The organism is Nitrincola tibetensis (assembly GCF_003284585.1).
GTDB classification, from domain to species: Bacteria; Pseudomonadota; Gammaproteobacteria; order Pseudomonadales; family Balneatricaceae; genus Nitrincola; species Nitrincola tibetensis.
In genome coordinates this window covers 115344-163486 of record NZ_QKRX01000009.1, presented here as the reverse complement: position 1 = coordinate 163486, position 48143 = coordinate 115344, and the positions used below count along the sequence as shown (strand labels likewise).

The following is a 48143-nucleotide window of genomic DNA, read 5'->3' as shown; positions in this document are numbered from 1 at the left end:
AATTATGGTATTAAGTGGAATTATGAGCAAGGCGCATAACAAACAAATTTTATCGCCAGCAAAAAACGCTGGCTGCGACGTCAACCCGCTGCGCGGCTTTCCGCGCTAAATTTGGGCGTTAAGTTTCTTTATCGAGGTCGAGCATGGATGAAAAAGTTAAAGCATCATGGGAGCGAGCACTTCATCCTGAGACGCTTAAAACAAATATTATTACCGCTTCTATATTTTCGATGGCCTTCGAAATGCTCAAGAGCAGTATTATTGAAAAGATCGAAGGTTTTTTTATAAATGGATTTGATGAAAACGGGATGATTGTTAGCCCTGAATATAAAGAAAAGGTGCTTAGCCTAAACAGAAGCCCTCTCTATGCATCATTGAAATGGCTACAAGATATGGATGCTATTGATGATGAAGATTTAGAGAGATTCGAACATATCAAAAGGTGTCGCAACACCTTAGCTCATGAAATGTTCACGTTTGCCTCGTCAGGTGTAGACTTTGATGTCGCCGAAGCGTTTGAAGAAATGGTTGGTCTACTGAGAAAAATAGAAATTTGGTGGTTTGAAAACTTAGAAATGGCGATAGACCCAGAAGCTTACCCCGAAGATCTAGACTTAGAGCAGGTAATCCTCGGCCCCGTATGGAGTCTTCAAATGCTTATTGACGTTGCGCTAGGGCCAGAGGAAGAGGCGCGAAAATATTATGATCAATTTATCGAAAATGCAGACAAAACTTAACAAGCGCATGTTGCCGGACTGGTTTTCCGCTGCGCTCGTGTGTCATGACGAAAGGCTAACCTCTTTCTTGCTGTATTAAAGATGAGGGTAGGCCCCTCGGTTCCGGCAACCAGATGCAGGAATCAAACCGCCCTATGCGGTACGTATTAAGAGTGCATGTCGTGAGCGATAGGGAAAAGGCAGTATGATTAACTGTCAGGTTAGTTCAGAAGAGATGAACGAAAGTGAACCGTCGATGAAGTGTCGATATGTAAAAATGTTGTCGAAACTGGGAAATGAGCGTCTTCCTAGGACGAGTACAGACGTGAGCTGGAAACGGGCTGTGTGGCAACCGGCATAGAGGCGGCATGAATTCTGAACAGGCTTTAGTATGGAACATGAGAACCTGTTGCTCTGATGATAAGGGAGACGCGCAAGTGGAGACCCCACGAGGCCAGAGTACCGATGCAGAGCGCAGGGGCGGAACGCCATTGGGGTGGTATACAATTTGAACGTTATGCGGATGATCTTGTGTGCCACTGTGCAAGCTATCATGAGGCGCAGCGACTTCGTTCAGTGTTGGAGCAGCGCTTTGAAATGTGTGGCTTGCAGCTACACCCAAAGAAAAACTAAAGTTGTGTATTGCAAGGGTGGATATAATCGACAAAGTTTTCCGGTAGTGGCATTTGATTTTCTTGGTTATACGTTCAGACCTCGCTGGATTAAAACACGACGAGGCGATATGGGGCTGTATTTTCTGGGTGGCATCAGTCAGAAAGCCGCTAAGGCGTTGCGCCATGAAATCAATCGTTGGCCATGGTCGTATTGGTGTCATAAAGAGCTAGTGGATATACGTGCCTATGCACTGAGTAGCCTGAGAGGTTCACGTACGGTTCTGTGTGAGGCTGAAGGGGAGGTTCCTTTGGCCTACTTGACCAAATTTGCCGCAGAGCGCAGCGTGATGCAAAGCGTTCGTCTTGACGTACGTATCTAAAGGCGTACACTTGGTTCAAGTTTGAACACACAAGAGGTGCGTCATGATCGGAATCACAGCAACTGAGGCTCGCAGCAACCTATATCGGTTGATCGACGAGACCGCCGAGTCTCACCAACCAATCGTCATAATGGGTAAGCGGAACAAAGCCGTCCTGGTTTCCGAGGAAGACTGGTCTGCAATTCAGGAAACACTTTACCTGCTCTCTGTACCCGGTATGCGGGAGTCTATTCGTGAGGGGATGGATGCCCCCGTTGATGAATGCAATAAGGAGCTGGACTGGTGACATGGAAGTTGGTTTACACCAAGCAAGCCCAGAAAGATGCAACGAAATTGGCTTCCAGCGGCCTCAAAGCAAAAGCGCAGGAACTGTTGGCGTTGCTATCGGAAGACCCATACTGCAAGCCGCCTCCGTTTGAGAAGCTTATTGGTGATCTTGCGGGGGCCTATTCACGCCGCATCAATATTCAGCATCGTCTGGTCTATCAAGTGCTTGATAACGAGCGAGTGGTTAAAGTGCTCAGGCTCTGGAGCCACTACGAATAATGCATAACCAACTGCTGTTGCCGGACAATTTCTCCACCGCTTCGCGGCTCCAAAATTCCCGCAAAGCTCTAGGTTCGACTTTAATTTGAAGCAGCTAAAATGAGATTATATTCAGCACTACTTGGAGTTACTCTATTTATAACTGGTCTCTTAGCAATAATATTCCACTCAGACATTCCCGAAGAAACTCGCCTACATTTAGGCTGGATATTTATTTCAATCTTGGCTGGTATATTTTTAATGCATTACGGTCGTAGCTATATCGGTCTATGGCTGGGTTACTTATTTTCGGGAGGTGATAATGACTAGAAGCCAACGACTTGAAATCATCCTAGCTAACTAGGCCGGAATAGGCTCTACTTCGTCTGTCATCGTTGGCTGTGCATGGCTTACAGCAAACATACCCAAGGGCACTTCCTTCGGTCGCCTACTTAGGCTCACTTCATAGGGTTGTTAACTACTGGCTACTTATGAGCCCTAATGTTCCATTAGCTGTACAAGTTTGTTTATTGGTCATATACTTGTCTTATTAAACGTACATGTGGAGGTTTTATGAGAATTGTATCTTTTACCGAAGCTCGAAACAGCTTAAAGAGTGTTTTGGATGCTGTTGTTAATGACGCAGATACAACCGTGATTACACGTCGAGATTCTGAAGATGCTGTTGTTATGTCACTGGATTATTACAATAGCTTAATGGAAACGGTTCATTTGCTTCGCTCTCCAGCGAATGTTGAGCACTTGCATCGTTCAATTGCTCAATTTAAAGCGGGTAAGGTGAGTCAAAGAGATTTAATCGATGAGTAGTCGTTTATTATCTTGGACTGATGAGTCTTGGAACGATTATTCGTATTGGCAAACGCAAGACAAGAAGACACTTAAACGTATAAATAAGCTCATTACGGATGTTAAGCGCTCTTCGTTTGAGGGCATAGGTAAGCCTGAGTCACTAAAAGAAAATTTATCTGGTTTTTGGTCGCGACGAATAGACGATACGAATAGGTTAGTTTATGCGGTTGATGATAGTGCGATTACAATCATTTCGTGCCGTTATCACTATTAATTTAGGCCTTATCGTCACTTTAATCGACTCAGGCTGATCCTTGGTCGGCTTCATGCGGCATCAGGACCAAAGGATATGGACTTACTTGGGTTTCGATAGCTCGATCTTGTAAAACGTTGAGTACTATACTGAATGGCTGAGCGGGAACTAGTCCCTAAATGGCGGTTCGACTTTCCATCTTCCATCTTCCGTCGCATTTGATACCTCTGTAGAAAGTTGGCTGATTCAACTGCTCTATTATCGTGCTGCAAGAAACGGCAAGTTACACCTAGCACCTTGCCACCCTCGAGAAGTGATACTGTAGTGATACTATTGGTCTGATTCAGAGTGATCCCATGAAAGTTGAACTTGTTACAAACCTTAAGCGCCAAGCTACGAAAATCTTGGCTGACTTGCACCAGTCTAAAGAGCCGGTACTGATCACCGAGCATGTTCAGCCATCCGCATACCTTGTCGATGTGCAGGATTACGAATTTATGCAACGTCGTCTTGAGTTGCTTGAAGGACTCTCACGAGGAGAGCGTGCTGTACTTGAAGTAAGAACGTACAGCTAAAATGAGTCTAATTCGGTATACCGGGAGGTAGTGGTTTCACCGTGCCGTATTTTTTATCGTGAGGATGAGAAGCGGGCTCTCGTCCTCTATGTCATGCGAGAGGAGCTGCAGCTTCGTGCATACATGCTTAGGAACAGCTAACCCCTATGAACTCAAAACTTGTCAACTTTCGGCTCTTGAACAATACTTAAAAGCCGTTAAAAAGACCCCTCGCTGGGTTAGCATTTGTATGGATATTCGCAATAGTGCTGTTGGGATCTTTGGGCTAAAAAATCTAGGTAGTCTGCAGGATGTAATACCGGTTGGAGAGGCGGATGCTCTTAAACCAATCGTCAGCTAACAAGGCAATTGCATTCATTCCCTTCGGTCACCGGACACTCGTTACGCTCGCCGTTATTGCGGACGTGTAACGTGGCTTGCCGAGGTTTTTTATTCAAAAATTCAGACTATCCTATGAACATCTTTGATGCTTCTTTGTCGAAGCTGAAGGTTTTGTTGGTTAACGTACATGCATGCTTAAAAACAAGTGGGGTAAAGGATGAATACGTCGAATTTTTTAGATATGTTGTTGAAAAAAGGAACTGAGCTGGTTAATCAACAGTCCTCGTCGCTCTCGAGTGTTAAAGATAAACTGCCCAATGAGCTTGGAGGACTGTTGTCTGGCAAAACAGGTGCAGCATTGGGAGGCGGTGCTTTGGGGCTGTTGCTAGGGAACAAAAAAGCGCGAAATATGGGAGGCAAAGTTGCAGCCTATGGTGGTTTAGCCGCGTTGGGTGTTATGGCCTATAAAGCCTATGGCAACTGGCAGCAACAGCAAGCGCCAGCAGGGCAGGTTATACCCGAGCCCCAAACATTGGATCGGCTGCCTGCGCCAGAGGTTGAAGTTCATAGTCAAGCGGTAATGCGGGCATTGATTGGTGCAGCTAAAGCGGATGGCCATATAGATGATCGTGAGCGTGAATTGATCGATCAAGCGCTGGAGCGACAAGGTGCAGATTTATCGATGGTGCAGTGGGTTGATGCTGAACTGAAAAAGCCGCTTGATCCTGCGGACGTTGCTACTTCTGCTAAAACACCTGAAATGGCCGCCGAAATGTATCTAGCCAGTCTCTTGGTGATTGATGAGCAAAGTTATATGGAGCGAGTCTATTTGAAAGAGCTTGCAGTCCAGTTGAAGTTGACGCCTGAATTGGTGGCAGAGTTGGAGCGGCAGGTGGCTGAAGCTAAGTAGTATAAACTCAATGAAATTGACTGAGATAACTCACTAGGATTTCCTCAAGCTTCAAGGCGACTTTACCTTTGGTATTGGATGAGAAGTGGAAGCCACAGAAATCCTTCCAGAGGAGTCCTTCCGCAGTTTTCAGTACTTTGTACTGTGTTCCTATGCTTTCGGAGCTGACTAAGGGTTGGGGTAACCAAGCCCAACCTGCATTCGCTTCGACAGCATCACGAATGAGTTCGTACTGCGTGAGTGCAAGATAATTCGTACTTAAAATCACATCTGGTACTAACTCTTCTTCATGATCCACAAATGCCAGCGTGATTTGTGTATGTGCAATTAAGTCGTCGCGTTGAATTTCAGGTAAACGGGCGAGTGGGTGGTTGGTTGACGAAATCATCATTAATCTAAGACCCGCAAGCGGTTCTAAGTAAACATTAGGGTCGATTACTTTCGTTAAATTCAGTCCAAACGCAATGTCTACCGTCTGATTGGCAACAAGCGTTGGCAACTCCTGAGGTGGGGCTAAATAAACCGATATCCCCGTCATTGGAAAGCGATCTTTTAATGCTCTCATTGCTTCAAGCCAGAAGGTTTCTGGCAATGAATCATCGCGAGCCAGGCGCAGGGTTGTTTCAATTCCACCGCGCTCGAGTTCGCAACGACGAACAATTTGGTGGTAAGCCTGAAGCAATCGAATGGCGTCAGGTTGAATTGCCCAAGCCAAGTCTGTGGGTGTGATTGATTTTCCAGAGCGCTCAAATAAGCGAGCATTCAGCTCATCTTCTAGACTCGCCAGAAGTGCACTGAGTGTTGTTCGACTTCGATGCAAGCGACGAGCCGCATCTGCAATCGATCCTTCCTCTAATACTGCAAGAAATACTTCCGCTTGAGAAGGTCTCATACAACTTCACCCTGTATTCAAATAAGCGACGATTATATCGTCGCTTAGTGATTATTCATATCCTTTCGCAAGCTCTAGAATGCGGATGAATAAATTTTAAATCTCTATGATGAGTGTAAATCATGTTTTGTTTTAAAGCGGTTTCCGAACGATCAACCTTAGTGTTTTCAGCCATTGTATCGGGTGTCTTTGCACTGCTGGGAATTGTATGGGGGATCGTCTCAGGGTCTTTAGCGATACTCTTTGATGGCGCTTATTCGTTTGTCAGCTTAGTTCTGTCTCTATTATCAGTAACGGCATTACGTTGGGCAGAGTCGCCTGCAGATAAGACGTATAACTTTGGCCGGATCTTGGCAGAGCCATTGGCTATTGCCATTAAGGGCTCCGTCATCACCTTGGTGTGTGTGGTGTCATTAGTGAGTGCAATCAAAACAATTCACAACGGTGGTCGAGAAGTAGAGGCGAGCTTAGCAATTGTATTTTCACTGTTCAGCTTACTTTGCTGTTTAATCACTTGGCAGTTTTTAAAGCGCTCAAATGCTCAGCATTCATCTGCTTTAATCTTGGCCGAAGAGAAGCAGTGGTTAATGGACAGTCTACTGAGTGCAACGGTATTGATTGGGTTTTTGTTATCCTGGGGGTTGAGTTACACCGAGTATTCTTCATTTGCAGTCTACGTTGATCCAGTATTGGTGCTCTTGGCCTCACTCTATTTTATAGCCGTTCCTCTGCGTATGATGGTGCAAGGGTTTAATGAAATTTTACTGATGACACCGAGTCCGAGTTTGCGTCACTCAGTGCATCAAGCCATGCATGGGTTAGGCATAAAGCCTTTTCAGTGCAAAATGGCGAAGGTAGGCAGCTATCTACTGTTAGAGGTCCGAATAGAAATTGATAAGGTTGAGCAAATGCAGGGAATGCAAGAAAGCGTTGAGAAAGTGCTTTCCCATCTTCCATTAGAAATCAAAGCTCAGCTCTTCTTTCAACCAAAAGTCGAAAAACTAGGCCCCAACTCGTGGCATAAGGCCATCCATTGATCGATGGCCTGGCTGTGAAATTTGTTATGGTGAACGACTAAATAGAACATGCGGTCAAACTTGCGTTGAGGGATCTTAAGTTCACAAAAGCGGCCTGACTTTAACTCTTCAACCAGAGTCATGCGTGAAAGGCAGCCAATGTGGTTACTGGCTTTAACGGCTTCTTTGATGGCCTCGGTGTGCTGTAGTTCAAGGGAAACCGACACTTCACTCAGCAGGCCATGCATGGCTCGATCGAAGGTTTGACGCGTTCCTGAGCCGGGCTCGCGTAAAATCCATTGTGCATTGATCAGGTCAAGATCCGTCAGGTGGCTCTTTAAGGCAAGAGGGTTGTCCTGCGCGCAAAAAACAATCAATTCGTCCGATTGCCAAGGAATTAAGTCCAGCTCTGGATGACTGATTTCTCCCTCAATCATGGCAGCATCCAGTTCAAAATTAACCAGCTTTTCAATAATATGTTGGGTATTGTCAACTTCTAAGTGAATATCTGAGTTTGGGTATCGGCTGCGATAGGCCAGCAGGAGTTTTACGGCCAAGTAATTGCCAATCGTCAAGGTTGCGCCAAGCGTTAATCGAGCCGCCAGGCTTTGACGTAACAGATCATGTTCAAGTGCTTCAGCTTGATCAAGTAGCGCTTGAGCTTTTGGGCGAAGGGCACGTCCTAAATCGTTAAGTAATAAACGCTTACCGACGCGGTCAAACAGTTGAATAGAGTATTGCGACTCTAGTTCTTTTAGAGCGCTGCTGGCGGCAGATTGCGATAAGTGCAAATGCTCAGCGGCTTTGCTGATGTTCGCGTGCCGTGCTGTTTCGACAAAAATGGCCAGTTGTCGCAGACTGTACTTCATATTCGCTCCATCGATAAGCTTAAGAGATTTAATTCATTTTATCGATGATACAGCCTAAGATACAATCGCTTTAATTAGATTAGGTTAATAAGGGTTAGGCGCATGTCAAACTTGCAAAAAGAACGCGTTCTAGAAGTTCAGCACTGGAATGACACCTTGTTCAGTTTTAAAACGACTCGCGATCAGAGCTTTCGTTTTAAAAATGGGCACTTCACCATGATTGGTTTGGAGGTGGAAGGTCGTCCGTTGATGCGTGCCTACAGTATTGCAAGTGCGAATTATGAAGAAAACCTAGAGTTTTTCAGCATTAAAGTGGCGGATGGTCCTTTGACCTCGCGTTTGCAACAAATACGTCCAGGTGATGAGATTATCATCAGTCGTAAGCCAACGGGAACGCTGTTAACGGACTATCTTCGTCCTGGAAAGCGCTTGTACTTATTGGCAACAGGCACAGGTTTAGCGCCTTTTATGAGCATCATCAAAGATCCAGAGGTCTATGATGCCTATGAACAGGTGATTCTGGTGCATGGCGTACGTTATGTTTCTGAGTTGGCGTATCAAGATGACATTACACGCGTGCTGCCTGAAAATGAGTTTTTTGGTGAGTATATTCGTGAACAACTTCTGTATTACCCAACGGTGACGCGTGAACCCTATGCGAATCAAGGGCGTTTGACGGATTTGATGCGCTCAGGAAAGCTATTTGAGGATCTAGGTGTTCCACAACCGAATCTTGAAGAGGATCGCTTCATGATTTGTGGCAGCCCTGCGATGTTGAAAGATACCACGTCTGTGTTAGACGCTTGGGGATTTAAGGAAACGCGTCAAGGCGTGAACGCTGAGTATGTGATTGAGCGAGCGTTCGTCGATTAAGCGTCTTGTGTCTCGCTTAAACTAAAAAGGGGCGAATTTCGCCCCTTTTTGTTTGGTGTCACTTTATCCACTGTTAGCGATTGGGTAACACATCTTTAAGCTTAGCGTGCATCATGCGGATGCTGTCTTCCGTTGTTTTCCAGTCGATGCAAGCATCTGTAACAGAAACACCGTATTTAAGATCGCAAAGATTCGCGGGAATTGATTGGTTGCCCCACTCCAGGTTCGATTCAATCATCAGACCGATAATGGATTTATTCCCTTCGATGATTTGATTGGTCACATTCTCAGCAACTAAGGGTTGCAGCGCAGGGTCCTTATTGGAGTTCGCATGGCTGCAATCAATCATAATGTTATTCTGCAAACCGGCTTTATCCAGAGCCTGCTCACAGATGCGAACATTCACCGAATCATAATTAGGTTTGCCATCGCCACCACGTAACACAACATGGCCGTAGTTATTGCCACGGGTTTTAACGATGGACACTTTACCGTCTTCATCAATACCCAAAAAATTATGTGCATGGCTGACGGATTGCATAGCATTGATAGCGACGGTTAATCCACCGTCAGTGCCATTCTTAAAACCAACCGCGCAGGACAAGCCAGAAGACATTTCACGATGGGTTTGAGATTCAGTCGTGCGGGCGCCAATAGCAGACCAGCTGATTAAATCCTGAATGTACTGGGGAGAAATAGGGTCCAGTGCTTCAGTGGCTAACGGAAGTCCCATTTCTGAAAGATCAATTAGCAGCTTACGCGCGACATGAAGGCCTTCTTCAATATCAAACGAGTCATTCATGTGGGGATCATTGATCAAACCCTTCCAACCGACGGTGGTCCTTGGCTTCTCAAAATACACACGCATCACTAGATAGATAGAATCTTTTACTTCTTCAGCCAGTTGCTTCAACCGACGACCATACTCAAGCGCAGCATCAGTATCATGGATAGAACAGGGGCCAATGACGATCATTAAACGCTTATCTTTGCGGTCAAGGATGTCTTTTACAATTTGGCGCTCTGTGATCACCGTGTTTACTGCGGCCTCAGGGATAGGAAGCCGGGCTTTAAGCTCACGAGGGGTGATAATTGGCTTAATGGATTCAATACTAAGGTCTTCTAGGCGTGTATCGCTCATCTCGGGTTCCTGATAGCTGACAAGTACTTAGTTCCACTCAAGTGGATGGGTCTCTTTTTACCATATCCCATCGCACCATATAAGAGGAAAAAGTATAATTTAAGCTATTGGAACGATTAACGGGTTAAAAAGTCATATATACATTCCATTTTCATGCATGATTGAAGGATTTGATTTTGTCTAAGCATTCACGTTCGTTGGCGGCCATACGCTCATTTCTTGTGTTGTTTATGCTCATTGCCCTGATTCCTGCGTTTGCACAGGCGCAGATTTCACTATGGGGAGGGGCATCTCAAAAAGGGCCATTGCCTGTCGAGCAAGCTTTTAAAATGCAAGCGACCCTCAGCGAGATAGGTGAGTTGCACCTTGAGTGGATGATTGAAAAGGACTACTACCTATACCGAGACCATCTAAAGTGGCAGGTGAGTGATGGTATCGAAATTGTTGATGAGATACGTCAGCAAGGGGAGGCGAAAGAGGATCCTTTGTTTGGTAAGGTGGATGTGTGGTACAACACAGCCAAGGCTCAAGTGTTATTTGGGCGATCGTCTGATGATGTCGCAGAGCAAGCCACTATCAAAGTGACCTACCAAGGTTGTTGGGAAGGAGGGATTTGCTATCCCCCTGTCACAGAGGAAGTGCCAATTAGTCAGGTTCCACTGGCGAGCGGTTTAAGTTGGGCGTCTCCCCCAGCGCTGCCAACGTCATTAGAGAGTGTTTCCGATGGATCCAGTCTTTCTGAACATGATCGGTTTACGCGCGTTTTGGCGGGTGGAAGTTTTGGACTTATGTTGGGCGCTTTTTTTATAGCGGGTATCGCTTTATCCTTCACACCCTGCGTGTTTCCAATGATTCCAATTTTATCCAGTATCATTGCTGGACAAGGTAAGCTGTCAACGCCAAGAGCCTTGTCTTTGTCCGCTGTCTATGTTTTGGCAATGGCTGTTACCTATACACTTGCTGGTGTTTTAGCAGGGCTTTTTGGTGCAAACCTGCAGGCTGTGTTTCAAAATGCGTGGGTTATTTCGCTTTTCAGTTTTTTGTTTGTGTTGCTGGCATTGTCTATGTTTGGTTTTTACGAGCTGCAACTGCCTGCCTCGATTCAAACGCGCTTAAGTCAAGCAAGCCATGGGCAAAAAGGAGGGCAGGTTACTGGGGTTGCGATCATGGGCTTTCTGTCGGCACTGATCGTTGGACCTTGTATGGCCGCTCCCTTGGCAGGTGCCCTCATTTACATAGGCCAAACGGGTGATCCGCTGTTGGGCGGTGCTGCGTTGTTTGCGATGTCGCTAGGAATGGGGGTGCCACTATTGTTGGTGGGAGCTTCTGCAGGGAAGTTCTTGCCCAAGGCGGGTGCGTGGATGAAGTCTATCAAGGCTGGCTTTGGCGTCATGCTCTTGTTATTGGCCGTTTGGATGTTGGATCGCATTGTGCCAACCAGTGTCACCATGAGCTTAACGGCGTTGATTTTGATTATTACAGCGGTGTATTTAAAAGCGCTCGATCGTCTGGAGCATCCCACGGCCGCTACTCAGCTCTGGAAGGGTGTTGGCGTCATTTTATTGGTCTATGGGGTGGCATTGATGCTGGGTGTGTTGTCGGGCGCACGTAGCCTGATATACCCCTTGCAAGCGGGATTGATGGGAGCAAACACGGCGTCAGCACAGATGGAAAGCCCTTTATCCTTTACTCGGGTTACGTCTCTGACTGAGCTTGAACCCTTGTTAGTCTCCGCAAAAGAGGAAAACCAAAAGGTATTGCTCGACTATTATGCTGACTGGTGCGTGACCTGTGCTGAAATGGAATATATTACGTTTGTTGATGCTGGCGTGGTCGATGCCCTTAAAGACTTTAAGCTCATTAAAGTCGACGTGACGGACAACTCAGCCGATTCACGAGCACTGTATCGTGAATACCAAGTGTTTGGTCCACCTGCATTGGTCTTTTTTGATGAGGCTGGCGTTGAACGTAAGGATCTAGCCGTCCATGGCGTGATTCAACCGCAACCCTTACTTCAGAAACTTAGCTTTCTGAAGTAGTGATTAGCGAATAAAGGTTTTGCTGATGTGCCGGAATTGATCCGTTCCGGCTTTTCGCATCCATTCGAATGCCACCATTTCACGACTGACAATAAAAATCCCGCACTGGCGAAAGCGTTCAAGTGCGAGCGCTTTATCTCTAGGGCTGCGTGATCCAACCGCTTCCTCAACAATAAAGACGTCTTTGCCGCGCATTTTTAATTCGATGGCGGTTTGCAACACGCAGACATGCGTTTCGGCACCCACAATAACGAACTGATCAAAACGATCATCCAGTAATTTCGAGCAGCCTTCGTCAGCAACGCAAGAAAAATGAATCTTTTCCATAACGCTGCTAGCGGGAAGTAAGGACTGAATGTCGCTGACGGTATGTCCGAGCCCCTTCGGGTATTGCTCGGATATGAGCGTCGGAATTGAAAGTGTTTGAGCCACTTCAATTAACCAAATGGCGTGCTTTAATAGAGCATCCGCTTGGTCAATCACTGGGTGCATTCTTTCCTGAATATCGATGACGAGCAGGCAGGAGTTGTGTGGATTAATCAGCATAGACTATCTCTTCTTATAAGGATTGTTAGATCAATCCAAGAAGGTTTGCTTATTCCGCAAACACCTCTGGGTGATCCATGAACAGGGTTTTGGCTAGCGCCATTGCATCGGCACGGTTAACGGGAATCACGCCTTGGGGCCCCCGTTTACACCATCCCACACAATAGACATTCGAGTCTATACGTCCATTAGTATGAGCAAATATTCCATTGTCTGCATCAAAAGGCACCCCAAGTATTGGTTTTGTTGTATACCCAATTGCCCCAATGAGGGTGTTTACATCAAAGGAAGTTTGCAATGCATTCGCTGAATCAGTCCGCAGAAAAGTGGCATGAGTCAGCTGTTTATCCCGTGCCCCATGCAGCTCCTTGAGGCTTAAGTTGAACAAAAATTCAATTGAGACGGATTTGTTGTCATCCTTAGGGCGGTGGTAGGCACCGAGCTGCTGAAGCATTTTTTGTTGGGATATTGGTAAATCGTTTAGCTTAGACATGAACTCTGTGGGAGCTGAGTGCCAGGTACTGGCTTGGCTCAGACTGTCTAATTCAGCAAGTTCAGCCGTGGTGAACTTTGTATCGATTGGCCCACGTCGACCAATGATGCGAATGTGTTTAACTGGGTGACTCGCTAAATAGTCCTGAACATGCAAGGGCATGACGGAGTCTTTGCGCTCTTCAGGTGTTTTGGCTAAGACTCTGGCAATATCCAGTGATACATTGCCATTGCCAATGATAATGACATTATCACCCAAGTTGGGTCGCCACTCTAAAAAGTCAGGGTGCCCGTTGTACCAAGCGGCAAAAGCTCCAGAGCCGTAAACCCCAATTAACCCTTCTTCTGAAACGCTCAGCGGTTTGTCTTGAGATGCACCTGTTGCAAAGATCACAAGTGAGTAGTCTGCCTTGAGTTGTTCGTACTCTATATCTTGCCCAACCTTTACCGAGGTCTTCAGGGCAATATTGGGGTGCTGAATTAAGCGCTCAATCATCTGTACTTGTTTGCGTGTCACTAGGTGATCAGGCGCAACGCCATAGCGTAGAAGGCCAAAAGGGGTGTCAAGCTGTTCAAGAATATCGATTTGAAGATGCGGCGCCTTTTTGATGAGGGCGTTGGCTAGAAAGCAACCCGAAGGTCCGCTTCCGACAATCACGATCTTGCTCATAGAAAACTCATGGGTCTGCAATGATTAAAAATGACTGACATCATAACATGAAGATTTAATTGTAAACCTAGACAAAGAAAAGGGACTTAAGTAAAGGTAAGTAATATAATCTTAATAAGGATTTTAAAAGGAACTCTTCATGCTAAATCGCTGGAAGCAAAGTACAGACATCGCAACACAAAATGCACCCCATGTTTCTTCAGTCAAATCTGCTCCCCCTTCAGAAGCCAAAATGCTCTTTGAAGGACTGAGTTCGACCCATTTAGTGGCGTTATGGAAGGATTTAGAGCCCATTCAGTTAAGTGCGGGTGAGGTTTTGTTCGAGTCGGGCAGTGTTGATCATTCATTGTTTGTCGTGCTCGATGGCCTCTTCGAGTCGGATGATGGCGAATTTTTTAGTTATGGACAATGGATACTGGGGCCAAATTTTGATCTTGAAGGCACACACCATACCTGCGTGTATGCCGTCAAATCAGGGCGTCTTCTGAGAATTTTACGACATCATTTGTTGGCTTTGTCGGTTGATGTTCAGTTGTTTATTTTACGACAAGTCCAACAGCAGCAGTCACTCAGATTACACACAAATACCGCTAAAATGCGTGAGCTCGTGCAAAAGCAATATCGACTCGAAGAAGCTCTGTTATCGGCGAAGCTGGCCGAACGTAATGAGTTTCTTAAAGGCGATATTGTGAAGCAAGTGATTAAGCGCGTACCCAAGCTACCTGTTTCATCAGCTGAGCTTTTAAATAAACTAATTGACGAAAAAACCACACGGTCTGAAGTCGTTGAACTTGCCAAGAACGATCCTACTTTGACGGGTATTTTGTTAAAGACCATTAACTCAGCTCAATTTAATCTTAGCCATAAGGTTTCAGACGTCACGCACGCGATTGCTTTGCTCGGCTTTGAAAGCGTGTATCAGATTATCATGGCGGGGAGCATCAAACAGTGCTTTCCAGAAACGCTGAAATTTAATGAAATCTATATACGTTCTGTTGAAATTTCTCACTTAGCCTTTGCATTGTCTCAAGTGACAGGGCTCGGTAAGCCTGCTGAAATGGCGACTCTAGGTTTGTTGCAAGATATGGGGTTGTTGGTGATTGAGTTGCTAACCTCTATCAATCCAAAATTAGGCAGCGTGTTTGAAGGCATGAATACCCACGTGATGGGGGCCGAGTTGTTAAGAGCTTGGCGATTGCCTGAGAGAGTTTCAAGCACGATTGAGTACCAGGATTTCCCTGAGTTTGCACACCCTGAGCGTATTCCTGATGGTATCTTACAGCGTGTTGCACTACTGTATGTTGCCAGTTTATGTTGGAAAGTATTACAACAACAAGAAGATGTCGTAGATCCTTTGTATTTAAGAGAATACTTGTCGGTGATTGGCTTAAAAGAGGTACGTTTGTCTTTCCTGTTAAAAGAGGAGTTGTTGCCTAAGCTGCGCCTCCGTCAGGGATCGTTACCTGCCAGTTTGGTGAGTCGACTGAATTTACTTTAGTCTTGTTTTGCAGGAGCAACCATCGTTGCTCCTAAAACGGCTGCGCTAAGGAACTTGCATGCCACGTTCAACAAAGGCAAGACTTGCCATGCGCTCCATCCAGGCCTGAACATTGGGATAGTCACTCAATGTAATGTGTTGCCATTCGTAACGACATGCCCAAGGATAAATGGCAAAGTCGGCAATGGTTAAATCATTTACCACAAACGCTTTGCCCGATAGCTGAGAGTTCAGAACTTTCCATAAGCGAGCGGCCTCGGTGTTGTAGCGATTTATCGCATAAGGAACGGGTTCCGGTGCAAAACGGTTAAAATGATGCGCTTGGCCAAGAAAAGGGCCAAATCCACCCATTTGCCAATTCAACCACTGTAAAACTTCATAGCGTTCGGCACCTGACGATGGCAGAAATTCCCCAGTTTTATCAGCAAGGTATTGAAGAATTGCACCGCTTTCGAACAAGGTAATCGGTTGTCCGTCCGGCCCATCGGGATCAACAATCGCGGGGATTTTGTTGTTGGGGCTGATTTTCAAAAAATGCTCACTAAACTGTTCATTTTTGAGAATATTGATTGGATGCACTGAATAATGGAGGCGGCAGGCTTCGAGCATGATGGAGACTTTACAGCCATTTGGGGTTCCCCAAGTATAGAGGTCTATCATTCTTGACTCCGGAAAATGTTATTATGTTGCAAGAAAAGTCTCGGCAGAGTACTAAATGCAAACCAACAGAGTAATCTAAGCGAGATTCCAGCGAAAGCTTTTAGTTTTGATATTCGCTGTTCGGTTTTTTTTCAGTTTTTAATATCAATCGGTTTGACGTTGTGAGTGAGGCACTTGTGAGTCTAGTTGAAATGCCCCTGTTGCCCAGTACCCATGCGAAATATCGACAGCTCATCTGGGTGCCATGCCAAGCCATCGAGCGTGATGTCAGATTAAATAGAGTTTTACAGTTGTTTAATCTGGATGCCTCTCAGTCTATTTTGGTATCCGATACATCGTTATCTGACTTTAAATGCATTGATATTCGACAATCTGCACGATATTTAGGTCAAGAAATACAATGCCTAGTATATGACGCCCACGCAGGCTTTAATCCCAATGTATTTGCTCAGTTGGCAGGGACTTTAATTGGAGGTGGGGTGCTGATACTTTTAACGCCTCCTATTGCTGATTGGCCTTCTTATTTAGATCCTGAGTACCTGAATTTTTGTGCAAGTGGGTATACCCAAGAGGATGTAAAAGGGCTTTTTTTAAAGCGCTTGCAGGCGCATTTATTGCAGGATACAGAGAGTTATGACCATGACTTCGGCAATGGCTTCGATAGCTATCGTGTGTTTAAGTCCGCGAGTCCTGCTTCAATATCGGTGCAAGAAAATACACGAATCCAAACTGAACAACGTTTAGCGCTTACATCTTTGTGGACCTATTTATCTAAGCCAGCAGCTTGTGTGGTTGTCTCAGCGGATAGGGGGCGAGGAAAAAGCGCATTGGTTGGGCGTGCACTTGCGTGTTTAGCACAATCCTCTTCGTTAAATGTTTTAGTATCGGCTCCCGAGCGGCGCTCCACATCGACTTTGTTTGATTGGGCATATTCGCTACAGGACACAAGTGGACCTGATTCATCACTGCAAATTAACTATTGCCATCCTGTAGAGCTTAGTGAAACTTGCCCAAATGCCGATATCTTAGTGATCGATGAAGCTGCTGCGATCCCTGCTGAGCTGTTGGCAATTTTTCTTGCGGCGTACAAGCGCATCGTTTTTATTACAACCTTAAAAGGATATGAAGGGCAGGGGCGAGGGTTTGCCTTAAGGTTTATAAAAACCTTAAATGAGTGTCGACCAAACTGGTTAGATCTAAAGCTTAATCATCCAGTGCGTTGGGCGGCTCAGGATCCCTTAGAAAATCTCCTGAATCGAACCTTGTTACTGGACGCTCAAGCATCAGAGGTGAGGCCTACATCCGACGCCATCTTGCCCGTATATGAGTGGCTGGAAGCAAGTGAACTGTGTCAATCTGAAACCCAGTTGCGAGAGGTGGTGGGGTTATTAATAGATGCGCATTATCGCACGACTCCGGGTGATGTCAGGATCATGCTGGACTGCCCAGGCCTTTCTTTTATGGTAATGAAGAGGGAGGGAAATGTGATAGGTGTGGCGTTGTTGGTCTTGGAGAAAGGCTTTGATGACGACTTGGCAATGGCTATCTGGCAAGGTACTCGACGTCCAAAAGGCGATTTAATCACTCAAACGCTGATTGCACACGAAGGCTGGCTTGACGCCAAAGACCATCAAGGCTGGCGAGTGATGCGCATTGCTATCCATCCAGCACTTCAGTCCCAAGGGTTCGGTGCATTACTGCTTAAGCGCGTTGTACAGCAGGCCAAAGCGCTTTCATTGGATTATTGCGCAACCAGTTTTGGTTCGACGCCCGCTTTGCTTAGATTTTGGGGGCGTCAAGGGTTTACCCCCTTGCGTTTGGGCGACCAACGAGACTCGGTGACCGCCGAGTGGCCTGTTATGATGTACATGCCTTTATCTCAGGCGACCTTATCACGTATCGATGAGTTCAAAAGGCGGTTTCTAGACCAATTGCTGATAAAAGTCGGAAGATACTACAAGGCTTTACCTCCGGTGCAGTTCTTCTTGCTCTTAAAATATGCAGGTGTGAAAGAGTCTTTATCATCAATGGAGCTAGAGCGTATTCAAGGTTTCATCAAACAACAGCGCAGCCTTGAGTCGAGTGTGTTAGAGCTAAGACGATTTGTATTGAACCCAGAGCGTTTAACTCAGGTCTTAGTCTTGCCTTTATCGGACATCCGGTTAATCTATGAGCGTATTCTGTGCATACAGCCAGCTCAACTGAATGAGAAAAAAGCAGGGCGAGAAACACGAAGATCACAATTACAGCAATTACGTGCTATCTTTGCAGATCTTCATAAGAATTAAACAGCCCAGTGTTAAAAAGGGCGCATTCGTTAGTTGTTCACTTCGACGCAGCCTATACTGCTAGGCTGTATTGGGGTCGCAGGGATAGGTGTTTTATATATGAAAACTACAGCAAAAATCTGTCGATATCGTTCAGCTGCATTGGTTTTGTTAGCGGGCGTTATGTCGGGCTGCGCCACGATGTCGGGCCTTCCTTCATCTGGGAGTGCTGAATATCAACGTGGTTGGATTAAAGAGTCAGACAATAAAGGGTATGAGTTTAAAGCCTGCCATGCCACTGAGTGGCAGAAGGTAAGCCGAACTCCATGGGGACTCAACCGTCTGTTTGAGACGCGCTCAACCAGTGATTTAAGGCCCCTATACGTTGAATGGCTGGCTAGGCAGAGTGAGGAAGGGGTAAGCGTCAGCGAGTTACGCTACATGTCCACTCATCCAACCTCATGCGAAAACAGCCTGCCCGATGTCGATATGCGAGTCAGAGGAACAAGCCCAGATTGGGTGCTGGAGCTAACCGAAACAGATATCGTTGTGCATTTGTATGAGTCTTTGCGCAGTGTGAAATTTCCAATAGCTCAACCCATGCGTTCAGGAAATACCTGGATCTGGGATGCTGAAATCGAGTTGAACAGTGGTCGTACACACCGACTCAACCTTGAGATAAAGCCCGAGGCGTGTATTGATGATGAAAACAATTGGTTTGGCTTAACTGCTTATGCGCAGTTTGATAATCAAAGCTTGGTAGGCTGTGCAAAGCGTGGAGATTTAGAACGTTTATACTTGAATCAGTCGTATCGTTTATCTGATGAGATTACCACGCGAGACATTCAGGTGAGTTTAACTGTCGACGGTCAGTTCGAAATGACAGAAGACTATCTGAATGATCAGCCGGTGACAAAAAGTGCTGGCAGTTGGAAAATGATGTCAGGCGGGCGTGTGATTGTCTCTGTGGATAATCCCGAAGAAGGTGGTCGGCAGGATACACTTTTCTTCAGGCACATGGGTGATGGCGTTTTACAGTTGCAAGGCTTTCATCCAAGTTATGGGCACAATGGTTTGGTCCTGTACCCCACAGGAGATGCCTTGCCTTGGCGAGCAGGATCACGCTTGCCAGTTCCTTAAGTCTGCCGTCAGACCCTGGTCAAGAGTAGTCTTGGTCAGGGTTAGCTATTTTAACAAGCATCGGGTCGACCTTGGCATTATTAACCCCAATCATCTCGTTATATGGGCTGTCATGAATCAGTAGGGTTTTCTCTATACCCAGCCCTTTAAAAGGCTTCTTTGCTGCCAGTTGACTTCGAAAGCTCAAAGGCGACCCGTGTTGATCACAAACCATAAGTTCTCGACCTAGCTCATCGATCACGCTGACCATGTAAAGCTCGCATTCGAGAGATCTGAGTCTTAATTCATGAATGCGAATTGCGTTTTTTTGTAATGCATCAAGGGTGGTTTTCATCATCGCTCCGTGTTTGTCCATCTGGATGATTTGTCATACGGAGCGATTTCATCGCTAGACTACTTGTGCAATAAAATACGTTTTGCATCATTGATGCGCGCAGCAAGCCAAGTGCTTCCACCTCTGTCAGGATGCATTTTTTGCATTAAACGTCGATGAGCGGCAATAATCTCATCTTTAGATGCCCCCGGAGACAAACCTAACACATCAAACGCATCCTGCTCCGACAAGTTTCCGGAATCAACCTGTTGAGCATTTGCGTCTTCTTGCACGTCGTCATCACGCCAGGAATCTCCAAAGCGTTTATCCAGATAGGTTTCTAATAATCGTGCAGAATCAAAATCCTGTGTACGAAAATCCGCTAAAAGTTGAAGAAACTCTTTTTCGTTGAGATCGCCAAGCTGACGCCCAGAAAAAGCTCCTTGCAATACTTGGCCAAACATCAATCCTGTATCGTGCTCTAGGGTCATTTCGAGCATCGCAGTGGTTACTTTTGAGCGATTGCCTGTCGAGCTGCTGGTCGTTTTAGAGGCCCGTTTTTTACGCAGCCAAACGCCTAAGAAAGGCACCAAGCGAATAATCCAAGGAATAAGACGCTGTAAAAAGGGTATAAACAGCCCGAGCAGGGCGCCTAGGACATGAAAGCGTCCAGTCAAGCTAAAATAAATAATGAGCAGCGCTAAAAAAACCAATGAGAGTTTGATCAACCCTTTGGCGCGCTGTTGTGGGGGGTGGGCTTTAATCCAAAAGAAACCAACCAGAAGGCTTGCACAGATAAAAAAGAAACTTGCGGGACTCACTAAAGACTCCTATCGGCCCAATTGTTGGGTGAGGCGTTTAATATGGGCACCTTGAGACTTTGTAAACTGCTCAAGAGCTTTCTGCCCACCACTAGCATAGACCGCAACAGCACTCAAAAGATCCCTAAGCATAGAGGGACTGTTGGCATCGAAGGGGGAATAGGCGCCACCTGAAAGTGAACAAACTTGGCGAAATGCTCGTTCAGCCTCAGAATCGTTACCTTCATGGAAAATAAAAACGGGGGTGCGTAACATGCCCAATTCACCTGCACGTTGGCAAAGGTGATCCACGGGCTCCTCACATGAATCCACCACCAGTATGACGGCTTTAACAGGTGTTACTCGCGTTTCTTTGAGGGCGTTTTTTAAAACCTTCTCAATTTGAGTGTGCCCGCCTAAGCACGACACACCATTCATGCGTTGCAATAGGTCTTGGGTGTTGCGTAACCATTCGCTGGCGACGAACTCTCCAAAACCTCGATAATAGTTTAACTGAACACTTAAGCCCCCCAAGTCTTGGGTGGCTAAAAAGAGTTCACTTTGCAGTTGGCAAGCTTGATCCCAAGAAGCCTCACGGCTTGCGGTTGCATCCAGCGCAAAGATTAAACGACCACCTTCTGATGTATGAACTTTAGGCAAGGTGTTGACTTGTTGTATAAACGAGTCAATCGCTTGTCGATCAGAAACTGTTTTTAACTCTTTGCGACTCATGCAGACCTCTTTAAATACTTAACGAATTCGCATGCCAGGCTGTGCACCTTCATGGGGTTCCAGAATCCAGATGTCTTTTCCACCTGGACCTGCTGCCAATACCATACCCTCAGAAACACCAAACTTCATCTTTCTGGGTGCAAGATTGGCAACCATAACGGTGAGCTTGCCTTCAAGTTGCTCGGGTTGGTAAGCGGATTTGATGCCAGCAAATACGTTTCGAGTCTCACCACCAAGATCTAGGGTTAATCTCAATAGTTTATCGGCCCCTTCTACCGCCTCAGCTTTGGCAATTTTGGCAACCCTTAAGTCCAATTTAGCAAAGTCATCAAAGCTGATTTCGTTGGAAATTGGCTCTTGCTGCAAGGGTGTTTTGCTCGCTGCAGGTGCAGTTTGTTGGGTTTTCAATAAATCTTGACGAGAGTCTTCAATCACTTTTTCAATCACCTCGGGTTCCACGCGTTGCATCAATGGCTTGAATTTGTTGATACGATGATTGAGCAAAGGTTGTTCAATTGCCTGCCAACTTAAATCCTGAATGTTTAAAAACTCAGCCGCCTCTTGCGCCACTTGAGGTAAAACAGGTGCTAGGTAGCTGACAATGACACGGAAAAGATTGATGCCCAATGTGCAGCAGGCTTGTACCTCTGCTTCACGACCTTCCTGCTTTGCCAACACCCAAGGCTCTGCGGTGTCAATGTATTGGTTGGCCTTATCGGCAATGTGCATGATTTCGCGCATAGCACGGCCGTATTCGCGTTTTTCGTAGGCGTCCGCAATGCTTTCGCCAGCGGCCACTGCTTCTTGGTACAAGTTAGGCTCAACGAGGGTGGAGTCGAGTTGGCCGTCAAACTTCTTCTGAATAAAGCCAGCGCATCGGCTCGCAATATTCACGACTTTGTTAACGAGATCGGCGTTGACCTTGAGACGGAAGTCTTCGAGATTAAGATCGATATCGTCAATGCCAGAGCCAAGCTTAGCCGCAAAATAGTAACGCAAGTATTCAGGGCGTAAATGCTTAAGGTACGTTTCGGCCATGATAAAGGTGCCACGAGACTTGGACATTTTTTGCCCGTTAACCGTCAAAAAGCCATGGCAGAAAACACCTGAAGGGGTTCTGAAGTTCGAACCATGCAGCATTGCGGGCCAAAAAAGTGTGTGGAAATACGCAATGTCTTTACCAATGAAGTGGTAGAGCTCAGCTGTGGAATCTGGTGACCAGAAATGATCAAAGTCATTGCCAGTTTTATCGCACCAGTGTTTAAAGCTGGCCATATATCCAACGGGTGCGTCTAGCCAAACGTAAAAATATTTATTTTCTTCACCAGGAATTTCAAAGCCCCAGTAAGGAGCATCACGGGATATATCCCATTGCTGTAAGCCTGCTTCAAACCATTCATTGAGCTTGTGCTTCATTTGCACTTGCACGTGCTTATCTACCCAGTTTTGTAAAAAGGGTTCAAAATCGGCCAGCTTAAAGAAAAAGTGCTCTGACTCTTTCTCAATAGGGCGCGCGCCGGAAACAGCTGAGTAGGCATTTTTTAGTTCGGTAGGTGAGTAGGTTGCACCACAGGCTTCGCATGAATCACCGTACTGATCCGCCGCACCGCATTTTGGGCACTCGCCCTTGATGAAGCGATCGGGTAGAAACATGTTTTTTTCAGGATCATACGCCTGAGTAATTGTACGACGTGCAATGTGGCCCGCATCACGCAAACGCTCATAAATCAGCGATGAAAAATAGCGGTTTTCATCGGAGTGCGTAGAGTGATAATTATCAAAATTAACCATGAAGCCAGAAAAATCGCGTTGGTGCTCTTGGCTGACTTTATCAATCAGTGCTTGAGGCGAAATTCCCATTTGATCTGCTTTAAGCATGATGGGCGTGCCATGGGCATCATCCGCACAAACATAAATACACTCGTGCCCACGTTGCTTTTGAAATCGAACCCAAATATCAGTCTGAATGTATTCAACCATATGGCCAAGGTGTATCGGACCATTTGCGTAGGGCAGGGCACTCGTTACGAGAATTTTACGGGCTTGGTCAGTCATCGTTTACTCTGTGAAATTTTATTTAAAAGGAACTATGCTTAGATTCTACGCTGATTTTAAAACCTAATGAACTGTACACTTTCAAATTTTCCGATTTGGTGGTAATTTAATCCTTCTTACCGACTGACCTAAGATATGGACTTTTTATGAACTCAGTGCCTGATGAATTGCTTGTGTTGTTTTGTGACCTGAGCACCACAGAGCGCTATCGGGATTTTCCGGCCTACGGAAATCAACGACAAGTGTTTAATACGGATGAAGCGTTCCAGGTTCTGGATGATGATCGCTTTGACTTTAACGTGCTTGTTGTACGTACTGACTCCCGCCAAGGAGAGGCCATCGACTTTTTATGTCGTGTCCGCTCTGAGTTTCCGGGCGTTGTTAGAATCCTGATATCTGACGCGATGAATGCGCAGCTGGCTAGCCGTGCAACAGAGGTGGCTCACCGTTCACTGAAAAGTGACTATACGGATGATCAATTAGTGGCGTCTATTCAGCGAGGTGTAAAAACTGAGCAGTTATTGGGTGACCCTAAGTTGCGTCAGTACATTTTGTCTTTAGGGAACTTGCCTTCCTTCCCACAGGTCTTGAATGAGCTTAACCAAGCCTTGGCGAAGGACACTACGGGCGCGCGCGAAGTGTCGATGATTCTTGAAAAAGATCCAACGATGGTCGCAAAAATATTGCAAATGGTGAACTCATCTTTCTTTAATCTGGGCAATGCTAATTTCTATAGCCTAAAAGAGGCTGTCAGTCGCTTAGGCATGCGTACGATTAAAGATTTGGTGTTGACCGAGCATCTTTTTCAATCCTTGAGTCAAAATGAGCGTTGGCGCGGGTTTTCGTTCCAGCAGCTTCATGAACGCTCGATGATTGTCAGTCAGTTTGCAGCCGGAATTTGCCGTTTAGGTGGTTACGATAATATTGTTCAGGGCCAAGCTAGGTTAGCAGGTTTGTTGCATGATATCGGCATGCTGGTGTTGGCTCTAGGCGATCAGGAAAAGTACCACCACGCGATGGTTCGCGCCCAAGAGCTGGGTCAGCCTGTGTATGTTGTTGAAAAACTGGTACTGGGCAGTACGCATGCGCAGACAGGAGCTTACCTGCTCGAAACCTGGAACCTTTCTCCTGAGATCGTGCATGCGGTTTTGTTCCATCATGTGCCAGTGGCATCGGGCGATAAGCATTTCACCCCTTTAACGGCTGTTCACGTTGCTGACAGTTTGTTGCCACCCTTGTTCAATGCAATGGGTTGCAATTTAGGAGGGCGCTTGTCGCGAGATTATCTGCGCGAAATCGACATGCTCCATGCCTTGCCAGAGTGGGAAATGATGGCGCACGACATCGCGTATAAAATGAAATAGCCTTGGGATTCCGGCTGCAGTGCTGTTAAAATCGTCGGTTTTTATCGCCTTTTAACAGCACGAGGCACTTGATGTCAGTTCCACATGTTGATCCTGCTCTCTACGATGCTCAGCTTCAAAGCAAAGCTGAGCGCACACAAGCCCAATTTTCTCGTTTTTCACCTCCTGCATTAGACGTCTTTGCATCCGCTAAAACGCATTACCGCATGCGAGCTGAGTTCAGGACCTGGCATGAAGAAGATGATCTTTTCTACGCCATGTTTGAGCCTGGCAATAATAAACAGCCCATCCGTATTGACCAATGTCCGATGGTGTCTGCTCGCATTGAATCGGTCATGTTTGATTTATTGGATGCTATTCGCCCTGTGCATGAGTTGCGTCATCGCTTGTTTCAAGTGGACTTTTTGAGCACCTTGTCGGGCGAACTGTTAGTGTCTCTGCTTTACCATCGCAAGATTGGCGATCAATGGCGTGAAGCGGTGGCTCCTCTACGCGACCTATTTGGGATCGACATAGTTGGGCGCTCACGCAAGAATAAAATCATTCTTAATCGCGACTTTGTCACCGAACAGTTGTTGATAGGCGATAAAACCTATTCCTATCAGCAAATTGAAAACAGCTTTACTCAGCCTAACGCTGAAGTCTGTCGCAAAATGATAGAGTGGGCTGTAGATGTGACGCGTGCCGAAAAGCAAACGGATTTGATTGAGTTTTACTGTGGCAATGGCAATTTTACCTTGCCTTTGGCGCAAAACTTTAGGCGGGTGGTTGCGACTGAAATCTCGAAAACATCTGTTGCGGCCGCGCGTAAAAATATTGAAGACAACGGTATTGCAAATATCGATATCTTAAGAATGCCGTCTGAAGACCTTGTGCAGGTTCTTCGGGGTGAAAAACAAACTCGTAAAGTTGAGGGGCTTAATCTCGAAGCCTGTGATTTCACCACTGTGTTTGTTGACCCGCCACGATCCGGGCTTGATGATGCGACGGTGCTTCAGGTTCAGGAGTATGATCGGATTTTATATATTTCTTGTAATCCAGACACACTTGAGCAGAATTTAGAAACCCTTGTGCAAACGCATCGAATTGAGCGTTTCGCCTTATTTGATCAGTTTCCCTATACTGAGCACCGAGAGTGTGGTGTGTATTTGGTGCGTCGTTGAGGCATTATTATTGCCTAGCCAGTTGAAAAAGCTAGATATCAGCCTTAAATCCTAGTAAGTTTGTCGGGTATTTTAACAGCGATTTTTCCATAAGCAGCGGGAGAAAAAAATGTCAGTCGTCAATCAAGCGGGAAAACCGCCAGGCCTGATGGGTGTAAAGCATGTTATAGCAGTGGCTTCCGGTAAAGGTGGCGTGGGTAAATCGACCACCGCCGTTAACTTGGCGCTAGCCCTTGCTGCTGAAGGGTATAAAACGGGCATCCTAGATGCCGATATTTATGGACCGAGTCAAGGCATGATGCTGGGTGTCGCAGAAGGTGTTCGTCCGCAATCAGATGAAGAAAAGTACTTTCTGCCTGTCTCGGCTTTGGGTATTCAGGCGATGTCGATGAGCTTTTTGATTACAGAATCGACACCAATGGTATGGCGAGGCCCAATGGCGGCGGGAGCCCTACAGCAATTGATCATGCAAACGAAATGGGATAATTTAGATTATCTAGTGATTGATATGCCACCGGGAACGGGAGACATTCAACTAACACTCTCGCAAAAAGTACCGGTTACGGGAGCCGTGATCGTCACCACGCCCCAAGACATTGCCTTATTGGATTGTAAAAAAGGCATCGAAATGTTCCGTAAGGTTGATATTCCTGTGCTCGGCGTTGTGGAAAACATGAGCCTTCATATCTGCAGTCAATGCGGTCATGAAGAAGCTGTCTTTGGTGAGGGTGGTGGCGAGCGAATTGCACAGGAGTATCAAACGGATTTGCTTGGCCAACTGCCTTTATTAGCCTCTATTCGCGAACAAACGGACAAGGGTCAGCCAAGTGTGATCAGTGAGCCAGAAGGGCGTGCTGCTCAAATTTATCGTGCTATAGCACGTAAAGTGGTTGCCTCGGTTGAAGCGCAAGAAGCGCAAGCGGTAAAAGCGCCGACGATTTCGGTTTTGAATGATTAAGATCGTTCATTAATCTTTCATGATTTGAGTGGTCACAAGCAGCCGTCTCTTGTAAAAAGAGGCGGCTTTTTTGTGTCAAAAGCGTTAGAATGGTCGGCTTGAATATAAGCAAACCTAATGTGTGAGAGTGTATGGGAATCAAGTCAGATCGCTGGATTCGTAAAATGGCCATGGAACATGGCATGATTGAACCGTTTGAGCCTAATCAAGTGCGTCGTGCAAATGGTCAGCCCATTGTATCCTACGGGACTTCGAGCTATGGTTATGATGTGCGTTGTGCTGACGAGTTCAAAATTTTTACGAATATCAATTCATCGATCGTTGATCCAAAAAACTTTGATGATCGCAGTTTCGTTGATGTGAAATCAGATGTTTGTATCATACCCCCAAACTCGTTTGCACTTGCGCGTACAGTTGAATATTTTCGTATACCACGCGATGTACTCACCATTTGCTTAGGTAAAAGCACCTATGCGCGTTGTGGCATCATCGTGAACGTAACACCACTTGAGCCTGAGTGGGAAGGTCATGTGACCTTAGAGTTTTCGAATACTACGCCTTTACCTGCTCGTATTTACGCGCATGAGGGTGTCGCTCAGATGTTATTTTTAGGTGCGGATGAAGTGTGCGAAACGTCTTACAAGGATCGTAACGGAAAATATCAGGGACAAACGGGCGTGGTTGTGCCTAGAACTTGAAAAAGCATCGAAATATATGATTGTTAATTACGAACAAATTGTTGCTTTTTGGCAGCAACTTGAGCAAACATTAGATCAATTGCTCGACAGTCAAAACGATACTTATTTTGATGCCGATCTTTTACTTGACCATTACCGTGATATTTTGCATAAAATTGATCGTAACTTAACTTTCCACTTTGAACGCGAAGAAGGGGAAGGGCCAGTTGAAATGGTGTTTGGTTGTGATGGTTATCCTGAATCAATTCACTCAGTATTGAGTTTGATCAGCGCTGCGCCTGCACTCAGGGGAATAGAATTTAGGGCATTTAATGATCGTTGCGATCCAGTGCCCTCCTGTGTGAATCTAGGCGATGAAGAATGCCGTATAGAAGACTACTGGTGTTCACTCCGTCTTATTGAGGGGCGTCTCCAGTTAGCAGTGTACATGGATGCACTTCCTGAAGTTCTTGAAATGGATGCGCGTGTTGAGGCCGTTATGATTTTTCTTGATGCGATCATCGGCGAGTTTGAAATAATGACTCGTATCTGGTCGTTGGATTGGTTTGAAATACCCGCCGATCCGCTTGATTTTGGTCTGATTCCACTAGAAGAGTTGCGCAATGCTTTTGACAAAATCAAAGATAGCGTTAAACCTTTAGGAATAACGCTTCATTAGTTCACAGAATTCAGCATAAATGGAGAACACGGATGAGCAAATCATTAGCCGATCTGCTAGACAGAGTTCGACTCAAATATGTCGAAGCTGTTGAAGTACAAGGGCACCATCAACCTTATTTGATTGCGCATCATATAGCGCATCAGATGTTGATGGCCGATCCGCAACGTATGGCTGAAATGATCAGCCAAGATCCTAAAATCCTCGCTGCTCGACCGTCAGGTTTAATAGAAGATCCAACCGAAATGGATAACCCCTCTGTGGGAGCCATCGTCTACAGCAACGTTGTCGCTGCGACGCTTGAAGGGCTTCTTGCGGTTGCTGTTAACCGTGGTTGGCTGGATGTGGATGATCAAGGGCAGTTTATGGTGGATGCCGCAGAGCTGGACCGCGTCAAACCGGTTAGCTATACCGATTTCAGTTCGGCTAAGCCCAATCTGGCCCATCAGCAAAGTGAGCTAGGTCGAATTTTCATGGCGGCAGAGCAAGACTATACCGAAAAGCTGAACAGCGAACCTCACAATGCTTATCAATTGGCGGTGCAGATTGCATCGGATTATTCAGTGTTTTCACCGGAGGATTTAGCCCCTTTAATTCTTGAAAATCCTCTGCTACTGGGTCTTAGAATTGATGATCGCATAGACGAGGAAATGTTTGGTGATAATCCGCCGGCGGGATTGATTGTTAGTTTGCACTTGACCGATTTGCTCTTACAGTCTCTGCTCGATATTGCAGGGAGTATGGGAGCGCTAGAGTTGGACAGTGCAGGTGAAATGATTATTCCTTTCGAGGAAGAAGACAGGCCAGTCGTTCATTAAGCCTAGATAGCCAATTGAAAAAGGCTCCCTGAAGATGATTCAGGGAGCTTTTTTTATATCAGTTGCTTTTGTATTAGTCGCGGTCAAGCAACCAGTTGTCCAGTGCCGTCACGTCTTCCGGGCTCAAGGTTCCCAGCGTTTGTTTAAAGCGAAACAGTGTATTCACGTGATCAATGCGTGCATTTGAGTAAGCCAAGCGTGCTTCAAATAGCGCTTGCTCTGCTTGCAATACATCCACGACGTTTCGTGTTCCAACATTAAAGCCTTCTTCAGTTGCTCGCAAAGCTGTTTCCCGCGAAAGAATGCTTTGTTCACGTGCCTTAACACTCTGAACGCTGGTTTGGAGTGTTCTTAGAAGGGTACGAGTGCTTTCTGTAACGGCGCGTTGTGTATCATCTAAGGCATGTCCAGTGGCAATGTACTGGTGTTCTGCTTGACGCTGTGCGGAGTTGATGGCATCACCGCGATACAGGGGTAGGTTTAGATTTAATGCCAAGGTGTTATCGTCAGACCAGCCGTTGCTGTTACCGCCATGGGGGCGAGCATTAGAGTGCGTTAAACTAACGCTCACGGTTGGCAGGTGTTCGCTGCGCTTGCTTTGAACATTACGGCGTGAAGAGTCTACCTGAAGCTCAACGATTTGTAATTCCAGATTTCCTTCTAAGGCTTTTTCAAGCCAAGCGCTTGGGTCTGCAGGCTCAACAGCGACAATCGGGTACTCAGCACGTAAGCTGCCGACCTGATTAAAGGGTTGGCCAGTTAAGCGCTCGAGTGCTTCGAAAGAGTTTTGCAAAGCACCTTCGGCGTCAATACGTTGAACAACGGCATTGTCAAAGGTTGCCTGAGCTTCTTGCACATCAGTGATGGCAATTAAGCCCACTTCAAACTGTGCGTTGACCTGATCCAGACGGCGCTGAAGGGCACGCTCTTGAGCCAGAGCATTTTCAAGTACACTCTTGGTTCTGAGTACTTCTAGATAATTTTGCACACTGCGGAGGATAATGTCTTGCTGTGCTTTATCAAACTCAAGAGCAGAGACTTCTGCGCTGAGCTCGCTGGATCTGAAATTATAGTAGGCCGCTCTGGCATAGACAGGCTGGCTTAAGCTAACGTTATAACCCGTGCGGCCATTGGAGTTAGCACTTTCTGAAGTGCTCGCCGAAAAATCAACACGAGGAAGAAGGGCAGCCTTACCTTGGATTGGGGCTTCTTGGCCTGCCATAAACTCTGCTTCCGCACGTTTAAGTTGCGGATCGTTTTCCAATGCTAAGCGGTAAAGATCCTGCAAAGGTCCAGAGAAGGCTGGAGCACTCATCAGCAACGAGCTGACGAGGATAGGTAACCATACGATATTTGACTTTTTCACAAGCCGATCCTTAATTTTCATAGTCAGGTTTCACTTCACGGAAGTTACGTTTACCAAAAATACTGTAAATGGTCGGAATGACAAATAAGGTTAACAGTGTACCCAATAGCATTCCACCTACAATGACCCAGCCAATTTGTTGTCGAGATTCAGCACCTGCACCCACTGCCATTGCCAGAGGCAAGGTTCCTAAAACGGTTGCGCCCGTTGTCATTAAAATAGGACGCAGACGCAGGGAGGCGGCTTCAATAATTGAATCCCGGAGCTCCATTCCTTTGTCCTGTAACTGATTCGCAAACTCAATAATAAGAATACCATGTTTGGTAACCAGTCCGACAAGGGTTATTAAGCCAATTTGACTATAAATGTTAATCGATCCACCTGAATAAAACAGCGCGATCAGAGCACCAGTTAAAGCCGGTGGTACCGCCAACATGATAATCAGAGGATTTTTGAAGCTTTCGAACTGAGCGGCCAATACCAAGAAGATAAAGATAAGCGACAGCACGAAGGTGGTTTGCATTGCATTACTGGATTCTTTGAATTCCCGCGATTGACCACCATAGTCAAACAAGGCGGTAGGATCAACCTCAGCTAAAGCGGCTTCCATGAATGAAAGCGCATCGCCGATACTGTAACCAGGTACCAGCATTGACTGAATTTTAACCGCTTTGAGTTTATCAAAATGGTTCAGTTCGCGTGGAGCGACGGTTTCCTCAATGGTGATGAGGTTGCCCATCTGAATCATTTCACCATTGGCAGCTCGCACATACAAATTGGCGATATCATCACGAGTGCGACGCATCTCATCTTCAACTTGAAGAATAACGTCGTACTGCTCACCGGCACGTTTAAAGCGAGTCAGGCTGCGTCCTGCCATAAATGTTTCTAGGCTGCGGCCGACATCGCGCACATTGAGTCCCGCTTCCGCGACTTTATCACGCTGTAAGGTTACTTTCAGTTCAGGCTTGTTGAGCTTTAAATCGGTATCGACTTGCACGAAGTTCGGATTTTCAGCCACTTTAGCCAACAGGGCATCGGTGATGACTTTTAAGTCTTGATAATCTCCGGTCGTTTTGACAATAAACTCGACAGGACGTGAAATAAAGCTTTGACCTAAAGAGGGTAGATTGATCGCAAACGACATGTTGCCCGTTACGCCACCATAAATGCGTCCTGTGAGCTCTTCTGCCACGGCTTGTTGAGAGCGAGTGCGGTTTTCCCAGTCCTCTAAACGAACGAAGTTGAGCGAGTTGGTTTCACTCGGAAAGCCAGTGATGCTGAAGTGGTGCGTGCGTTCAGGGATGCCTGAAATAATCGCCTCGACTTGCTTAGCATAACGGTTAACGTAATCAACGGATGAGCCATCAGGGTTGACCGAGAAGGTCATTATGGTGCCGCGGTCTTCAATGGGAGCCAGTTCTTGCGGTAATTTTCCGTAGAAAAAGACGCTGCCAGCAACGCTCAATGCCATAATCGCTAAGGTTAAGGTTTTAGAGCTCAGCGTTTTTTCTAACAGCCAATGATAGCCTTTGCTCGTATTGTTTAGAGCGCTTTCGATTACGTTAAACAGTGCACTGTGCTTTTTCTCGTGTTTGAGTAGCCGAGAGCAAAGCATCGGTGACAGTGTTAGTGCGATAAACGTTGAAACCACAACTGCGCCAGCAAGTGTTAGAGCAAACTCAGTGAAAAGCCGACCGGTTTGTCCGCTTGAAAAACTAACCGGTACGAATACGGCGACAAGTGTTGCCGTGGTGGCAACGATCGCAAAGCCTATTTCTCTGCTGCCTTTAAAAGCGGCTTGAATGGGATCAAGACCTTCCTCAACATGTCGGAAGATGTTCTCCAACATAACGATTGCATCATCCACCACCAACCCGATGGCCAGTACTAGTGCGAGCAAGGTCAGTGTGTTGATGGAAAAATCCATCGCATACATCATCGCAAAGGCGCCAATCAAGGACAGCGGAATGGTGACGACAGGAATCAGCGTTGCTCTTGGGTTGCGCAAGAAGAAAAAGATAACGAGCACCACTAAAGCGCCAGCCATAATCAGTGTTTGGAATACAGATTCGATCGACTTTTCAATAAACACCGAAGAGTCATAGGCAATTTGAACATGCATGCCTTCAGGAAGGTTGGCACTAATGCTATCCAGCATGGTGCGCACACCTTCAGATACATCCAAGGGGTTTGCCGTTGATTGGCGAACCACCCCTAGGGCAATCGCATTTTCGCCATTAAAGCGAGCGTAGTTGCGTTCAACCTCGGGGCCAATTTCAATGCGTGCAACATCCTCTAAACGCACAGCATAGCCATTATCATTACGAATAATGACTTGTTCGAACTCTTCCGTCTCATTTAGATCGGTTTGCGCAAGGATGGTGAACTCGCGGTCGCGGCTTTCAATTCGGCCCGCTGGAATTTCAACGTTCTGGCTTCTTAAGGCTTCCTCGATATCTTGAGGGATGACACCATAGGCAGCCATTCTGGCAGGATCAAGCCATACCCGCATAGAGTAACGGCGCTCACCACCTAAAACAACATTCGCAACTCCTGCCACCGTTTGCAGGGGATCGCGTACGCGGCGCTCTGCATATTCACTGACTTCCATCGGGTCATGGACATCGGAAGACAAGGCTATCCAAATGATGGGCTGGGCATCTGCTTCTGATTTAGCAACGATGGGTTCGTCAATACCATCAGGTAACATGCCGCGCACACGGCTGACACGGTCACGTACGTCATTAGCGGCTGAGTCCGGATCCCGGTCAATTTTGAAGTTAATACTGATTTGGCTGCGCTCGGAGCGACTGATTGATGACATGTAATCAATCCCTTCAATTCCCGAAAGCGAGTCTTCAATAATTTTAGTAACCTGAGATTCGATGATAGATGCGCTTGCACCCGGATAAGATGTGTCAACACTCACAACGGGAATGTCTATTTTAGGGTATTCGCGGATGGTCAAACGATCATAGGAAATGAGTCCTATCAGTAAGACCAGTAAGCTGATCACGCTCGCCAGTACGGGGCGTTTGATACTGATGTCAGAAAGTATCATACATCGGATCCTGATGAAGTTTCAGAAGGTGAGAATAAGGGAGTAATGGGCATACCCGGCTGCAGTTTGATTTGTCCTGCAGTGACCACGACATCGCCAGGCGCTAAGCCTTCGGTTATTTGAACCTCTCCAAAGCGGCGTGCACCCATGGTGACAGGTACCATGCTTAACATGTTATTTTCATCCATTTTCATGACAAAAAATGCATTGTCTAACGGCATGATTGCTTGCTCAGGAATCATAATGGCTTGATCATCGCGACCTATAACAATCTCAATCTTAGAGAAAAGCCCAGGCCTTAAGCGCCCATCAGGATTCGGAATATTGGCACGGACATTAATGTTGTGGCTACGCGCGTTCGATGAAGGAGATATAGCGAAAATTTCACCGCTAAACTGCTCGCCAGGAAAGGCGTCAACTTCAATCATAATCGTTTGACCGATACTGAGTTGGCCAAGATTCCGCTCAGGCATGGCGAAGTCGATCTTCATTTCAGAGAAGTCGGTGAGCTCGACAAGGTCTTGTCCAGAGGTAATAAAGTCGCCAGGGCTGATGTGGCGTAAACCAATCATTCCAGCAAAGGGTGCCCGAATTCGTGTTTTATCAAGGCTTGTTTTTGCAAACTCAACCTGGGCCTCGTTGACTCTCAGTTGAGCCAATTTAGTGTCTCTTTCATTTTGAGATCCCACACGACGCTCTAACAAATCGGAAGCGCGTTGGTATTCTTGGCGACTCAAGTTCGCTTGCGCTTGTGCTTGAGCCAATTCTGCATTGTAAGATGCACTGTCTAAGCGAAATAACTCCTGACCTTGAGTGACCATCTCGCCTTCGTTGAATAATATAGATTCAACGCGACCGCTAATCTCGGATCGAATGATAACCGACTCATTGGCCCGCAGTGTTCCTACCCCGCGCAGAACATGATCCAGGCTTGCAATTTCAACGCGATGAACCTCTGCTGGCAGTCCACCTCTTGGTGGCGCATCCTCAGCAAAAACCACGGGTGCCAATAAAAGCGTTAAACTTAAAAGCGGTAGAAGCAAAAAAGGTTTTGGCGGTACGTAAGATTTCATACTGAATATCCTTTCTGAACAGAAATAGGTTTTAGCAGGTAGTCCCAAGTGAGCGATATGGTGTCACGTAAGGGTTGTTTTGAACCTTCCACTTTCATACGCAGCAAAGCACCTTGCCATAAATGCCAGATCATGGTTGCGATAGTGGCAGCGGGAAGATCATCTCTGACACTGCCTTCGGCTTGGCAAATGCGAATATCTTCTTCTATAAAGCCTAAGACTTTGTTGGTGGCATTTTTAATGGCCAAACGAAACTCTGGAGATTCGCCACCAATTTCACCCGATAGGTTGGTGATGAGGCAACCGAGGTTCTCTTTGGCTTCATCGAAGTTTTCGATTGTGTTTTCAAGCATTTTTCGCATGCGGGTTGCATGATTGCCTTCTAATAGCGACCATTCTAATTGCCAGCGATCATGCTCAATGGCTTCGTAGTATTCGATGACTTCGACGGCATAGGCTTCTTTGCTTTCGAAAAAGTTATAGAAAGAGCCTTTAGATACACCACACGCTTTTAAGATAAGACTGAGGCCGGTACCGTGGTACCCATTTTTGTAGAAAAGCTCAATGCCGCGCTGTAATAAGTACTCGCGGCAGTGAGTAGGGGGTCTGCCTTTGTTCATTCAGTTTTAAACCAATTGTCCTAAAAGTGCTAGTTTATATTTACTGACCGGTCAGTACAATATTACTTCAACACTTTTTACTGTGCACTGCAGCAATTGGATCAACTGAGTTTAGAACTTTGTTTGAAATCGTTCAATTCTTGATCAATTTTTAGCATGAGATCTTCAGCACTGCCTTTCACATCGGACAGAGTTGCCATCGAATAGCTCAGCTTGAACTCAGGGTGGTTCTCTTGCAGGGTCGACTCAATGGCTTTGAGGCGCTTAGCAACAGGAGGGCGACCTTTGGTTAAGGGCATTAATAACATAAACTCATCGCCGCCAAATCGAAACACTTGATCCTTACGACGACTCATTTCGAGTAACTCATCGGCTAGGCGTTTTAAAAGAAGATCGCCCTGTTCGCGGCCATAGGTATTGTTAATCTCAGAAAAACCGTGAATATCAACCAATGCAATTAAGCAGTCTTGTTGGCGTTGTTTGTAGGCTTCAACTGTATGCTGTAGGGCGAGATCAAAGGTTTTGCGTCCAGGAAGCGAGGTCAGTAAGTCGCGAGGTTCGGTGCTATGTTCATAGTTTTTTTCACCAGAGGGCGATTGCGTTAATAGCCAAGCGCCAAGGGTATCGGCCGCCAATGCAATCAACCATGCACTTGTGTCCGTGTCGAGCAAGTCTGGTTTGCCCCAGGCGCAAATGTGCCCCGTACCATGATTATCTGGTAAGTCGATGCGATGACCTATCCAGAGAGCCGATGGGGTTTGTGAAAGCATCGAGTCTAAGGGAAACTCACGACAGATCGCGCTTTGATGTAAACGATGCAGTCCTTCATAGAGGTTCTGAGCGGCATTGCCAGCCAATGAGTGATGTTGCGGAGATTTAAGATTGCCATGGCTCCAAAAGCCAAGCATGTCCAATTCTTTTGCGCTTACGCGTTTGGCAACGACGCAATTATCCCAACCCAAGAGCGGGCCTAAGACACTTGCGGTTGCATTGTATGGCTCGCCACCTTTTTGTAACTCGGGTAGGAGTTTAAGCAATAGTGTCCGTTGCAGGTTATAGCGATCACCTGAATGTCCAACAATCATTTGATGGCGTTTATCCCGCAGTCGTTGAAAACGATGCGATTCGAGATCTAGGTACTCAGAGTCCTCATTAAGAGCCCAGTTAAAAATTTGTTTTCGATACGGGGATGGAAGATCTCGAAAGCTAAGATTAGAGCCTTGCTCTTTGTCCTGCTTTAACAGTAAAACGGCTGCATCAGCATTATCGAGTAAGCGGATCATTCTTTTTGCTTTCATTACCTATCCTTAATATCCATACAAACTATCTAATTACAAGTTTAGCACTGTTGAGGTCTTTGTGTATGAGCTGTTATTGATTTATCGTATTTTATACAACAGGCTGCGAAGCCTGTGCCCAGATTGTTGATCTTGTGCAAGAAGAATGTTGAGCATCTTTAGATCGTGTGGACACTTTAAGATCTATGATTCTACTACCTGTGCGGTTAATCCGTGCGTGTAAAAATGACCGACAAGTTATTGGCGGGCATGTCAATGCAGGTTTTCAGGTGCAGTTGGTTGCATCGTGCCAGTTCGACGACTTCGTCTAAATGTCGAATTCCCCATAGAGGATTGCGCTCGCGTAAGGATGCATCAAACGCGAGATTACTGGGGGCAGGATCAACACCGGACTGCCAATACGGGCCATATAAGTAGACGATGCCTCCAACGGGCAAGTGGCGATTGGCCAAACGCATCAAACCTTCTGTTGCAGTCCAGGGAGCAATATGCACCATATTGATGGCAATCAGAGTATTAAAGGGCGTAAGGGGCGGTGAAGGATTAGCCAGTACATCCAAAAAAGCAGCTGGCAGCAGTTTGTTTGTTTTGGCGTCTGTTTGCCATGCATTAATGCTCTCAAGTGCAGTGCTATCAACATCCGTCGGTTGCCAACATGTGACTTGGACTAAGTTGTCGGATAAATACAGAGCATGCTCGCCCGTGCCTGAGGCGATCTCTAAAACAGACGCCGGAATAGGTAAATGAGGTGAAAGCGCTTGACGAATAGGCTCACGATTGCGCAGTGCGGCTGGTGCACTTAAGCGTTTGGCAAGGTGTGGTTGCATATAGGGTGGCTTGCTCACTGGGTTACCTTCGGCAGGTTAAAGGGGGTTGAATGCATTTAAAGAGTGTACGTCATGTGCTTGCTATATAAAGTACGGAATTTGTGGGTAAAAAGACAAGTTTTATTGTCATAATGGCAGTTTAGCTATGTAAAATTAGTAGGTTAGGTTGAATGTGCGTTTCTTTGGCTCTTCGTTACCCTTAGATTGATTAGGAAATACCATGCCCGTAGATTTGAACAGCTTGATTCCTTTGGCCCTAACAGGGTTGATGATGCTTGTAGTGGGTTACTTAGTGGCAAGTGTTACGCTTTCGCGGCGCATCAGCATACTAGAAACCTCTTACGACGAAGCTCAAAGCCAACTGCAACTTAAAGATAAAGACCTTACAGACCTGCAATACGAGCATAAGCAGCTTAACGAGAATTTTTATGCCGTTAAAGCCAAGTTGGGCGAGCTAAACGCACGCTTAGAATTGTCACATGAGAAATACCAACAGGCTGAGGTGAGTATACGTCGCCTTAATGACGAGTTAAGTGAAGAGCGCAGAACGCTGTCTGATCGCCACGATGCGTTATTGTATGAATATAACCAGCTTAACAATGAACTAACCGAAATTAAAACAGAACTGAGAGCACGAGAGGCTAGCTATGCTAGGGAAGTCGCCAGCTTTGAGAAACAAAAAAACAGTTTGTCTGAGCACTTTAAAGTCTTGTCCGATGAAATATTGAATGCCAAGGCCAAAGCCTTGCAAGAAACAAACACCTTGGGCTTGAATGCCGTACTGACGCCTTTCCAGCAGTCGATTGACACCTTTAAAACGGAAGTTCAACAAATCCATCATCGCGAGACTCTGCAACAGGGAGAGCTGCGCAAAGAACTGGCCTCGTTAAAAGAACTCAATTATAAAATTACCGAAGAAGCTCATCACCTCTCAACGGCACTGCGGGGCCAAAAGAAACTACAAGGGAATTGGGGCGAGCTTGTTCTTGAAAATGTATTGGATCGATCCGGCCTGCAAATCGGTAAAGACTATAAGCGTGAAGTCAGCATTAATACCGAAGAGGGACGGCAGCGTCCAGATGCCATCGTTTATTTGCCGCACAACAAGCACCTAATCATTGATGCCAAGGTTTCGCTCAATGCCTATACGCGCTATGTGAATTCTGAAGATGAGTTTGAGCGCAAAGCGGCGCTTAAAGAGCATGTGCAAGCCATCGGAAGTCGAATTAAAGAACTGGCTGATCGTGATTACTATCGTTTACCCGGCTTGAACTCACCTGAGATGGTGTTCATGTTTATTCCGATTGAATCGGCGTTTGTCGAAGCCTTGAAGGCCGATGAAACACTGTTTCAGCAAGCCATCGAGCGCAATGTGCTGGTCGCCACGCCCACGACCTTGTTGACCAGTCTCAATATTGTGCGGCAGTTATGGCGCTATGAAGATCAGAATAAGCATACGGCTTTATTGGCAGACAAAGCAGAGCAAGTGTTTAAAAAGCTGAATACCTTTTTGAGCAGCTTCGAGAAAGTAAAAAAAGGATTGGATACGGCCGTTAGTGCTTATGTCTCCGCCGAGGGGCAGTTGATCAGTGGGCGAGGCAATTTAGTGAAACAGGTGGGAGAGTTTAAAAACCTTGCGCCCGGTATCAAAGCTGAGTTGCCAGAGTATTTTACCGAAAAAGCTGAGTTAGAAATTGATTTTATCACCGAGATAAGCGAAGAGGGTGCGTCACGACCCGGTAATTGAGCTTAACCTATCGCTCCTAAATCGTTATACTTGCGCGGCTGCTGAAATAAACAGCAATTTAATCCTAAGGGGTGGCATGTTTTAAATGCCTGAGATGCTAAGCGAACCCTTTGAACCTGATCCGGATGATGCCGGCGTAGGAATAGGACAACTCCTTGAGTCATCTATCATTTCACGCGCGACCGGGTCTTCGATCACCAACGGAGACTGTAAATGAGCCCTAAATTATCGGGTTTTTTGTTAACCTCACTCTTTATCAGCACACCCTTTGCCATGGCGCAAACCTCGTCCTCAAGCGTGGTTCTAGATGAAATTCTGGTGACATCAGGCTTTCGCCCCGCCACACAACTCAAGACCCCAGCCAGTGTGACTGCCGTTTCTGAAGAGACACTAGAGTCACGTCAATCCCAACATTTGGAAGATGTATTAGCTTTAATACCCAACGTTAATTCGGCGAAAGGCAGTTCGCGTGCGCGCTTTTATCAAATGCGCGGTGTGGGTGAACGCAGTCAATTTGTCGGACACGTAAATCCGTCGGTGGGGGTGTTGTTAGATGGGATCGACATGAGCAGTATTGCGGCTTCCGCCACACTCATGGATATTAAACAAGTTGAAGTGTTAAGAGGCCCACAAGGCACCTTATACGGAAGCAATGCGCTTGCTGGCTTAATCAACCTGCAATCAAACGACCCGACAACTCAGCCGGAAGGCAGTCTTGAAGGCACGATCGGCAATTACAATACGCATTCATTAACTGCCGTTTACAGCACACCGCTAACAGAGACCGCAGGATTACGCTTAGCCATTTCACAAAATAAAAGTGATGGTTTTATGCGCAATGACCACCTGAACCGTAAAAACACCAGTAACATTGATGAAACCTTCATCCGAGCCAAATTGAGATTTGCGATCACCGATGACTGGTTAATGGACTTGACGGGTTTTTATGCCGATATTAACAACGGTTACGACGCCTTTAGTTTAGACAACACCCGCACAACGCTTTCGGATGAGCCGGGTCGGGATCGACAAATCAGCAAAGCCTTTGCGCTTAAATCGATTTGGACAGGCCACGATGTCTATCAACTTGAGACACGTCTGAGCCATTCGAACACGCGCAGTGATTATGGATACGATGAAGATTGGGCATTTAACGGTTTCCATTCTTGGGGTTACAGCTCCTACGATGAGTATGTGCGTGAATACAACACAACAACGGCAGAATTGCGTTTTGTGTCTTTGCCCGGTCAGGAAATTTTCAACGGCACCACGCAGTGGACCGCAGGCCTTCATGGTTTTCATCAAGACAGCGACCTAAAGAGCGATGTTTTTCGCAATGGTCTACCGCGAGCTGGTCGGACAATCACCAGTGATTTTAAAACAGAGCGCGTTTCCCTATACGGTGAGTTGGAAACACTCTTATCTGAAGATTGGATCTTAACATCGGGTTTGCGCGTCGAGCACAGCCGAACGGCGTTTGATGACAATGTTCGTGCCTCCTATCGCAAAAATGAAGACTTGTGGGGTGGCCGTCTTGCTTTAGAGCATTTTCTAACGCCAGAAACCTCTGTCTACGCCAGCCTTTCCAAAGGGTATAAAGTGGGTGGTGTCAACGGGGGTTTTACCCCAGCGCAGTTAAGCAACGAGCAACTCATTTTTGATACCGAGTCTCTTTGGAATTATGAAATCGGTTCGAAAGGGCGTTATTTGGATGGCCGTTTAATCACGCAAACTAGCCTGTTTTACCAGCAGCGTAAAGATGCGCATTTAAGAGGCAGCTTTATGGCATCCAGTAACCCCGCAGATGGCTTTGTTGATTATCTGTTTAATGCCGATCAGGTCAATAACACAGGTGCCGAGTTCGAGTTTAATTATGCGTTGGATAATGGCCTGAGTGTTCAAGGTGCGTTAGGTCTATTGCAGACCAAAGTTAAGGACGCGCGTGCTCGGACTCATCAACGCGATGTGGCCCATGCCCCTCATTGGCAGTATCAGTTAGGGCTTGCCTATGATCGCGGGCAGGGTTGGTTTAGTGGTGTCAGTGTTGAAGGAAAAGATTCCTTCTATTTCTCGGACAGTCATGATGCCAAATCTTGGGATTACAAACTGGTCAACGCTTACATAGGCTATCAACAAAATAGTTGGTCTGTGCGTTTGTGGGGACGTAACCTTGGCAATAAAGACATTGCCGAGCGCGGATTCTTCTTCGGCAACGATCCGAGCATCGACTATGAAGAGCGTGCGTACTATCAATTAGGCGCACCGAGAACCTTTGGTGTCACGGCGCGTTTGATGTTTTAGGATCCGTATTAAGCTATATGTCTGATTAAAGCGGCGCCTAATTCTTGTGTACTGGCAACCCCGCCCATGTCTCGAGTTAGGTGCTGCTTTTCTTTTAAAACCGTCTCCATTGCCTGCATTAGAGCGTCATGAACCGCAGGAAAGCCCAAATGCTGCATCATCATCGCACCCGCCCAAATGGTGCCCAGTGGGTTGGCGATATTCTGTCCGGCGATATCCGGTGCAGAGCCATGAACAGGCTCAAACATCGATGGATAGGTTTTCTCTGGATTAATATTTGCCGAAGGCGCAATCGCTATGGTGCCAGTGCACGCTGGACCTAAATCAGAAAGAATGTCACCAAACAAGTTAGACCCAACCACAACATCAAAATGCTCAGGCATACGCACAAAATTGGCCGTTAAAATATCAATATGAAAATGATCAACCTTTACTTCGGGATAGTGTTTAGCCATCTCAAGTACACGGTTATCCCAATAGGGCATGGAATGATAGATACCATTCGATTTTGTCGCTGAACTCAGGTGCTTTGCTTCGCGGCTTTGCGCCAAATCAAATGCATACTTTAGAATACGATCCGTGCCTCTGCGTGTGAACAGGCTTTGCTGGCAAACAACCTCATGCTCAGTGCCTTCATATTGAATACCTCCAATTGATGAGTATTCACCTTCGACGTTTTCTCGGACTACATAAAAATCGATATCGCCAGGCTGTTTACCCGCCAGCGGGCAGGGCACACCGTCAAACAATCGAACAGGGCGTAAGTTTACATATTGATCAAAGGCACGACGGATCGGCAGTAATAAGCCCCAAAGTGAAATATGATCCGGCACACCCGGAAAGCCAACGGCTCCCAAGTAGATTGCGTCAAACTGACGGAGTTGTTCGATGCCATCCTCAGGCATCATGCGGCCTGTTTGATGGTAGGTCTCGCAAGACCAATCGAAATAGGTCCACTCAAACTCAACACTGTGCTTGCGTCCCGCTACCTCAAGTGCCTGAATGCCTTCAGGAATAACTTCTTTGCCAATTCCATCGCCAGGGATGACGGCTATTCTTAATTTTTTCATCACATCTCTCCTGAAAGTAATCGTTGATCCATGCTATTTGAATATGTATCGTGAATAAATAAGGTTAATGTGTTTGCAAGGAATATGAATCGTGAGCCAACTACCTCCGCTTGAGGATTTTCGTGTGTTTGTGACGGCCGCTCGTCTGGGTGGATTCAGTGCCGCCGCCGATCAATTAGTGGTATCGCCCGCGTATATCAGTAAACGAATTGGTCTTTTGGAAGAACGGCTGGGTGTTAAGCTCTTTATGCGAGCCTCCCGCAGTGTTTGTTTAACACTTGAGGGAAAGATAGCACTTGAATGGGCCGAGCGTTTGTTGGAAACGCACGATCAGTTACGTGCAGAACTCAATCGTGAGCAAGAGCTCCCTCGCGGTCGCTTGAGGGTTGTCACGAGCACAGGATTCGGAATGCACTGCATTGCCCCCATTATGTCTGATTTAGCGTTTCGCTATCCTGATTTGCAAATTGACTTGGAATTGCTGGACCGCCCAGTCGACCTTGTGTCTGAAGGATTTGATCTTGAAATTCGTATCGGCGGTGTATTGCCTGAGCAAATGATTGCAAAACGCCTTGCCAATAATCAGCGCATACTCTGTGCCGCACCCTCATACCTTGAAAAACACGGATTTCCCACTTCTCTAGAAGACCTCAAGCGACACCAATGCATCGGCATTCGTGAGCGCGATCAGAGCTATGGTATCTGGCGTCTTGCAAAAGAGGATGAGGTCTATTCAATACCTCTAACGGCGGAGATGATGACAAACAATGGTGCTGTTGCCAAACAATGGTGTTTAAAAGGCCACGGGATTATGCTGCGTTCCATCTGGAATGTTCAGGAAGAGCTGATAAAAGAGGACCTTGTTCGTGTTTTGCCTAGCTATGGACAACAAGCTGATATTCACGTCATTTATTCAGCAAGATTAGAAACTTCAGCAAAATTAAGGGCTTGTGTTATGCAGCTGGAGCAATCATTGCCTGGATTTTTGAGGATTGATTAAATTTCAAACAAAAAATTGTACGTATGAAAATTATGGTCTATTTTCAAATGTGCGGTTTAGATTCATGGACTTGCTGTGATGGAGCGCGGCGGGGCGCTAGCTTTTCAGGATATTAATCTAACGTGAAGGGAGGTCGATTGTGTTAGTGATTATTCATGAATTACGCGTTTACACTATCATCGTTAACCATATTGTCAGTCCATCATTAACGATATGTGATTCGTATACACATCATATATCGGGAGCTTGCTATGGGAATTGTTAAGATTGACGACGAACTACATTGGTGATAATGGCCGTTACTTCAGATGGTTACCATGATCGCTCTGCCTTCGAACATTTTGTACGCTGCTGTTGTCAGCGGTATTGTGCCGGAAACCTACGAAATAGTATCTCTACTTGAGTTTGTGCCAAGATCTTCGGGCGAGGTCCACTTGAGCCTTTTTTGCGCAAACCTTAAATAAAACTGGCAGCATGGGGGCTACCATTGAAAACGATAGGTCTTATCGGCGGATTTCGCGCCGATGTAAGCCAACTTGCGCAGTGGCCTTCAGGGCTAAATTTTCTGGCAGGACTGGCTGAGGTGGGGCAGTTCAAGTCTGTTATAGATCGACGTTATCCATTTGAGCAGTTCGTCGAGGCATATCGTTATATTGATACGGGGCGCAAGAGAGGCAATGTCAGCTTAATTCTGAAGTAGGGTGGAATAGTTAAACACCCTTGTAGAGTGTGCAAAATAGTTTGAGGCGGAGTAGTTGGTGTAAGCACTCGCGCTTTAAGACTGGACAAAGGGCAGAACATGGATGATGATCAACTCAAACATCAAGTTTTTTGATCCTAATCAACTTATAATTGATCTCTTTACATTAAGCATTGAGTAAATGGAACGCTACTTTTCTGCGAAAGATCTCAGCGATGTCGCCTTGTTGAAGGAAACGGCCAGATCAGAACTCTGGTTTGCTAGGCTATCTTCCGATCCTGTTGTGATGAAACGCAGCAAGTTCGTGATACCGGGAGTCTCTCATGCGGATATGCTTCGCAATGAGTATGATCGTCTTCGACAGTTCTTACATACAAAGCTGATTACTGTAAAAGGCATTACGACATGGAATAATACCCCTGTTTTGCTGCGGGAGTATTTTGAAGGTCAGCCACTCGATCAGTTTCTGATCACTCACACCTTAACCGAACATCAATCTCTACGCTTGGCTGTAGCGCTGGTTGAAGCGGTGCAGTCTATTCATGATGCCGGATTTATTCATACACAACTATCCCCTGAGCATATTTTACTAAGCGCCGATTTAAAGGATTTTCGGATTCTTGGGCTAGGGCAGGTTATGCCGCGTGACTCACAACAGAGACAATTTCAGAAGGATGTGACACTGCAAAATAGTCCTTATCAGGCACCTGAGCAGAACCCTCGTTCAGGTGTTCTGGTGGATAATCGCAGTGATATATTTGCATTAGGTGCCTTGTTTTATCTCATGTTAACGGGCCAAACTCCTGTTCATAGATACGCTGAGGTGCATGCAAAATCTGAACAGAAAATACAGGTTGATGTACAAAACGGATCTAGAAACATAGCACCCATTCTAACGCGTATCTTAGAAAAAATGCAGGCAACTGATCGGCGTCAGCGGTATCAGACTCTGGATGCGGTGGCAGTGGATTTGCGAATCTGTCTGGAGATGCTGGAGCGTGGCTCCCCCTTAATGGATTTTGAGATTGATCATCTGAGTGATGTCAGTCGCTTGTTCAGCCAAGGTGAACAATATGGGCGGGAAGCGACACTGCAGTCGTTAGTTACCACCTTGCGTCAAGCCGTCGGTCAACCTATGACGACGGTGCTAGTCCGTGGCGTATCGGGTATAGGTAAATCCAGCTTGGTCTATGCAGCTCAGCAATCAGTGGCTGATCAGTACAACTTTGTTCAAGTGAAATATGACCAGTATGCTTCCAATAGTCCGTTTGAAGGATTGTTTGCTGCACTACAACAACTGTTGCGTCAGTTGCTGTCAGAGTCGTCCGAGCAGGTGCAACGATGGGGCGATGCTTTTCATCTGGCGCTGGAGAATGAAGCGGGTATTTTGGTAGAGGCCATACCCGAGTTGGCTTTTTTCGTTGGGCCAGCCCCAGAGGTGGTAACATTATCTGCGACTGATTCCAAAGCACGCCTCTATCGTGTCTTGAGCCGTTTTGTGCAAACCCTTGCCAGTAGTGATCACCCTTTGTGTGTGTTTCTGGATGATTGCCAGTGGGCTGATGCAGCCACATTGGAATGGTTAGAAAAAACACAGCACGAACAGCATTCCGTTGTGGTTATTCTGGCATTCAGGGATGATGTTGAGCATATGACCAGCCTACTGAGTCGCTTTCTGGAGCGTCTTCAAGCCCGACAATCGCTACTGCAGGATGTTTGCTTGGAGTCGTTAAATGCGCCGCTAATCAGTGACTTGCTGCAGCAGCGTCTCAAACTATCCTGCAAGGAGGCTGACGCTTTAGCGATTGTTATTGTTGAAAAGACACATGGCAACCCCTTTTACATGGCGGAGTATCTGCGTCAGTGCCAATTACACCGAGTGCTTTGGTTCGATCATACATATTTGGTCTGGAAGTTGGACTTGCAACAACAGGCTGAGATTCCAGTCAGTGAAAATGTTGTGCAGTTGTTGGCAACGCGTCTGGAATTTTTGCCGGAATACGTGCAGCAGGTGTTGAAAACAGCTGCCTGCATCGGCAACCGCTTCGAATGTGATATGTTGAAGTGCCTGCTGCCAGATTTGAACGTTGAACTGGCGCTGGTAAATGCTCAAGCTGGCGGTTGGCTTGTGAGCCAAACGGCGGCGGGGGAGTATGCGTTTCCTCATGATCGCATACAGCAGGCGGCTTTTGGGCTTATGGACACGCAGACCCTTCAACAAGTGCATTTATCGATCGCACAGTGTCTTGTGAACAGTGACGAAATGGAAGCCCGGCTTCTGGAGTGTGTGTATCACTTCACGGCAGCTTTAGAGCAGATTACAGATACGCAGAAATTGATTCAGATTGGCCAGCTAAATCTCAGAGCCACTGAGGTCGCCAAAGCCAATGGTGATTTTCATTTGGCTCTGGTGTATATCATTCAAGCGATGAAGCTTCTTTTGCCGCAATTTACGGATCCACAATTTCGAGCTGAACTCTTGAAGGAACGTGCTGAGTGTGAGCATCTTTGTGGTCAACAGTCGACGGCATTAAGCTATTACCAGCAGGCATTGCGTGTCAGTACGGATGCACGACAACGTACAAAAATCTATGAGCTGCTGATTAAGTTTCACACTGATTACGGCGAGTTCCAGCTAGCGTTTGAGACTGGAAGGACGGCTCTGTCTCAACTTGGCTTTTGGGTGCCTGCTGGTTTTAATCCACTCAACTTTGTAACAGATTACCTACACTTAAAACACAAATTGCGTGGTTCAAGCATCGAGACATTGCTGGCTTTGCCTGAGGCAAGTGATGCACGAATTCGGGATCAAATTCTGTTGTTGTCAGCCATGCAGAAAGTGGCTTATCAGATACGTCCGGAGCTGTGTGTGGCGCTTGCCGCTAAGCAAGTGCGTTTGTGCTTGCGTTACGGGAATACACGTGAAGCCGTGGTGGGTTATATGGTGTTTGGTGTGATTTTCTTGGGCGGAGTTCGAGGTCATGCTGAAGCAGGATGCGAGTATGGGCGCTTGTCATTGGCGATGTTGGAGCGCTATAACAATCAGATGCAAAGCGCCGAAGTCCCTTTTGTGTATGGTTACTTTGCGCACTCTTGGTTGTATCCGGCCAGTGATACCGAGCGTTACTGGCAACGTGCGTTTGAACAGGGACTTAAAGTTGGGGACTGGTTTCATGCGGGTTGTGCAGCGACCGGGATTGTGCAAAGTCAATTGATGCGTGGGCAGCCACTGGAGCAAGTGCTGCAGCAGTGTGACTATTTCCAAGCAACCTTGCGGCGCATTGGTGCATTTGAACATGATCAAGTGCTGGTCGGTATTCGCCAAGCGTTACTTAACCTGCGTCATCCTTCACCGTCCTTACCAACCTTTAGCCATGATGGTTTTGATGAAAATGCGTATCTTAATAAATTAAGTCAGTACGGTTCGCGTCATTTTGCCCACATGTATTTTATCAATAAAATGTGGGTACTGTATTTTCAAGGTTATTATGATGAAGCGGCAGTGGTGGCTGTTACCAGTAAGGGCTATATGAAAGACAGTCAGGGTATGTTGCATGCGGCGGAGCATTGCTTTTTGCATGCGCTGATTTTGGCACAAACGCTTCGATCCTATGATGGCTTGAAAAGGCACCAGCATCACTTTCGAATTAAACGCTATGCACGGCAATTGCATCGCTGGGCTAAGTCGTGTCCAGACAATTTTCTGGATAGGGCGCAATTGCTTCAAGGTGAGCTGTACCGAATCGCGGGTCGTTTTGGCAAGGCACTGGGATGTTACCAAGAAGCCTGTAAAACAGCCGAATTTTTCGGCCATCTCAATCTTCAGGTAATAGGGCATCAACTGACTGAGCAGTTGTATGCCAGTCAAGGTCAGCTTTTGGCTGCGGAATCTCATCAACTGGAAAAAAGACAGCTGGCCGAAAAGTGGGGAGTGACTAGTCGATTCACTCAGGGTCAAAGCTCTAGTGTTGTAAGGCAGGTAGGACAGTTTGACCTAGACAGCCTCGCTCAAGCTGTTGAAGTCATTAGCCAAGAGCGCCGCTTGCCTAGATTACTGGAAACTCTCATCTCTATTCTGCAGGAAAATACGTTGGCACGACGCTGTGTGCTAATACTACAGGAGGATCAGCAGTATCTGATTCAGGCCGAATCTTTGGTGAATGGAGCTGAGGCTCATGTGATGCAGAATCAGCCCTATGATCAGACAGCCGATTTGCCGCTTCGAGTCATTAATTATGTCATAGCCTCGCGTGAGCCAATTCTGCTAGACTATGCCTGTCATTACGCTGTATTTGCCAATGATCCCTACTT

The 48143-nt window shown here is 46.4% G+C and carries 43 protein-coding genes and 1 riboswitch (1 of these 44 only partly in view); of the genes, 26 read left to right on the top strand and 17 right to left on the bottom strand.

The window, feature by feature from the left end:
* Window positions 1-143 precede the first annotated feature (143 nt).
* From DN062_RS12910 to DN062_RS12855, 9 genes are all read left to right on the top strand, one after another.
* On the top strand, window positions 144-737 hold the full coding sequence (locus DN062_RS12910) for a hypothetical protein (RefSeq protein WP_112159734.1): 594 nt from the start codon (window positions 144-146) through the stop codon (window positions 735-737).
* A 444-nt stretch (window positions 738-1181) separates the two neighbouring features.
* Complete coding sequence (locus tag DN062_RS12905; protein WP_162301301.1) at window positions 1182-1349, top strand: hypothetical protein; 168 nt, start codon at window positions 1182-1184, stop codon at window positions 1347-1349.
* A gap of 46 nt (window positions 1350-1395) precedes the next feature.
* Window positions 1396-1710, top strand: a complete 315-nt coding sequence (locus DN062_RS12900; RefSeq protein ID WP_112159732.1) for a hypothetical protein — start codon at window positions 1396-1398, stop codon at window positions 1708-1710.
* Between the two features lie 43 nt (window positions 1711-1753).
* Window positions 1754-1996, top strand: a complete 243-nt coding sequence (locus tag DN062_RS12895; RefSeq protein WP_112159731.1) for a type II toxin-antitoxin system Phd/YefM family antitoxin — start codon at window positions 1754-1756, stop codon at window positions 1994-1996.
* Window positions 1993-2256: a Txe/YoeB family addiction module toxin gene (locus DN062_RS12890; RefSeq protein WP_112159730.1), complete on the top strand. Its 264-nt coding sequence runs from the start codon at window positions 1993-1995 to the stop codon at window positions 2254-2256. Before DN062_RS12895 ends, DN062_RS12890 begins: the two co-directional genes overlap by 4 nt.
* Before the next feature lie 552 nt (window positions 2257-2808).
* The gene (locus DN062_RS12885; protein WP_112159729.1) at window positions 2809-3063 is read left to right on the top strand and encodes a type II toxin-antitoxin system Phd/YefM family antitoxin; all 255 of its coding nucleotides are present in this window, start codon (window positions 2809-2811) and stop codon (window positions 3061-3063) included.
* A complete protein-coding gene (locus DN062_RS12880) occupies window positions 3056-3319 on the top strand; it encodes a Txe/YoeB family addiction module toxin (RefSeq protein ID WP_112159728.1) in 264 nt (87 codons plus the stop codon). Before DN062_RS12885 ends, DN062_RS12880 begins: the two co-directional genes overlap by 8 nt.
* Window positions 3320-3654: 335 nt before the next feature.
* On the top strand, window positions 3655-3873 hold the full coding sequence (locus DN062_RS12870) for a type II toxin-antitoxin system Phd/YefM family antitoxin (protein ID WP_112159727.1): 219 nt from the start codon (window positions 3655-3657) through the stop codon (window positions 3871-3873).
* Between the two features lie 538 nt (window positions 3874-4411).
* A complete protein-coding gene (locus DN062_RS12855; RefSeq protein WP_112159725.1) occupies window positions 4412-5104 on the top strand; it encodes a tellurite resistance TerB family protein in 693 nt (230 codons plus the stop codon).
* Window positions 5105-5111: 7 nt separating this feature from the next.
* On the opposite strand, the gene DN062_RS12850 is transcribed toward DN062_RS12855, so the two are convergent.
* A complete protein-coding gene (locus DN062_RS12850) occupies window positions 5112-5996 on the bottom strand; it encodes a LysR family transcriptional regulator (protein ID WP_112159724.1) in 885 nt (294 codons plus the stop codon).
* 122 nt (window positions 5997-6118) lie between these two features.
* On the opposite strand from DN062_RS12850, the gene DN062_RS12845 reads away from it, so the two are divergent.
* Window positions 6119-7033, top strand: coding sequence for a cation diffusion facilitator family transporter (locus tag DN062_RS12845; RefSeq protein WP_112159723.1), 915 nt, complete (start codon window positions 6119-6121; stop codon window positions 7031-7033).
* On the opposite strand, the gene DN062_RS12840 is transcribed toward DN062_RS12845, so the two are convergent.
* Window positions 6979-7881, bottom strand: coding sequence for a LysR substrate-binding domain-containing protein (locus DN062_RS12840; protein WP_112159722.1), 903 nt, complete (start codon window positions 7879-7881; stop codon window positions 6979-6981). The genes DN062_RS12845 and DN062_RS12840 overlap by 55 nt on opposite strands.
* Before the next feature lie 102 nt (window positions 7882-7983).
* On the opposite strand from DN062_RS12840, the gene DN062_RS12835 reads away from it, so the two are divergent.
* Complete coding sequence (locus tag DN062_RS12835) at window positions 7984-8754, top strand: ferredoxin--NADP reductase (RefSeq protein ID WP_112159721.1); 771 nt, start codon at window positions 7984-7986, stop codon at window positions 8752-8754.
* A gap of 73 nt (window positions 8755-8827) precedes the next feature.
* Here DN062_RS12835 and DN062_RS12830 read toward each other — a convergent pair whose 3' ends face one another.
* On the bottom strand, window positions 8828-9895 hold the full coding sequence (locus DN062_RS12830; RefSeq protein ID WP_112159720.1) for a 3-deoxy-7-phosphoheptulonate synthase: 1068 nt from the start codon (window positions 9893-9895) through the stop codon (window positions 8828-8830).
* A 176-nt stretch (window positions 9896-10071) separates the two neighbouring features.
* Between DN062_RS12830 and dsbD the strand changes: the two genes are divergently transcribed.
* Window positions 10072-11934, top strand: a complete 1863-nt coding sequence (gene dsbD / locus DN062_RS12825; protein WP_239995784.1) for a protein-disulfide reductase DsbD — start codon at window positions 10072-10074, stop codon at window positions 11932-11934.
* A 3-nt stretch (window positions 11935-11937) separates the two neighbouring features.
* Here dsbD and DN062_RS12820 read toward each other — a convergent pair whose 3' ends face one another.
* A complete protein-coding gene (locus DN062_RS12820) occupies window positions 11938-12480 on the bottom strand; it encodes a hydrolase (RefSeq protein ID WP_112159719.1) in 543 nt (180 codons plus the stop codon).
* A 49-nt stretch (window positions 12481-12529) separates the two neighbouring features.
* On the bottom strand, window positions 12530-13642 hold the full coding sequence (locus DN062_RS12815) for a ferredoxin--NADP reductase domain-containing protein (protein WP_112159718.1): 1113 nt from the start codon (window positions 13640-13642) through the stop codon (window positions 12530-12532).
* A gap of 139 nt (window positions 13643-13781) precedes the next feature.
* On the opposite strand from DN062_RS12815, the gene DN062_RS12810 reads away from it, so the two are divergent.
* Window positions 13782-15140, top strand: coding sequence for an HDOD domain-containing protein (locus tag DN062_RS12810; RefSeq protein ID WP_112159717.1), 1359 nt, complete (start codon window positions 13782-13784; stop codon window positions 15138-15140).
* A 45-nt stretch (window positions 15141-15185) separates the two neighbouring features.
* Here the strand turns inward: DN062_RS12810 and DN062_RS12805 are convergent, their stop codons facing one another.
* Complete coding sequence (locus tag DN062_RS12805; RefSeq protein WP_112159716.1) at window positions 15186-15800, bottom strand: glutathione S-transferase N-terminal domain-containing protein; 615 nt, start codon at window positions 15798-15800, stop codon at window positions 15186-15188.
* Between the two features lie 161 nt (window positions 15801-15961).
* Here DN062_RS12805 and DN062_RS12800 point away from each other — a divergent pair, with 161 nt between their 5' ends.
* A complete protein-coding gene (locus DN062_RS12800; protein WP_112159715.1) occupies window positions 15962-18088 on the top strand; it encodes a tRNA(Met) cytidine acetyltransferase TmcA in 2127 nt (708 codons plus the stop codon).
* A gap of 99 nt (window positions 18089-18187) precedes the next feature.
* Entirely contained in the window at window positions 18188-19207 is a 1020-nt protein-coding gene (locus tag DN062_RS12795) for a hypothetical protein (RefSeq protein WP_112159714.1), read from the top strand.
* A gap of 19 nt (window positions 19208-19226) precedes the next feature.
* Here the strand turns inward: DN062_RS12795 and DN062_RS12790 are convergent, their stop codons facing one another.
* The 4 genes from DN062_RS12790 to metG are packed head-to-tail and all read right to left on the bottom strand — an operon-like array spanning window position 19227 to window position 23107.
* Complete coding sequence (locus tag DN062_RS12790) at window positions 19227-19541, bottom strand: DUF6482 family protein (protein ID WP_112159713.1); 315 nt, start codon at window positions 19539-19541, stop codon at window positions 19227-19229.
* A gap of 59 nt (window positions 19542-19600) precedes the next feature.
* Window positions 19601-20341 (bottom strand): DnaJ domain-containing protein, encoded by a 741-nt coding sequence (locus DN062_RS19270; protein WP_112159712.1) that lies wholly within the window; start codon window positions 20339-20341, stop codon window positions 19601-19603.
* Between the two features lie 9 nt (window positions 20342-20350).
* Window positions 20351-21052, bottom strand: a complete 702-nt coding sequence (locus DN062_RS12780) for a VWA domain-containing protein (protein ID WP_112159711.1) — start codon at window positions 21050-21052, stop codon at window positions 20351-20353.
* Window positions 21053-21070: 18 nt separating this feature from the next.
* On the bottom strand, window positions 21071-23107 hold the full coding sequence (metG, locus tag DN062_RS12775) for a methionine--tRNA ligase (protein WP_112159710.1): 2037 nt from the start codon (window positions 23105-23107) through the stop codon (window positions 21071-21073).
* Between the two features lie 146 nt (window positions 23108-23253).
* Here metG and DN062_RS12770 point away from each other — a divergent pair, with 146 nt between their 5' ends.
* From DN062_RS12770 to DN062_RS12745, 6 genes are all read left to right on the top strand, one after another.
* Window positions 23254-24471, top strand: coding sequence for a response regulator (locus tag DN062_RS12770; protein ID WP_112159709.1), 1218 nt, complete (start codon window positions 23254-23256; stop codon window positions 24469-24471).
* 71 nt (window positions 24472-24542) lie between these two features.
* Complete coding sequence (gene trmA, locus DN062_RS12765) at window positions 24543-25634, top strand: tRNA (uridine(54)-C5)-methyltransferase TrmA (protein WP_112159708.1); 1092 nt, start codon at window positions 24543-24545, stop codon at window positions 25632-25634.
* A 109-nt stretch (window positions 25635-25743) separates the two neighbouring features.
* Window positions 25744-26592 (top strand): iron-sulfur cluster carrier protein ApbC, encoded by an 849-nt coding sequence (apbC, locus tag DN062_RS12760; protein WP_112159707.1) that lies wholly within the window; start codon window positions 25744-25746, stop codon window positions 26590-26592.
* Between the two features lie 131 nt (window positions 26593-26723).
* The gene (dcd, locus tag DN062_RS12755) at window positions 26724-27290 is read left to right on the top strand and encodes a dCTP deaminase (RefSeq protein WP_112159706.1); all 567 of its coding nucleotides are present in this window, start codon (window positions 26724-26726) and stop codon (window positions 27288-27290) included.
* A gap of 16 nt (window positions 27291-27306) precedes the next feature.
* Window positions 27307-27948, top strand: coding sequence for a hypothetical protein (locus tag DN062_RS12750; RefSeq protein WP_036512263.1), 642 nt, complete (start codon window positions 27307-27309; stop codon window positions 27946-27948).
* Window positions 27949-27980: 32 nt separating this feature from the next.
* Window positions 27981-28766, top strand: coding sequence for a hypothetical protein (locus DN062_RS12745; RefSeq protein ID WP_112159705.1), 786 nt, complete (start codon window positions 27981-27983; stop codon window positions 28764-28766).
* A gap of 73 nt (window positions 28767-28839) precedes the next feature.
* Here the strand turns inward: DN062_RS12745 and DN062_RS12740 are convergent, their stop codons facing one another.
* The 6 genes from DN062_RS12740 to DN062_RS12715 form a co-directional block, all read right to left on the bottom strand.
* Window positions 28840-30132, bottom strand: coding sequence for a TolC family outer membrane protein (locus DN062_RS12740; protein ID WP_239995783.1), 1293 nt, complete (start codon window positions 30130-30132; stop codon window positions 28840-28842).
* 10 nt (window positions 30133-30142) lie between these two features.
* Window positions 30143-33196, bottom strand: coding sequence for an efflux RND transporter permease subunit (locus DN062_RS12735; RefSeq protein WP_112159703.1), 3054 nt, complete (start codon window positions 33194-33196; stop codon window positions 30143-30145).
* On the bottom strand, window positions 33193-34269 hold the full coding sequence (locus tag DN062_RS12730; RefSeq protein WP_112159702.1) for an efflux RND transporter periplasmic adaptor subunit: 1077 nt from the start codon (window positions 34267-34269) through the stop codon (window positions 33193-33195). The genes DN062_RS12735 and DN062_RS12730 overlap by 4 nt, the downstream gene beginning before the upstream one ends.
* Window positions 34266-34889 (bottom strand): TetR/AcrR family transcriptional regulator, encoded by a 624-nt coding sequence (locus tag DN062_RS12725; RefSeq protein ID WP_112159701.1) that lies wholly within the window; start codon window positions 34887-34889, stop codon window positions 34266-34268. The genes DN062_RS12730 and DN062_RS12725 overlap by 4 nt, the downstream gene beginning before the upstream one ends.
* Window positions 34890-34990: 101 nt before the next feature.
* Complete coding sequence (locus DN062_RS12720) at window positions 34991-36187, bottom strand: GGDEF domain-containing protein (protein ID WP_112159700.1); 1197 nt, start codon at window positions 36185-36187, stop codon at window positions 34991-34993.
* A 206-nt stretch (window positions 36188-36393) separates the two neighbouring features.
* Entirely contained in the window at window positions 36394-37032 is a 639-nt protein-coding gene (locus DN062_RS12715) for a DUF938 domain-containing protein (RefSeq protein ID WP_205126729.1), read from the bottom strand.
* Window positions 37033-37234: 202 nt separating this feature from the next.
* On the opposite strand from DN062_RS12715, the gene DN062_RS12710 reads away from it, so the two are divergent.
* Window positions 37235-38761, top strand: a complete 1527-nt coding sequence (locus tag DN062_RS12710; protein WP_112159699.1) for a DNA recombination protein RmuC — start codon at window positions 37235-37237, stop codon at window positions 38759-38761.
* 57 nt (window positions 38762-38818) lie between these two features.
* Window positions 38819-38921: riboswitch (TPP riboswitch) on the top strand.
* A gap of 53 nt (window positions 38922-38974) precedes the next feature.
* Entirely contained in the window at window positions 38975-41062 is a 2088-nt protein-coding gene (locus DN062_RS12705) for a TonB-dependent receptor (protein ID WP_112159698.1), read from the top strand.
* 8 nt (window positions 41063-41070) lie between these two features.
* Here the strand turns inward: DN062_RS12705 and DN062_RS12700 are convergent, their stop codons facing one another.
* Window positions 41071-42132 (bottom strand): tartrate dehydrogenase, encoded by a 1062-nt coding sequence (locus DN062_RS12700; protein ID WP_112159697.1) that lies wholly within the window; start codon window positions 42130-42132, stop codon window positions 41071-41073.
* Window positions 42133-42223: 91 nt separating this feature from the next.
* Here DN062_RS12700 and DN062_RS12695 point away from each other — a divergent pair, with 91 nt between their 5' ends.
* The 3 genes from DN062_RS12695 to DN062_RS12685 all read left to right on the top strand — a co-directional run.
* The gene (locus tag DN062_RS12695; protein WP_112159696.1) at window positions 42224-43132 is read left to right on the top strand and encodes a LysR substrate-binding domain-containing protein; all 909 of its coding nucleotides are present in this window, start codon (window positions 42224-42226) and stop codon (window positions 43130-43132) included.
* Window positions 43133-43619: 487 nt separating this feature from the next.
* Window positions 43620-43832, top strand: coding sequence for a zinc-binding dehydrogenase (locus DN062_RS12690; protein WP_205126728.1), 213 nt, complete (start codon window positions 43620-43622; stop codon window positions 43830-43832).
* Between the two features lie 181 nt (window positions 43833-44013).
* On the top strand, window positions 44014-48143 hold the 5' portion of the coding sequence (locus DN062_RS12685) for a diguanylate cyclase (RefSeq protein ID WP_112159694.1). It continues 859 nt past the right edge of the window; only the first 4130 of its 4989 coding nucleotides appear in the window; its start codon is at window positions 44014-44016; its stop codon lies beyond the right edge, outside the window.

What these genes read in the sequence shown, in the direction of transcription:
- DN062_RS12780 (WP_112159711.1), bottom strand. Translation starts at nt 21,052, where the DNA reads ATGAGTCGCAAAGAGTTAAAAACAGTTTCTGATCGACAAGCGATTGAC.
- DN062_RS12850 (WP_112159724.1), bottom strand. Translation starts at nt 5,996, where the DNA reads ATGAGACCTTCTCAAGCGGAAGTATTTCTTGCAGTATTAGAGGAAGGA.
- DN062_RS12720 (WP_112159700.1), bottom strand. Translation starts at nt 36,187, where the DNA reads ATGAAAGCAAAAAGAATGATCCGCTTACTCGATAATGCTGATGCAGCC.
- DN062_RS12790 (WP_112159713.1), bottom strand. Translation starts at nt 19,541, where the DNA reads ATGAAAACCACCCTTGATGCATTACAAAAAAACGCAATTCGCATTCAT.
- DN062_RS12840 (WP_112159722.1), bottom strand. Translation starts at nt 7,881, where the DNA reads ATGAAGTACAGTCTGCGACAACTGGCCATTTTTGTCGAAACAGCACGG.
- DN062_RS12820 (WP_112159719.1), bottom strand. Translation starts at nt 12,480, where the DNA reads ATGCTGATTAATCCACACAACTCCTGCCTGCTCGTCATCGATATTCAG.
- DN062_RS12870 (WP_112159727.1), top strand. Translation starts at nt 3,655, where the DNA reads ATGAAAGTTGAACTTGTTACAAACCTTAAGCGCCAAGCTACGAAAATC.
- DN062_RS12730 (WP_112159702.1), bottom strand. Translation starts at nt 34,269, where the DNA reads ATGAAATCTTACGTACCGCCAAAACCTTTTTTGCTTCTACCGCTTTTA.
- DN062_RS12880 (WP_112159728.1), top strand. Translation starts at nt 3,056, where the DNA reads ATGAGTAGTCGTTTATTATCTTGGACTGATGAGTCTTGGAACGATTAT.
- DN062_RS12885 (WP_112159729.1), top strand. Translation starts at nt 2,809, where the DNA reads ATGAGAATTGTATCTTTTACCGAAGCTCGAAACAGCTTAAAGAGTGTT.
- DN062_RS12810 (WP_112159717.1), top strand. Translation starts at nt 13,782, where the DNA reads ATGCTAAATCGCTGGAAGCAAAGTACAGACATCGCAACACAAAATGCA.
- DN062_RS12750 (WP_036512263.1), top strand. Translation starts at nt 27,307, where the DNA reads ATGATTGTTAATTACGAACAAATTGTTGCTTTTTGGCAGCAACTTGAG.
- DN062_RS12830 (WP_112159720.1), bottom strand. Translation starts at nt 9,895, where the DNA reads ATGAGCGATACACGCCTAGAAGACCTTAGTATTGAATCCATTAAGCCA.
- DN062_RS12700 (WP_112159697.1), bottom strand. Translation starts at nt 42,132, where the DNA reads ATGAAAAAATTAAGAATAGCCGTCATCCCTGGCGATGGAATTGGCAAA.
- DN062_RS12855 (WP_112159725.1), top strand. Translation starts at nt 4,412, where the DNA reads ATGAATACGTCGAATTTTTTAGATATGTTGTTGAAAAAAGGAACTGAG.
- DN062_RS12710 (WP_112159699.1), top strand. Translation starts at nt 37,235, where the DNA reads ATGCCCGTAGATTTGAACAGCTTGATTCCTTTGGCCCTAACAGGGTTG.
- DN062_RS12910 (WP_112159734.1), top strand. Translation starts at nt 144, where the DNA reads ATGGATGAAAAAGTTAAAGCATCATGGGAGCGAGCACTTCATCCTGAG.
- DN062_RS12770 (WP_112159709.1), top strand. Translation starts at nt 23,254, where the DNA reads ATGAACTCAGTGCCTGATGAATTGCTTGTGTTGTTTTGTGACCTGAGC.
- trmA (WP_112159708.1), top strand. Translation starts at nt 24,543, where the DNA reads ATGTCAGTTCCACATGTTGATCCTGCTCTCTACGATGCTCAGCTTCAA.
- DN062_RS12735 (WP_112159703.1), bottom strand. Translation starts at nt 33,196, where the DNA reads ATGATACTTTCTGACATCAGTATCAAACGCCCCGTACTGGCGAGCGTG.
- DN062_RS12905 (WP_162301301.1), top strand. Translation starts at nt 1,182, where the DNA reads ATGCAGAGCGCAGGGGCGGAACGCCATTGGGGTGGTATACAATTTGAA.
- DN062_RS12845 (WP_112159723.1), top strand. Translation starts at nt 6,119, where the DNA reads ATGTTTTGTTTTAAAGCGGTTTCCGAACGATCAACCTTAGTGTTTTCA.
- DN062_RS12805 (WP_112159716.1), bottom strand. Translation starts at nt 15,800, where the DNA reads ATGATAGACCTCTATACTTGGGGAACCCCAAATGGCTGTAAAGTCTCC.
- DN062_RS12815 (WP_112159718.1), bottom strand. Translation starts at nt 13,642, where the DNA reads ATGAGCAAGATCGTGATTGTCGGAAGCGGACCTTCGGGTTGCTTTCTA.
- DN062_RS12795 (WP_112159714.1), top strand. Translation starts at nt 18,188, where the DNA reads ATGAAAACTACAGCAAAAATCTGTCGATATCGTTCAGCTGCATTGGTT.
- metG (WP_112159710.1), bottom strand. Translation starts at nt 23,107, where the DNA reads ATGACTGACCAAGCCCGTAAAATTCTCGTAACGAGTGCCCTGCCCTAC.
- DN062_RS12895 (WP_112159731.1), top strand. Translation starts at nt 1,754, where the DNA reads ATGATCGGAATCACAGCAACTGAGGCTCGCAGCAACCTATATCGGTTG.
- DN062_RS12745 (WP_112159705.1), top strand. Translation starts at nt 27,981, where the DNA reads ATGAGCAAATCATTAGCCGATCTGCTAGACAGAGTTCGACTCAAATAT.
- DN062_RS12705 (WP_112159698.1), top strand. Translation starts at nt 38,975, where the DNA reads ATGAGCCCTAAATTATCGGGTTTTTTGTTAACCTCACTCTTTATCAGC.
- apbC (WP_112159707.1), top strand. Translation starts at nt 25,744, where the DNA reads ATGTCAGTCGTCAATCAAGCGGGAAAACCGCCAGGCCTGATGGGTGTA.
- dcd (WP_112159706.1), top strand. Translation starts at nt 26,724, where the DNA reads ATGGGAATCAAGTCAGATCGCTGGATTCGTAAAATGGCCATGGAACAT.
- DN062_RS12835 (WP_112159721.1), top strand. Translation starts at nt 7,984, where the DNA reads ATGTCAAACTTGCAAAAAGAACGCGTTCTAGAAGTTCAGCACTGGAAT.
- DN062_RS12725 (WP_112159701.1), bottom strand. Translation starts at nt 34,889, where the DNA reads ATGAACAAAGGCAGACCCCCTACTCACTGCCGCGAGTACTTATTACAG.